Below are 57,671 nucleotides of genomic sequence, written 5' to 3'. Positions count from 1 at the left end.
TAACACATGTCCGGCAGGGATATCCTGGCGTGCCACTACCTGTGAATAGCGCACGATTGATATGGTAGACGGTGCAACCGTCTCAGATTGCTGGCTCGTCCTGAGACCGTACCAGCCAATCAATAACGCCCCCATGAATAATAGAATCGCTGTAATCCTTAATGCATTTCCGCTCATTTTTATTATGCCCCACGATTAAAACCGGCTTAAATCAGCTCTATACAAGGTTCACTCTGGCATTCCCCTGTAAATTGAGCGGCATAGGCAACATTGGCCCATAACCTGGAATATTCAGTATGGGAATTACCGGATTGGCGCCGTAGTTGTGGTATATCACCCTGACACTCACACTATTTCCAGCAACATCCACCACCACTTTGCTGTTATTGGTGCCAAGCACATGCTCGCGAATATTCTCGGGCAACCAGTTCAATACGCCACTGACAGTATTTCTTACTCTGGAAGAAACGCCTTCGCTGGCATATTGGGCACTGCTGCCGTAGGCCATGGGATCAACTGCAATCGCCGAACGTGCCCCCTCGGAGGCAGCAAATACAAAGGATGACTGCAACAGAAAGACAATGGCGTAGGTCACCAAAGCGTAGAACAAGGTAAAGAACAGCATGAAAAGCATGGCAAACTCTATGGCCGCTGCCCCAGACTGCTTGCGCTTCAATGCCAGATTCAGATTTGCCATAACTCCATCCCCACCCATTCAGGAAAAAGCACCGTGACACACATAGCCAGGGCTATTGCAGCGCCAAACGGGATATAGCGGCGCTTGCGAGGTGCACATGCTACCCAGCCAAGCGACAACAGTTGTGGGGTGAAATACCACCACACCACCAGCAAGCTGAATACCCCAAGCGATGCAATCACAAAGCTTGTCACCACGACTTTCACACCAAACAAAACAGCAATTGCCGCCAGCAATTTCACATCCCCGCCGCCCAGGGTATGACTGGCATATCCGGGAATCGTCAATAAAAAAGCCACGGCCATCCCCCAAAAGGCAGAAGATACAGGCTGGCCGTAGTAAGTCTGCCCTGCAATCACCATGTAACCCAGACCAAGCAATAATGCACCTAGGCTAAGCACATTGGGAATTCTGCGTTGAGTTAAATCATAAAAGCTGAGGACTCCAGCCCACACACAGATAATCGTCGGCGCCTGCATTAGCATTGATCAAACGATCAAGGAGTTGCAGCTGTTGTTAGTGCGGTACTGATATTAGTAAAAATTGTAGTCACCGCTGTTCTGACACCACCGGAGAATCCTGCAATCACCACAGCAACCATGGCTGCAATTAAGGCGTACTCGATTCCGCTAGCCCCTTCTTCATCGAGGTACAGGTTTAGCAGGCATTGTTTTATCGTTGCGATCATCTCATTCTCCTTAATAGAACCATCGACAGAACTGGATTTTCATACGATGGAAATACAAATTCCACATCCCAAAATATGAATAAAATACTAAATATGAAAAATATGATATTCCTTCAATTTAGTTATCGTCAAGCAGGGAATATTCTTTAGGAAAAAATCGCTGAAAAAGAAATGAAAAGACAAAAAAATGGCTGAGAACAATCTCAGCCATTTTTTGATGATGACAACTTCAATGAATCAGTCGTCATATTTAAGGTATTTGAAGCGTGCATCATCATTGGGAGTGCCTTCCAATGAACCCTCTTCCTTGCCCGGCTGCCACTGAATCACTGATTCAATCTTGCGGGCAAGCTCCCAATCCTTGTCGGTAATGCCTTTGGCACTGTGAGTACACAGTTTAACGATAACAAAGGCATAGGAAACAGTAAGATCAGGATGATGCCAGGCAGCCTCGGCAAGATGCCCAACAGTATTGACTACCATCAAGGTCGCCTTCCAGCCACTGGTACGGTATTTGCGCCTGATCCAGCCATCTTCGTAATACCAGTGCGGCAGTTCGGCCTTGATAATGGCCTCAATCTCCGCACCGCTATATACCCGCTCATTGGTTTCGCTCATTGGGTTTCCTTTCTCAATTCCAGGAACATCTCACAGGCAAACCAACCCGTGCCAGTTCCTCGTAGATAAAACCATCATTGAAAGCCACACAGTCCTGCCTGCCCACTACCCAGGTATTGAATGCCTTCCCTGCAATATGGTCCCCAAAACCGGCATCAACGAAGCCTTCCTTTGTCAGTTTTTCCAGTGAAACCTGCTGATCGGCATCGGGGCGCGAGGATTTCACTAGGACCAAGTGTTCTGCATTCAGCTTCGCTGCCAAGTGCGCCGCCAGGCTGTCAGAAGTAATTTCCCAATTCATGGGAATAGTATCGTCAGCGCACACCATGTCGCTGGGCAACCACACAATACCGCGATGCTGCCAGCCACGCTCGGCAATTTCAAGCTCACTGCGCGCCGTCACCAGGCGAGGGCTCAAGCCGGTCATCAGTACGCCATACTGATCCATCGCCATGACAGCCATTCTATGAGCCGTCGCATCATCTATGCCACTACTGATCTGCGCGTCTCGCACAGCATCTGCAAAAATCCCGCCGCCAGGCACAATCAATATCTTTCCATCCCCGTGCCGGGCAATCGTATCCAGCCAGATATTAAGCTCTGGTGATCCCAAGAGACTGCCGCCAAGCTTAATTACCCACATATGGATTACCCCGGAAATACTCTACAAGTTGCAGCATGGTCGACGCCTTATCCCAAGTTTCGCGATATTCTTTTTCCAGTTCGGAATCAGCCACAATCCCGCCACCGGCCCAAAAACGTATTTCGCCAGCAGAGTAAACCGCTGTGCGTATGGCAATATTAGTGTCCATATTGCCATCAAACCCGATATAACCGATAGCCCCACAATATACACCACGCCGGTGAGGCTCCAACTCCTCGATGATTTGCATTGACCTCAGCTTGGGGGCACCAGTAATAGAGCCACCGGGGAAACACCCCCTCAGCAAATCTATTGCCGTGTGCTCATCGTCCAGTTTCCCAGTGATTGTACTCACCAGATGATGCACATTGGTATAGCTTTCCAAGGCAAATAATCGATCAGCCTTGACCGAACCAGTCGCACAACTTTTGCCAATATCGTTACGAAGCAAATCCACGATCATCAGGTTTTCAGCGCGGTCCTTCAGGCTTTGCTGCAATTCCGCAGCCTGCAATTGATCCTCGGCTGGATCATTGAAGCGTGGCCGCGTCCCCTTGATAGGGCGGGTTTCTACATGACGGCCACTCACCTGCAGGAAACGTTCCGGAGAACCGGACAATACCTGCACACCAGGCAAGTTCATAAAAGCCAGAAATGGAGCGGCACCAACACTGCGCAAGCGCTGATAGGCCAACCAGCCATCTCCTTGTGCTTGTGCGCTGAAGCGTTGTGCGAGGTTAACCTGGTAGCAGTCTCCTTCATGGATATAGTGCTGAATTCTCTCGAATGCAAGTCCATATGCCGCTAAATCAAGGTTGGACGAAGTCTCTGACACTACCCGGAATAAGCTTGATGGCTGGGGATGCTGGATATTTTCATCAAACAGGCGGCACAGATCAGGCCAGTTGGGATGCGCATCTTCATGCAATGCGCATGAAACCAGCCAGGTCTTCTGCTCGCGGTGGTCTACAACCACAGCCCAATCATAAATACCTACCATCATTTGCGGTATATTCTCGCCATCAACCGCGTGCTCAGGCAAGTGCTCCAGGCGCCGGGCAAGATCATAGCCAAAATATCCGACTGCCCCGCCGGTAAAAGGCAAATCACCAGGGAACCTGGGATATCGCTCCAGCACCTGCTTCAACAACTTGAAAGGATCTTCCACAGAAACCTGGCGACCATGATGATCATGAATTTCCGTTTCATCACCGCGGGTGGAAAACGTCATGACCGGATCTGCGACTAGAATATCGTATCGGCCATAATGATTATTTGGCCGGCCACTGTCCAGGTAAACCGCCCAGGGATGATGTGAGATTCTGGCGAACAGCCCTGAGCTATCTGCTTGATAGGGTAACTCTTGTCTTAACATGTTCACCTTATGCCCAGATTGGCAACGGCATACGCTGGCAGGCATACTCCCGCCCAGTTACGTACATTATCGGATTCAGCCTTGAGCAATGAGCTGACATCAATGAATTCATGACCGAGCTCTTGCGCCAGCTCACGCACCAGGAATGTGCCTGCGCCAGCACCTATGAAAGGCATGCCCGGCCTGATGAGGTTGCGGGAAAGATTACGCAAGGCGGCACGGCGCAACAGGATTAATTGCTGCTGCTTGAACGCCTGGGCCAGATGTACCCAGGCCCCCTCATCTGCCTCTGCCGCATCGCGCCCTACCATACGTGCCAGACGGCGATTGGTTTCCTCTATGGACTTGCCTGCACCATCAGCTGTTGCTGCCATATCCTCGACAGAATCCAGATCGCCAGTCAAGCGATAGACATCTGCAGTCGTGGCAAAATGCTCAGCTGCGACACTCTGCCATTCGCCGCCAAACGGAATGCTGGATGCCAATGCCATGAGCGATGTACGGATCGCTCCTGTATAGACTAATTCTTCGCGCTGCATGCGCTCCGCATCGTTATTACCGATATTGGCGACCATTCCATCATGCAGCAACACAAAGTCTGCAGTTGTACTCCCAATATCGATAAACAAGCCCTGCTGTAGCTTGCTTGCCACAAAAGCAGCACTTGCCAGCCAGTTTGCAGAAGCAATGGCATTCGCATGGGCTTTGATATTCTCAAAAGAAACAAATCCGTTATTCCCGGCAAAGAACCGGACATCATTACCTAACTGCAGCTTGGCTTGGTGAGCAATCTCGAGGACGCCGGTAGGACGATCGGGGAAAATATCCGCCAACTCCCCTGTCATGGTGACAACATGAGATGTAGCCAGATTACCCAATTCTTGAAGCACGTGGGCCAAGGCATTATCCAGCTCCGCCAGACCTTGCCATAGCGGACAAGACACCTGTATTACCTTGACCGCCATGCCATCCGATCTGACCAGGGCAGCCTTGAGATTGGCTCCCCCTATATCCCAGCCTAAGGTAAATTCCTGTGTAGACTCTATCGTTTCAGACATTCAGTTTGATTTCGACTCTGTTGCGCTGCAAATCCTGCGGCAGCTTGAAGTCATCATTATAGAGCAAGTCCAGTATCAGCCGTGCCGGGTTATACCCTATCGCTGCCTGCAATCCTGCATAGGAAGTGGTGAGCCGCGGATTGACCTCCAGCACCTGGATCGTTTGGTCATGTCGGATCATCACATCCACTCCCACGTAACCAAATAACTGCGGCATGGCCTGCGCGACTTGCGTTGCAAGCTCAGCAAAAAGTTGCCAATACTCTGACAGTCCATTCAATATGCTGCCTGCATAATAGAAACTGCCATCCTTCAATGCCACCTGCTGTTGATTACAGCTCAACAACCATGCCTTGCCTTCTTTGCACAACATGGAAATGCTAGCCGGAATACCTGCAATATAAGGCTGTATGATATGGCTGGACATATGTCCCTGCCTTAACCATTCCAGTAATTGCTCTTGATGCTCAAAATAATGGCTATCCTCACAACCCACGCCATCATCAGGCTTGGCAACCCATGCCTGCGCATTCTCAGGCAGGCTTGGGAAGCGGTGACTATCTACTACAGGCACATGCGCAGCATCAAGTGTCAGGAAAGTCGCATATTTGCTGGCTGCAATCCTGACAGACGCTGCAGGGCTGGCTAAAGACGGTAACCCGGCGGACTCAATCATCAAGGAAAGCCGGTACAACTCTCCCCGGCTTTCAGGAGCAACCGGCCATACAATATCAGCTTCGCTCATTACTTGTTGCCAGACTGGCCAAGGATCCTGCTTGGACTCAAGCGTATGTAAAGCGACTGTCATTGCAGGCAGAGGCAATCTGGGGTCGCTTACCACCATAATTTCCAGGTTTTCAATTCCCGAGAGGTCCCGCAGTATTGCATCCCGCATGAGCAAAGCCTCTTGCGCCAGGGATGCAGGCAACGGCTCACGGTATAATCCGCCACTAGTGATGTATTCACAGACAAAAACTTTCAATTTTTTTTGTTCAGGCATCAGAAATTAAGGAAACCGTGTGCAAGTCATACCAGTGATTGATTTAATGCATGGACAGGTTGTACATGCCAAAAAAGGCGAACGTCAGCATTATCGTCCGATAGAATCGCCCATCTGCCAATCCAGTGCTCCAATGGATATTATTGAGGCGCTTCTGGGATTATACCCATTCAAGCGTTTGTATATTGCCGACATTGATGCCATACAAAAACGTGGGCATCACAGGGAAATTATTCTTGATATACAACGCGTTTATCCTGGACTGGAAATATGGCTTGATGCAGGCTTGTCTTCCACGACTGATCTTGCAACCTGGGAAACTCTTGATGTGCAGATGATCGTGGGCAGCGAAAGCCTGCCTGATCTCGGCACCTATCATACCCTGGCGCAGAACCTGAATTCGCGTTTTATCCTGTCAATTGATTTCAATATGGAAGGATATCAAGGTCCTGGAGCATTGCTAACGGATACCAACCTATGGCCTGACAATGTCATTGTCATGGCGCTGCAGCAAGTGGGCAGTAACGCGGGCCCCGCCTTTGACAAACTCCAGGCCCACAAGACCCAATCCCCGCGCACCAATATTTATGCAGCAGGCGGCACAAGGCATATAGGAGATATCGAGCAACTTCACCAGATGCATATCTCCGGCGCACTAGTCGCTAGTGCGCTGCACACAGGACAAATAGGGGCAATGGAACTGGGCAAGCTTCAACCTTGATATAAAAAATTCAACCAACCAGCAAAACAAAACGCCCTTGCATATTAATTATGCAAGGGCGTTTCTATTTATGCCAACCTTTTAATCAGGTCAGCAACAAACCAGGCAATTACTTAGCTTGGAATGGGTGTGCAGATTCCTTGTAAGCCTTCAGTACATCAGCAACCTTAGGCTCACGTGCTACAGCGCTCTTGATTGCTTGCTTGGTGGCTTGGTAGTTCCACTCTTGAATACGCTCATCGATATCAGCACGGCTGTCAATAAATACGCCTACGGAAATGAACACGTCATCAGCTTCTTCTTGAGGAATAGTGCCATCCGCTACGCAATCCATCACAGCCAACGCAATACCACGTTGTGCTGGGCCAAACATTTGAACAGCTTGCTTACCGTTCTTGATAGTTACCTTATTGAACATAACAGTAGCTGGCTTAACCATCAGGTTAGGCGCAACAATAGCCAGAAGGCCGTTTACGCCTTCCTTTTGGTCTGTCAGTGTACGGCAGAAAGCATCTTCTGCAGCGCTACCACGTGGTCCAATAATTAGATCGATGTGAGCTACGTTCAGCAGGTCAAGGCCGCTGCCGTCAGGACGATTGTCAATAACAAGAGCTTCACCTACTAAAACACGATCAATAACTGCCATTTTATTCTCCAATATAAAGTTTCCGTGGAAACAAGCCTGGCATTGCTGGGTTAGCTATGCCATAAAATGCTTTACGTCTGTTTAACGCCAAGCTGAAAATTTGGTTGATATTATACATAGATTTATGAAATCCATGTGAAATGTCACAATACTAATTTGCTTCCATACAATTAATATAGAACGCATTCAGGTGTTTTATTACGTGCGTTCGTTGAAGCATCAATTGTAATTTTTGGACAACTAATTCACGCCTTCTGCTGCTGAGCTTATCACCATCCAAAATATCCAGCTCATCACAAAAAAACCCGGGAAATCATAATTGATTTTCCGGGTTTTCGAATCAGCTGAATACTCTGATTATTCCAGGTTGGCGTGGATTGCACGCATACCCTCTTCTGTCAGGCCTTTTTCATCAACTAGCTTGGCAATGGCAGATTCCAGGAACAGCAATGTAGAAAGTTCGAAGATGGTGCCCATAGGCATGCCATGGGTTTTATCAAACGCATGTGCATCATTGCCACCAACTGGCACTACCAAGTCAGCCAACTCCGCCATTGGGGATTGTGCTTTCATGGAAATCACGGCAACCTTGGCGCCTTGACTCTTGGCTTTCTTCACCAGGGGCAGCAAGGTTTCTGTTCCACCGGAACCAGAAATAACAATGAAAAGGTCGCCAGCCTGAATGCTGGGAGTTACCACTTCACCCACCATGCTGACTTGATAGCCGGCATGCACGAGACGCATTGCAAAGAAACGGGAAACCAGCAAGGAACGGCCTGCACCACCGATGAAAGTACGACCAGCACCTTCAACCAATGCCAGAATCTTGTCCTCAAAACCTTCTGCAGTGTTGTTAAGCACACTGGTCAGCTTGTTAACAACAAGCTCTTGATATTTATTCATAGCGATCACCTTCCTGAACGATGATGGATTGTAAAAAGCATAATAAAAAAATCCACCAACTTAGCTCTGGGAGCTATGTATGGTGGATCTTTATTTCAGCTAGGCTTAAGCGAAAGATTACTTAGCCAGGCCAGTGATTTCAGCAGCAGCAGCAGCTGGATCAGCAGCACCGTAGATAGCAGCGCCAGCAACGATGATGGTAGCACCAGCATCTTTAACTTGTGCAACAGTAGCTGGCTTAACGCCACCAGCAACAGAAACTTCCAGGCCCAGGTTCAGGCCAGTTACAGTTGCCAGGTCAGCGAAAGGAGTTTGACCAGCAGCTTGTTGATCCAGACCAGTATGAACACCGATGATGTGTGCACCCAGCTTAGCAACTTCCTTAGTACGTGCAGCCTTGTCAGCAACGTTGATCAGGTCAACTTGAGCCTTCTTGCCGTACTTGTTAGCTGCGTCGATTACGCCTTTGATTGTACCCAGATCAGCTACACCCAGAACGGTAGCAATGTCAGCACCAGCCTTGTAGAATGGCTCAGCTTCGTAGAAGCCAGCATCCATAGTCTTCAGGTCAACCAGGATCTTGTTGTTTGGGAACTTAGCACGCAGAGTTTCCAGCAACTTGATACCGTTGTGCTTGATACATGGTGTACCGATTTCGAGAATGTCAACGTGTGGAGCTACCTTTTCAGCCAGCGCTACAGTTGCGTCGAAATCCAATGAATCTAATGCCATTTGTGTCAATGCCACGATACTTCCTCCAAAATGGTTACAAATTTAATACTACTTTTATAAAAAAGCGGAACAGCAATCTTAATCGTCAAAACGACCGGATGTCAACGCATATGAGTCGCAACATCCGGAGTGCAGAATTACAGCTTTTCTGCAAGTGCCTTTTCCAATTTGTTTTGATCCACGACGAAACCGCGGATGCCTTCAGCCAACTTCTCTGTTGCCATGGCATCTTCGTTCTGGTCAAAACGGAACTCCTTCTCTGTCAACAGAGCAGGACGTTCTTTGGTAACGCCGTTGTCAACCAGCACACGTGGCAGGTTGCCTTCAGTCGCCTTCAATTCCTCAAGCAGGTTAGGTGAAACAGTCAGGCGGTCACAACCAGCCAATGCAGTGATTTCACCGGTATTACGGAAAGAAGCGCCCATCACTACAGTCTTGTAGCCATGCTCCTTGTAGTACGCGTAGATCTTGCGAACAGACAGTACACCTGGATCGGTTTCAGAAGTGTAAGCTTCACCGGTCTTGGCCTTGTACCAGTCAAGGATACGGCCAACGAATGGGGAAATCAGGAACACGCCGGCTTCAGCACAGGCACGTGCTTGGGCGAAGCTGAACAGTAGTGTCAGATTGCAGTTGATGCCTTCTTTTTCAAGGATCTCACCAGCCTTGATGCCTTCCCAAGTGGAAGCCAGCTTGATCAGTACGCGATCCTTGGAAACGCCGGCATCAGCGTACAGCTTGATCAGCTTGCGACCCTTTTGCACCATCGCGTCAGTGTCAAAAGAAAGGCGTGCGTCCACTTCAGTGGAGATCTTGCCTGGGATGTGCTTGAGGATTTCCTGGCCGATCAATACAGCCAGCTTGTCAGCTGCATCTTCAATTTGTTGCGCCTTATCGCCGCTTTGGGACTTGGCATAAGCAATCGCTTCGTCGATCAGCGGAGCGTATTGTGGAAGTGTACTTGCCTTCAGCAACAGGGACGGATTGGTTGTTGCATCATAAGGCTTAACGCTTTTGATCGCTTCTACGTCGCCAGTGTCAGCAACAATAGTCGTGATTTCCTTCAGTTGATCGAATAAATTAGCCATATTGCTCCTCCTTGAAATAAATACAGAAATTAAATCTGAAAAACGTGGCTGCCTAACACAAGGCTGGCTGGCCTGAAGAATAGGTCAGCGCGCCGAATTTTTTAATCGAATTAGTATAACCGAAAATATGCGGTAACCATACACTCACACCGACGGTTTATATATGTCAGTCTGCTTTTTTCAGGCTATATGCCATCAAAGTAGCAACCGTGAGATCTGCACTGGTACCCGGATTTAAGCGCCTGCTTTTAAGTTCGGTATCAAACTGCATAAGATCGCGCTGGTAGAGCTTGGGATTTTCATGTTGCAGCATCGCCTGCAAATGCCGTTTTGCTACCTGCTGAACTTCCTGGGCCTGGTCCAGATCATATTTGCGCACAATATGGCTATCAGGAAACTCAGCGACGAAGGCAAGGTAAAGCACCGTGGTCGCCCATGCAGGATTGTTCCAACGCTTGATGGCAGCTTCATAATGGCTAATGCCGAAATCAAAGATATCAGCAAATTCATGTGCATATTGCCAGGCAATACGGTCACGTTGCGCAGATTCCCGCATGGCCTCCCGCAGGGTAATTTGAGGAGCATCCCGCACATCGTGCTGAGCGCTGTCCCCCAAGCCGCCTGGTGAGGCTCGCACTATGGCCTGGAAGGCAAGCTCGGCATCTCTGATCGTCAACGCTTTTAGCACCTGTTCCAGCCTGTCTCGCAGGCTGGAACCCTCATCACCAAGTGCCGCTTGCGCCAGAGGGGCACAAAGCAAGACTATGCCAAGGTTTGTATTGCAATCTACAACTTGCCAAGTGGCATTGATAGAGGCCAGGATCCGCGCCCCTACCGTCAACCCCGGCTGGGCAATCACTGTTGCAACGGCTTCAGCACTCTGAATGAACTGCTGCACCACCATACCGTGGCCATCGGCAAAAATGTGGACATTGCCCGGCTTGAGGGCAGCAAGCTCTGCCATGCATGCCGCCTTGAAGGCCTCAGCAACTTGTTGCGGACTCATGAAACGGCGGCAAGTGTGGGACGTGCGCTAATATGCGCCAGAAAATCATCCACCAGGGCTTGGGCGACATCAAGCCCAGCAACGCCTTGCAGGCCTTTCCATGCAGGAATGCTATTTACTTCAAGCACATACAGCTTGCCATCACTATCCCGAATGATATCCACACCACAGTAGTCTGCATTTACCGCGCTGGCTGCAGCTTCAGCCAGCGTAGCCAGCTCACCCCGAGCAGTGATGGATTCACAGCGACCACCTTGGGCCACGTTATTGACCCAATGGCTGCCGTAGCGCTTCATCGCCGCCACGGCCTTGCCATTGATCACGAATACGCGATGATCATGCCAGGCCCCTTCACCGCTATCTATATAAGACTGGAGATAATAGAGGCCATCCACATGCTCCTCCATAGGAACGGGAAAAGGCATGCCCTGCTCAAGCTTGCGCACTCCTTTGCCCTGAGAACCAAAGAGCGGCTTAATGACCAAGGTACGTCCAGCCATGGTTTCACGCAGTATCAGCTCATGTGCCTGCCCCCTGGATTCACACACCCAGGTATTGGGGGTAGGTACATTATTCAGGTGCAGCAAGAAGCTGGTCATGGCTTTATCCACGGTACGCTCCACTGTGCGTCCATCGTTATAAACCGTTACCCCCAGCAACTTGAGCGCATGCAGGATATCCAGCCTGGCAATCACCTGCTGTAGTGTGCCGCCGGGCACACCCCGCACAAATACACCATCAGGCAATCCCTCCTCAAACCCTGGAATCAGAACAGCAGGCTTGCCATTACTGGCAAGGTTCAAGGCACAGTCCTTGAGCGAGATGAATTCTGCCTCATAGCCGCGTACGGCAAAAGCCTCTTTCAGGCGCTTGCCATGCCAGCCTGGATCATCAGTAAAAACGGGAATACGAAAATTCAAGTTACGCGCTGTAGCCAAATGATTGATCCAGCAGTGCAGCATCCAGCTTGCCACCAGTAAAGCTCTTGCCAGATTCAAGTGCGGTCACTGTCACTGCAGCTGGGCTGAAAAGCAGCGGATCAATTTTGTAGAAATCCATATTCACTGCCTTGAATACCTCGGCAAATGGCCGGCCATAATCGCGTGAGGAGCTGCTTGGCAGCTCTTGTGCCAACTTGGCAGCATCAGCATCACTACCTTTGACAAAAATATGGGCATGACCGCCAAACAGGATGGCGTCATTGGTACGTCCCATACCAATCAGAAAATCAGGCGCAGGTGGAGGCAACGGCGCACTCGCCATGCCATCTACTACATTTTCCAGTGGAAAATGCAGCGTATGGATCTTGTGCATTGCCACTTCAAGTACCCGCGCAACGATTTGCACAGTACCTGCAAGGCTACGGGTAGGTGTCAGGATAAAAGTCAGGTTTTCAGCCTTGAGCCCGGTATCACGTGCCACCTTTTCGATCACTTCGGCAGGAGGCGCCTTGTCACTTTCAAGCACCAGGCAGGCAGAGTCGCTCTTATCCTGGTAGCCAAGCTCTTTATATAACTCTTCGCGGCCAGCAAGGGCACGCCCAGGTCCTGAACCTAGTGAGAAAAATTTCTCATGCGCGAGACTCCACCCGGCATACTGACTGCCCAGGCAGGACAAAATGGGATTATTAGAATGTACGGATAACATCCATGGCCAATGGGGAAATGTAGCGCTGGTTTGCAAATTGACATGTCCTAGCCCCCCCATGCAGATTTCCGCAATCAGGCGCCCTGCCTCCAGGCCACCTTCCGCCTTGATCCCGGCATCGATAATGGTGGCACCACTAGCATGCTTTTCCACATCAACACGCAGTACATCGGCATTATCGAGAATATATTGCACCAGAGGCGCGGTCAGCGTGTTCACGCTAGGCCAGCGGCTGGTATCAATAGTGGCTTGACTCATATTGTTCTCCTGATTTTTTGAATATGTTTGAGCATTGTGTTCAATAAAGCTGCACGTACCCGTGCTAATTCTTCTGCCTGCCGGTCATCATCCGCGACTGCCAGCACCGTACATAATGGCGAGCCTTCGGCCACCTCGGTATTTGCCAATGGCACATCAACCACCCACTCCGGCCATTTAAAATCCGCTGAAATCTTGACTTCAAAGGGTGCATAAAATACCAGATTAGCCTTGACCTGTCCTGCTGCTATAACAGGCAATTCAACAGGCTGCCCCATGCTTGCATGAATGTGTGCCTTCAGCCACTCAGGCTGCATCTCATATAACGACAAACTGGCACTAAGCCTCGGGTTGATCTCCAGCACCCAGTACTGATCACCATCGACCATGGCATCCAGGCTATTGAGTCCGCGCAAGCCAAATTCCGCGGCAAGTTTGTGCGCTGCATCCAGCAGGCCTTGCGCAGGCAAAGCGGCAACCTCAAGCGGCCCTACCAATCCACCATAGCGATAAGGCAACTCAGTGCCCAATGGATCAAGCAACTGACGTTGCAATCCCAATGCTGTTATTCGTGTGGCCCCTGCAAAAAACAGGAGTGACACGGGCACCCCTGCGACCCTGCGCTGGAAATACACATCCGCACCATCCGAGATTTTAGCCGAGGTAATATGCATGCCACCACACCCGCCCTGCCGTTTGCACAGCCATTGCTCAATATCATCGCCTGGCAGCGCCTGAGCGTTAAGGCACGTAGGCGGCACTGGGATTTCGTTAGCCAGGCAAGCCGCCAGAAAGCGCTGAGGATCCTTGCACGAGGCCACAGCTTCAGCATGATTACCTGCAAGCGGGATATTTTTTGCCAGTTCATCCAGCATTTCGGGTTGAGCTTCAAAACCGCTACCGTAAAGGAGGCATTCCGCGCCAAATTCCTTAATGGCCGGGATTAAGTCCTGACGTATTGCCTCAGGACTAAAGCCTTTATTCCCGTATTCCAGCACAAGGCTAACGCAACTTGCCGCCAGCGTATCTTCGTCACCAAAAACATCGGCAGCAAGGACTTCATATCCTGCTGCCGCTGCTGCTGTGACATAAGGGCGGACATTCGCCGCCACTATGGCTACTTTTTTGCTCAGATCAGACTATACGAGATCTTTACGCGCCAATTCAAAGGCGGTAATGAAATCGATATAAACATGGCTCTGGCCTTCCAGCATTCTCTTGAACAAGCGCTGCTGGGTTTGATACTTGATATTGCCAACCGCCAGGGCACCGATACCATAAATCTGGGTACCTTCAATGATAACGCCATCGGCCATTACACCTACGCCCTCAGCACCAGTTGGAGGGACGGCATTTACATCGGCCACCACCTTCAATGTCTTGGAGTTCTTCATCTGGTCTATCGTCAGCACTCGCACACCAGCAGCCGCACAACAAAGGGCAACGTCGCTGCTTTCCAGAACCTTGACCTTCAGTTCATCAGTGCTGCCATCTACACAAGTGATATTGGTGCCGTAACGTTTGTTGTAGGCAGCAGCCTTTTCTTCCACATCTGCCATGGTCTTATGCGCCACCATCTCGACAGTCGCGCCATATTTGGAAGCAATCACGGCCGTACAGCCGCCCACAGGGCCCGTAGCACCGAATACGCTGACCTTGCGGCCTTCCAGCGTGCCGCCAAAGTGCTTGGTCAGCAATTGTTCAACACGTGCCATCATGGCTGCTGAAGTAGTGAAAGCACCAGATGGATCAGCAAATACAGAAATCTCGAAAGGTGGCACCATGGATTTCTTGGCTGTTTCCAGCATATCCATCGCAAGATCAACATCGCGACCACCAATCAGCATACCTGTACGCCATACGCCACGCGGACCGCGTGAGAAAATAGCATCCTGCACCAGGCCGGTTACTTCGTTCAACTGTACATTGGTATATTGGGCAATTGCGTCATAACCCGCGTCATAGGCCATGTTAACGTCAAACGGACTGGCGTTCTTTGCTGGTGTTATAAAGTGCAGTACATAAGGCTTTTCCAATTTAATCCCTTCCATTTCGCTTGCCCTCACTTGTGCGGTGCGTTACTAAATAATGGCTAATGCCAGGTTTTCCATACAAATGGAACTAATCTATTGAGCAAGATGAAACCTCTGCGCCGGAGTTATATCCCTTACACAGCAAGAATTGTACATCTTGATTACTACAGAACTGAGATTCTAGCGCTTCTAACACCTGTCGCGCATCTGTTTCATCGGCAAATATTGCAAAACCTGTAGGTCCCCATGAACTCTGCCCAAGACAATCCACACCCTGAGACTCCAGTTGCTGCAATATGCTTGAGACAAGCGGGCTGGCATAACGCCCCCCTTGTGCCGGAGCAAAATGATCGCCTGTTCTCCATTGCAACTGACGAATGGCTTTTCCAAAGGCCGGGAGATCATGCTCTGCGAGCGCGGGCAACGCCTGCATCAACACATACCTACAAAGCTCTGCTGCACTATCGGCAGGAAATTCCGGCAGCTGGCGGAATGCCGCAATTTCATGGGCGCCATGCACACCGCTGCTGCTGCGATCAAACATGAGCAAAATACGCCAGGCTGGAGGGAATTCCGCCCGAGCAATGACAGGAGGCACGTCAGTATCTGCAGCACGACCTCCATCAACGATTACCCCACCTGTAGCAAAAGTTCCCAGCCCAATACCGGAACGGGCCCCTCGAGAGGTCAATACTGCAATCTCGCGTACTCCCAGATCCAGGCCAAACAGTGTGCTGATCGCGGCACCCACCGCAAGGGACATCTGGGTGCCGGAGCCCAGGCCAGCATGCTCGGGAATGGCTTCCCGCATTTCAATATGGAAACCATGGGGCAGTTCGAGAGTGCGCGATATTCCCATTGCAGTTTTCAATGCGCGCTCAGCGCCGGGGCCATTTGCGGTAATGCGGTCCGCAAGATATGCATAAAGCGAGGTAGACGGCTTATCCAGAGATACTCCAAGACTACCAAACTTGCGGCCCAACCCTCCATTGAGATCGAAGAAGCCCATATGCAACCGTGCTGTGGTGACAACACTAACGCCTTGCTTACTGATAGTTTTTTCCTTGGCTGCGAAAATAGATTGAATGCGCTCGGCATCTTTGAGTGCGCTATTGTAGCCCAGCAGGATTGATTTTAAAAAGCATGAAACCATATGCCTCATCATGCAAGGATATGGCTTGACCTGGCATTTCCATCCCTTGCATAATTTTCCGGTCACAATTGGCTGCCAGCTTGAGAAAGAGCCAACATGTGGCGCCCATCGGGAGGTATAATTCTGCCGAGCATTTCATAAAGCATGCGACCTGAGGCCAGTCCAAACTGGCTTCAGAATATGCCTGACCAAGGCATAGAACTTGAGGAACTAACCGTTTTCGGATGGAGAACATGACCCAATCAACCAATTTCCCGGCAGGATCCATAGAGGCCGTTGCTTTTCCCTGTGAAGGACTGCTCAGTGACGATCTGCTGATTTCCCGGGACGCTGACGGCAACCTCAGCCTCCAGAACTCATCCTGTTCCAAAGCTGCCGCATTCTTCGAGCGCCCGCGCGTAGCAAGCAGCCCGAAAATAGCAGGTCAGCCAGCAGACCTATCGTCTGCAATCGCTAAAATAACTGAGCTATTCGGTAAATCCAGACACCCGTTGATCAGCGGTCTGGCCACCGATGTCTATGGCATGCGCGCTGTCATGAACCTGGCCGAGACCGCAGGAGCCACTATTGACCATATGAACTCCAAGAGTTCAATGAAGAACCTGTTGGTAATGCAAAACTCTGGTTGGTATGTCACCACGTTAAGCGAAGTGAAAAACCGGGTTGACCTGCTAGTAGTGATCGGTACTGATGTGGTGAGTTACTTCCCGCGTTTTTTCGAACGCGTGATCTGGAACAAAGAGGCCATGTTTACTGAAAATACGGATGCCAGGGAAGTTGTGTATCTGGGTGGTCGTGACATCAATACTGAACCAGGCACCTCGCCTTCAGGCAGAAAACCTGATGTACTGCCATGCGATCCTGATCGCATTCCCGAAGTACTGGCAGCCTTGCGTGCCATTATCAGCGGCAAGCCATTCACGGCCACTGAAGTGGCTGGAGTTGCCACTGCTGACCTTGAAAAACTGGCAGAGCGCCTGAAGGCGGCAAAATACAGTGTGATTGCCTGGACTGGCAGTGCACTGGACTTTCCGCATGCCGAACTTTCCATCCAGACCATTACCGGCATTGTCGAACACCTCAACAAGACCACTCGTAGCGCCGGTTTACCGCTGAGCGGTAATGATGGAGATGTCACCGCCTACAACGTCAGCACCTGGATCAGTGGCTACCCTTTCCGCAGCTCGTATCGTCGCGGTTATCCAGACTATGATCCTTACCACTATGAAACTTCATCCTTGCTGAAAGAAGGAGAAGTCGATGTACTGATCTGGATCAACAGCTTCAATCCCGAACGCCTGCCACCTGCCAGCAAGACACCCACCGTGGTCATCGGCCACCCGGCCATGCAATTTGAGCAGCCGCCGGAAGTGTTCATCCCCATTGCGGTTCCTGGCCTGGAAGCTAGCGGCGCACAATTCCGCAGTGACAGTTCAGTAACATTGCCGCTGAAAAAACTGCGGGCAACCGAACTCCCTACGCTGGGTGATGTACTTTCTGCCATTGAAGCCGCGCTCAAAGCAGCTTAAGCAAGATTGAAGGAATCGGAAACATGCTAATCAAACTTACCGGCGGCCGGATTTATGATCCAGCACACAATATCGATGGCAGGGTCATGGATATCTATGTGCGAGACGGCCGTATCGTCGAGCGTCCAGGCGATGCTGAAACCATAGACCAGGAATACGACCTGCGTGGCAAGGTAGTCATGGCAGGCGCCATCGACATGCATACCCACATCGGTGGAGGCAAGGTCAACATTGCACGCCTCATGTTGCCAGAAGATCATCGTGCGTCTCCTGCGGTACACACCGATGCCTGCCGTGCCGGTTGCGGACATGCGGCGCCATCTACGCTGACCACAGGTTATCGCTACGCAGAAATGGGTTATACCGCAGGTTTCGAACCTGCGCTTTCTCCCGTGAACGCACGCCAGTCACACCTGGAGATGTGCGATACGCCTATCATTGATAAGGGCGGTTACGCCATGATAGGCAGTGATGATTACTTCCTGCGCATGCTGGCAGCCAAGCAGGATCAGAACGCGATCAACGACTATGTCGCCTGGATATTGCATGCAAGCCAGGCCATAGGGATCAAGGTCGTCAATCCAGGCGGCATCAATGCCTTCAAGTTCAACCAGCGCGCCCTCAATCTTGATGAAGAAAACATCCACTACAAGGTCACCCCGCGCGAAGTGCTGCAATCATTGACCCGCGCGGTCTATGAGCTTGGCATTGCCCACCCGTTGCATGTGCACGGCAATAACCTTGGTGTGCCTGGTAATGTTGAAACCACGCTCAAGACCATGGGAGCGGTAGAAGGCTACCCTGTCCACCTGACCCATATCCAGTTCCATAGCTATGGGACCGAAGGCGACCGCAAGTTCTCTTCAGGTGCAGCTGCAGTGGCGGAAGCCTTGAACAAGCACAAGAATGTTTCGGCAGACGTAGGCCAGATCCTGTTCGGCCAGACCGTAACGGCTTCAGGCGACAATATGCGCCAATACGCCAATTCTGGCCACGGCTCCCCGCGCAAATCAGTACTAATGGACATTGAATGTGACTCCGGCTGCGGCGTAGTGCCTTTCAAGTACAAGGACCAGAACTTCGTCAATGCGCTGCAATGGGCGATTGGCCTGGAGATTTTCCTGTTGACCGAAGATCCATGGCGCATCTTCCTCACCACAGACCATCCCAACGGCGCGCCATTCACCAGCTATCCGCACTTAATCCGCCTGTTGATGGATAAGGGCTTCCGCAACGACATGTTCGCCAAGCTCAACTTGGATGCCCAGTCCATGAGCACGTTGACATCGATTGATCGTGAATACAGCCTGTATGAAATCGCGATCATGACGCGCGCTGGCGCTGCCAAACTGGTCGGCCTGCATGACCGCGGTCACTTGGGCATTGGCGCTGGCGCTGACATTACAGTCTATACCGACAATGCCGACCGGGAAGCCATGTTCGCCAAGCCGGACTATGTATTCAAGGATGGTCAACTGGTGGTCCGTAACGGTGAAGTGGTCAAAGTCACCTGGGGCAGCACACACACCGTTAAACCCGAATTTGACCGTGGGATAGAAAAAGACCTGAAGAAATACTTTGATACCTACCACACCATGAACATGGAAAACTTCAAGGTCAGCGCTGCCGAGCTGGAAGATGATGGCCGCGGCCATGTGATTGTTCAGGAGTGCAAAGGTCGCAGGGAGAAAACAGCATAATGATTATCAACGGCGTATCTATAGACGACACCTTTGCCGAAGCCTTTGGCATGCGCGGCACCCGTGTCATTATCACCGCGCAGAACCTGCGCTGGGCCTATAATGCAGCCAGGGCCATGACCGGCTTTGCCACCTCAGTGATTGCCTGTGGCGTCGAGGCCGGCATAGAACGCGAACTGAGCCCTGAGGAAACTCCTGATGGACGCCCTGGCGTATCCATCCTCATGTTCGCGATGAGCAGCGCAGTCCTCATGAAGCAACTGGAAACCCGCATGGGCCAGTGTGTGCTGACCTGCCCCACTGCCGCCGCATTTTCCGGCATTGATGAAGGCTATCCCGAAATCACCAAGATCAACCTAGGCAAGAACCTGCGTTTTTTTGGCGATGGCTTCCAGACTTCAAAAGTATTCAATGGCAAGCGCTATTGGCGTGTACCCGTGATGGACGGCGAATTCATGACGGAAGAAAGCACTGGCATGATACGCTCAGTGGGTGGCGGCAACTTCCTGATCCTGGCTGAATCCCAGCCACAGGCCTTGGCCGCCTGTGAAGCAGCGATAGATGCCATGAGCAAGGTTCCCAATGTAATCATGCCATTCCCTGGCGGCGTCGTACGCTCGGGCTCCAAGGTAGGTTCCAAATACAAATCGCTGATCGCATCTACCAATGATGCCTTCTGCCCTACCCTCAAGGGCATCACCAAGACCGAGCTTTCCCCGGAAATTGAATCCGTGATGGAAATCGTGATTGACGGCTTGACCGACCCGGATATTCGCGTTGCCATGCGTGCAGGTATTGCCGCGGCATGTGAACTGGGTGCAAAGCATGGCATCAAGCGCATCTCCGCCGGCAACTATGGCGGAAAACTAGGACCGTATCATTTCAAACTCAGGGAGATCATGGCATGAGCGCATTGACCTTCACTCTCAAGCAATCCATTCAGCAGCGTGTCGATTTATCGTCCCTGACCCCAGACAAGCTGGTTGGCAAAAATATCAACGATATTGCGGCCATCCAGCTCGACTCCGGCAGACTCAAACTGCGGGTCGACAGTCTGTTCGACATCAGTGGCGACAATGCCGAAGATATTGTGTTCAACAACGCCAATGGCAAACTGGATTACATCGGCAGCCAGATGAAGAGTGGTCGGATCACCGTCAATGGCGGTGCTGGTTCCTACCTGGGCTTCCAGATGCGCAAGGGCGAAATCGTGCTCCACGGTAACGCTGATGCCTTTACTGCCAGCGGAATGGCTGGAGGCTTGCTGCATGTGCACGGCAACGTTGGTGATTTCCTCGCAGCCGCCATTCCGGGAGACCGCAAGGGCATGAAGGGTGGCATGGTGATCATCACCGGCGATGCAGGTGAGCGTGCAGGCGACCAGATGCGTCGCGGCATCATCCTGATCGAGGGCAATGTAGGTAGCTACTGCGCCTCACGCATGCTGGCAGGTACCATTGGCGTACTCGGGAGCGTGGGAGATTACGTGGGTTACGGCATGCGCCGCGGCACCCTGCTGCTGACTCAACAACCCAAGCTGCACTCAACTATTCAGGACTGTGGCACTCATACCCTGCCATTCCTGAGCCTGATGTTTAAGTCATTCCAACACTTGCCCAGCAAATTTGCCAATATTAACAAGAACCGCGTGCAACGCTTTGCTGGTGACATTGCCAATGATGGAAAGGGCGAAATACTCGTCTTTAAATAAGCAATTCCAAACAGCGTATTGCTCCATTAAGCCCGGCAAGGATTTTCTACCGGGCTTTTTCATTGATATGTGCAAACAATTGTCAATTTTGTTTCACCAGAACTTATGCCGTTTTATTCTGCCCAATATCTGACCTCCCTACAAAACACAAAAAGGAAAATCATGCGGACACAATTAACTGCAAGTACAGTCATTATGGCATTGGCCCTCAGCGGCTGTGCCAATATGTCGGAAACACAGAAGGGTACAACCAAAGGCGCAGCAATAGGTGCAGGAACTGGTGCCGTAGTAGGCGCCCTGGCTGGTAAAGGTAAAGGTGCAGCGATTGGTGCGGCCGTAGGTGCCGGCGCTGGAGCTATTGCTGGCAATATCTGGTCCAAGCGCATGGAAGAACAGAAACGCCAGATGGAAGAAGCCACGCAAGGCACTGGCGTGCAAGTATCCCAAACTGAAGACAACCAGCTCAAGCTGAATATCCCCAGCGATATCTCCTTCGCCTCCGGCAAGGCCGATATCCAGCCCAACTTCCGTATTGTGCTGGACAATTTCGCTGCCACCCTGAAAAACAACCCCAACACCCTGGTCACCATCATTGGCCACACCGACAATACCGGCTCTGATTCCATCAACAACCCATTGTCCGTTAATCGCGCAGCCAATACCCGTGACTACCTCACCGCGCGTGGCATTGCTACCAACCGCTTCACCATTGATGGCCGCGGCTCCCACGAACCCCTGGTTGCCAACGACACGCCGACCAACCGTGCCAAGAACCGCCGCGTAGAGATTTTCGTCGCAGAACCTGCACCAGCGCAATAAACCTGCCCCCGCCTGCTTCTCTCGTAGGAAAATTGAAAAGCCCCACGTATTCAATTGAATGCGTGGGGTTATTTTTACGAGGCAATTCTTTATTATTTCGAAACTATACCGGGCTAATAGTAATCAGCAATATAGCGCTATTTGATATTAATGCTCGAAAATCTCGAAATTAATAAAGCTGAATTTGATTGCTCGCCATTCCCATCGTCATAGCTATGATATAAATTCAAGCCCGTCCGAGTGCAATAATCAGGCATTGCGCCGAATTAAGTTAATGCCTCGAACAACTACGACTACCCATACTTCTGCTGCAAATTCAAAATCTCGCTCGCAGGCACCATGGCAATCACGGTGACAAATTCTCCAAACGCCTTGTCCAGAATTTCGCCATTCATTCTGGATATTTCCCGCGTGAAGATATCCAGTTGTTTGTAATCGAGATCAAGGAGGATTTCCTGCATTTCAACAAAGGGACCGATCTGCGCGGCATCCAGTGCCATCTTCGCTGTACCGCCATAGGCACGCGCAAGACCTCCGGTGCCTAGGTTGATGCCGCCATAGTAGCGGATGACGCCAACACAGACATTGATGAGATCACGCCCCTCGAGAAACTGCAGCACGGGTTTCCCCGCGGTTCCCGACGGCTCCCCTGCATCGCTGAAACGCTGCACGATACCCTGGGGTGTCTTGAGCCGGAATGCATAGGCCAGATGATGTGCGTTCTGGTGTGCTGCCGCAAGGCGACGCAATGACATGCCAACGGCACGTTCATCCGCGCAATACTCAGCTAGCGCGACAAAACGGGATTTATTGATGGTCTGTTCTGCCTGACCAGGCTGTATGATGATTTGCAAACTATAAAACTCGACTACTCAACTTTTCACCCAATTCTATTTCTTGCCTTTGCCACCAAGAATGGAGCCCAACACACCCCGTAATATCTGGCGCCCCAGTTCAGACCCAATAGCACGGGCGGCGCTTTTTGCCGCAGTCTCAAGCACGCCTTGCGGCTGACGACCTTTGGGTTTTCCTGTCGTTTTGTCAGGGCCGCTGCCACCAAACAGCCCACCCCAGTCGAAACCGCTATCTTGCTCGGGGGCCTCTGACGTGGCAGCAGCCCGGCCCTTGAGAATCTCATAGGCAGATTCACGGTCGATGCTGTTTTCGTAATGGCCATACACCACCGAACTCTTGATGAGCTGCTGGCGCTCAAGATCACTTACCGGGCCTATCCTGCTGCCTGGCGGGCATATAAACGCGCGCTCTACTGGCATAGGCCGCCCTTGCTCGTCAAGAAATGAAACCAGGGCCTCCCCCACGCCAAGCTCGGTAATCACTTCACTGACTTTCACATCAGGGTTGGCACGAAAAGTTTCTGCAGCCGCCTTGACCGCTTTCTGATCCCTGGGCGTAAATGCACGCAATGCATGCTGCACCCGATTGCCCAGCTGGCCAAGCACCACATCCGGTATATCCAGTGGGTTTTGGCTGACAAAGTAGACCCCCACGCCTTTGGAGCGGATTAGCCGCACCACCTGTTCAATTTTATCCATTAACGATTTAGGGGCATCATTGAACAACAGGTGCGCTTCATCAAAGAAAAAGGCCAGTTTGGGCTTATCAAGGTCACCCACTTCCGGTAACTTCTCAAACAACTCTGATAACAGCCACAACAACAAGGTAGCGTAGACACGTGGCGAGTTGTAAAGGGTATCAGCAGCCAGAATATTGACCATGCCCCAGCCCTTGTTGTCTGTTTGCATGATGTCATCCAGGTTCAACGCAGGCTCACCAAACAACTGGTCGGCCCCTTCATGCTCCAGCTGCAATAATGCACGCTGAATGGCCCCCACGCTGGCCGTGGAGATATTGCCGTATTTACTGCTATAGTCGGGAGCATTTTCAGCAGCGTGTTGGATCATCGCACGCAAATCCTTCATGTCCAGCAACAACCAGCCTTTGTCATCGGCAATCTTGAAAACAGCTGTCAGCACACCCGACTGAACCTCATTCAGATTCAGCATGCGTGATAAAAGCAGTGGCCCCATTTCTGCAATTGTGGTGCGTACCGGATGGCCCTTTTGACCGAATACATCCCACAAGGTGACAGGACAGGCAGCAAAACTGAAATTCTCGAGCCCTAATTGCGCGATCCTTGAATCCACCCTGGTGTTACCGCCACCAGGCTGACTGATGCCAGAAAGATCGCCCTTGACGTCCGCCATGAACACCGGAACGCCTAGCCTGGAGAAACTTTCTGCAATGCTCTGCAGGGTAACCGTCTTGCCAGTACCTGTTGCTCCAGCAATCAAACCATGTCGGTTGGCCATGCGTGGCAACAGATAAAGAAACTCTTCGCTTTTAGCTAATGGTGTAGGCATGCTTTTAAATGACTCATCATCAAGATATTCGGAAAGATATCAGATATCCCCTTGGCGCGCCTTGTCGATAATATGCAGCAGTATGCGCTCCAGCTCCTGCGCAGCCTTCTGCGCCTTGGGAGTAGGATCATGGATACTCTTCAAGTCGAATGTTGGACGGGCCAGGCCAAGATATAGTTGACCTTTGCGCTGATAGATCGCAATACGACAAGGTGCGAATGTCACGAACTCCGGGTGGTCGAGCATAATTTCTGCTCCCAGTCCCAGATTACAAAAAGCCCGGACTTCCAACGGGCCTTCGGGAGCTTGCCCCCTGGCACGCAGATGCTCTCCAATAGGCAGGTTGGCAGGATTAACGAAATTCTCTCCCTCGGAGACCACTTTGAGACTGTCCACGACATCTTCGTAACTGACCCCAGGCTCGACCGCTACTTCGTACAGTGCACTATCAGGATTGACCGGAGGCATCGGGGGTGCTTTTTGTGCTGCGACTGGCATTGCAATGGCCATCGCCAGCGAAGTCAATAACAATGCCTGGAACGCCGGCAAGCTCATGACCTGCTCATTCCTAATCGACGGAAGGTGATTGCAACTCGGCCTCCACTGCTTTGCGCCCATAATGGGGTGCAAGCAGCTCAATAAAGGCATACGCGTATCCACGCAGGTAAGCATCTTTACGCAGGCCTATATAAGTGGTACTCGGCGGAAACAGATCGCTGACATCCAGCATCTCCAGATGGCTATCGCGTATCGGGTCATATGCCATGCTGGCCAGCAGGCCCACCCCAAGCCCCAGGTTGACATAGGTCTTGATGACATCAGCATCAATAGCAGTCAGCACGACATTGGGCTCCAGCCCTTCCTTCTCAAACACCTTGCTTACCAGCGAGCCGCCAGTAAATGCAAAATCATAGGTAATGAGCGGATATCGCGTAATCTTCTCAAGCGTCAATGGCAAGTCATTCAGAAGGGGATGTCCCTTGGGAATCACTACACAGCGGTTCCACTGGTAGCAAGGCAAGCAAAGCAGATCTTCAAAACTGCTGATCGACTCGGTCGCAATGCCTATATCGGCCTCCCCCTTCTGTACCTGCTCGGCCACTTGCGTAGGATTACCTTGGTGTATGGTGAGCTTGACCTTGGGATAACGTGACATGAACTCCTTGACCGCTGCAGGCAAGCGATAGCGTGCCTGGGTATGGGTAGTGGCAATTGTCAGGGTGCCTGCATCCTCATGAGTGAACTCTTCACCCACACGCTTGATATTATCCATTTCAAGCATGACGCGCTCAGCCAACTCCAGTATAATTTGGCCCGGTTCTGTAATACCGATCAATCTTTTACCGTTACGTTTGAATATCTGCAGGTTCAACTCTTCTTCGAGTAACTGGATCTGTTTACTCACCCCTGGCTGGGAAGTGTGCAAAGCATCCGCAGCAAGAGACACACTAAGACCCTGCCTGGCAACCTCACGCACATACCGTAACTGATGTATTTTCATTATGCTATTTGACCTTTGTTTTATAACAAAATCACATATTTATAGAATAACATACTATTAAATTATTTATTTAACCTGTTATAATAAAAGGCTTTTCGGGTATTGTTTTTGGGGTAATTTCCGTACCCGGCAAACCCATGGAAAAACAATAATCATTTCATGGACATAGGATACATACTCTCCGGCTTTGCCGTAGGTTTTCTCGTAGGCATAACCGGAGTCGGTGGTGGTTCGCTAATGACCCCACTGCTGGTATTCCTGTTTGGATTTAAACCAGTGGTTGCAGTAGGCACGGATCTGCTGTTTGCCGCATTGACAAAAACTGGCGGTGTTTGGGTTCATCATGGCAAACACAAGTCGGTAGATTGGAAAGTGGTTGGCTTGATGGCGGCAGGCAGCCTGCCGATGTCGATCACTACCATCTATGTCATCAAACACCTGATGTCCGTAGGCAAGGAAATTACCGGATTGATCACCTATGCCCTGGGCATTGCATTGATCATGACGGCATGCGCCCTGTTGGTTCGCAGTTTCCTGATGCGCAACAAGGAACGGGAAGTTGAAAGCGGCCTGATCAGCACTGGCCGTTTTACAGGCAACACACAAGTGGCCGCCACTGTCCTGACAGGCGCCGTGCTGGGGATACTGGTAACTTTATCATCCGTTGGCGCAGGCGCACTAGGTACCATCGCCATCCTGCTGTTATATCCCAGGATGAGTACATTGAAAGTGGTTGGTACCGACCTTGCACATGCAATTCCGCTAACCGCAATTGCAGGCATAGGCCACTGGAGCCTGGGCCATGTAGACTTTACTCTGCTGGGCAGCCTGCTGATAGGCTCCCTGCCCGGCATTTGGATTGGCAGTCATTTAAGTGCGAAAATTCCGGAAAAGGTATTACGTCCGGTTCTTGCATTGATATTACTGTTGATAGGTTCAAAATTTGTTTTAGCATAAAAGTGAGCTCATGTATAAATACGACGAAATTGACCAGGCTATCGTAGACGAGCGCGTCAAGCAGTACAGCGACCAGACACGCCGCTTTCTCGACGGTGAACTGACCGACGAGGAATTCCGCCCGCTACGCCTGCAAAATGGCCTATACATTCAGCGCCACGCTCCCATGCTGCGTATTGCCGTGCCTTACGGCATGCTTTCCTCCAGGCAGCTGCGCAAGCTTGGCGACATTGCCAAACGTTATGATCGCAGTTACGGCCATTTCAGCACCCGCCAGAACCTGCAACTCAACTGGCCAAAACTGGAAGATGTGCCAGAAATACTGGCCGAACTGGCCACTGTGCAGATGCACGCCATCCAGACTTCAGGTAACTGCATCCGCAACATTACCGCCGACCAGTTCGCCGGGGTTGCGCCTGATGAAGTCATTGATCCGCGTGCCATTGCCGAGATTATCCGTCAATGGAGTACCTTCCACCCTGAGTTTGCCCTGCTTCCGCGCAAGTTCAAGATCGCGGTTTCCGGCACAAAGCAGGATAGGGCCATTATCCAGGCGCATGATATCGGCCTGGAATTCTATCTGGATAACCAAAATAAAATGGCGATCCGTGTCTGGGCAGGCGGTGGGCTGGGCCGTACTCCTATACTAGGTTCCGTGGTACGCGAACACTTGGAATGGCAGCATGTACTGACCTATTGCGAAGCCATCATCCGTGTCTACAACCTGCATGGGCGCCGGGACAATGCCTACAAAGCGCGTATCAAGATCCTGGTCAAGGCCCTGGGCATAGAAGAATTCAGCCGCCAGGTGGAAGAGGAATGGCAATATCTCAAGGATAGCCCCAACACAATCACTGAGGCTGAACTTGAACGTGTCGCCAAGCATTTCACCAAGATGCCTTATGAACCACTGCCGGCCCATGACTCCTCTTTTGACAGTGCAGTGGCCAGCAATCCTGCTTTTGCAGCCTGGGTAAAGCGCAACACCCACCCACATCAGCAACCTGGTTACCGGGCAGTGACATTGTCGCTCAAGACTCATGGCCAGGCGCCTGGCGATGCTACTTCAGAGCAGATGCGTATTGTGGCTGACTTTGCCGACGAATACAGTTTTGGGGAACTGCGCGTTGCCCACGAGCAGAACCTGATCCTGGCGGACGTCAAGCTGAGCGACCTCTACCCTTTATGGGAAAAAGCGCGCGCTGCCGGCCTGGCTACCTCAAACATCGGCCTGCTGACAGACATTATCTGCTGCCCTGGTGGCGACTTTTGCTCACTAGCCAATGCCAAGAGCATCCCGATCGCAGAAGCCATCCAGATGCAGTTTGACGACTTGGACTACCTCTATGACATCGGTGATCTGGAACTGAACATTTCCGGTTGCATGAACGCTTGCGGTCATCATCATATTGGTCATATCGGCATCCTGGGCGTGGACAAGGATGGCTCCGAGTGGTACCAGGTGACGATTGGCGGCAAGCAGGGCAATGACGCCAGCCTGGGTACCGTGCTTGGCCCATCATTTGCAGCTGAAGAGATGCCGGGCGTGATACAAAAACTGATCGATGTATACGTACGCGAGCGCACACCGGAAGAACGCTTTATCGATACTGTACGCCGTATCGGCGTAGCGCCATTCAAAACGCATGTCTACGGCGAGAAAAAGAAGGAGGCCGTCCATGCCTAACAAGTCCAACCTGATTCTCAACAACGCCATCGTTGATGATGAATGGACGCTGGTGACCATGCCGGTAGTGGAGGAGGCGGTAAAGAAACAGGCAGGCAAGGTCGTGCTGTTCAAGCTGACCGGCGAAGCCACGCATACTGCCGAGCAGATTGCCAATACCGTCATCCCATGCAGCGGCAAGATTCTGGTACCGCTGTCCGTGTGGATGGCACGCAGGGAAGAACTGGCGTCACGCCACACTGCTGGTGAACTGGGTATCTGGCTGGATACGCATGAGCTGCTGGAAGACCTAGCATCCGCTATTGGTGACATCAACAGCTTGCCACTGATTGCAGTCCACGTTGAGCGCTTTGCCGATGGCCGTATCTTCTCCATCGGCAACCTGCTGCGTACCCGCTATCATTATAAAAATGACCTGCGTGCATTTGGCGACGTATTGCGCGACCAGCTGTTTTTCCTCAAGCGCTGCGGCTTCAACAGCTACCTGATTCGTGCTGACCGCTCTGCCGAGGATGCACTGGCCAGCCTGCAGGACTTCAGCCAGCCCTACCAGGGCGCGGTCGATATCAACCAGCCCGTTTGGCGGCGTGTTAACCGGCAGCCAGCGCCACAATAAGCCTTGACATGTATTGGGCATTGGTCACCACAAGGCCTTATGCCCACTGGAAAAATGAAGTTTAGTTTAGGAATACTTACTGGAGATGTGAGCTGACAGACAGCAGCAACTTTCAGCACAAAAAACATATGACGACTTTAATCAAACAAACCCTCTCCCACCTTGACTGGCTGGAAGCCGAAGCTATCCATATCCTTCGTGAAGTAGCTGGACAATGCTCCAATCCGGTATTGCTTTTCTCCGGTGGCAAGGACTCCTTGTGCATCCTGCGCCTTGCAGAAAAAGCCTTCCGTCCCGGCCGCTTCCCCTTTCCGCTGATGCACATAGATACCGGCCATAACTACCAGGAAGTCGTCAACTTTCGTGACCAGCGTGCCGCTGAGCTGGGAGAACGCCTCATCGTGCGTTCGGTTGAAGATTCTATCAAGCGTGGCAGCGTTGTGCTGAAGTCAGCTGATGAGTCACGTAACAAGCATCAATCCGTCACTCTACTCGAAGCGATTGAAGAGTTTGGTTTCGATTGCTGCATAGGCGGTGCCCGCCGTGATGAAGAAAAAGCCCGGGCGAAGGAACGCATCATGAGTTTCCGCGACGAGTTCGGTCAGTGGGATCCCAAGAACCAGCGCCCGGAACTTTGGAACCTGTATAACGCCCGTAGCCACAAGGGTGAGAACATTCGCGCCTTCCCGATTTCCAACTGGACGGAAATGGACGTTTGGCAATATATAGAGCGTGAACAACTCGAGCTGCCCAGCATCTATTTCGCGCATAACCGCGATGTTGTCATGCGCAATAACGGGATTTTCCCGGTCAATGTGCGACTTGCCAGCGGCGAAATCATTAACGAGCCCAAGCCTGGTGAAGAAGTGCAGAACATACAGGTGCGCTTCCGTACCGTAGGTGACATCACCTGCACAGCGCCGGTGATCAGTGATGCGGACACACTCAGCAAAATCGTGCTGGAAACTGCCACCACGACAATCACCGAACGCGGTGCCACCCGACTGGATGACCAGACTTCCGATGCTTCCATGGAGCAGCGCAAGAAGGAAGGCTATTTCTAGTTTGACGGCCTGACACAGAACAACGAGGATACAGCAGCATTGCTTGATCCGCCCCGTGAGAGTTTAAAGAGTATCGAAATGTCCAAAATAGAAAATCTTCCAGTGCATAACGACAGCCTGTTGCGCTTCATGACCTGCGGCAGCGTGGATGATGGGAAAAGCACTTTGATCGGTCGCCTGCTGTTCGACACCAAAACCATCCTGGCAGACACCCTGACCCAGATGGAGCGCACCTCGCATAAGCGCGGCCTCGAAGCAGTTGACTTGTCACTGCTGACTGACGGCCTCCAAGCCGAACGCGAGCAAGGCATTACCATCGATGTCGCTTATCGCTACTTCAGTACCGGCACCCGTAAATACATCATTGCCGATGCGCCTGGTCATGAGCAATACACGCGAAACATGGTCACTGCTGCCTCGACTGCGAACCTTGCCATCATCCTGATTGACGCCCGCAAAGGAGTATTGACCCAGACGCGTCGCCACTCCTACCTGGCACAACTGGTTGGTATTCCCCACATCGTGGTCGCCATCAACAAGATGGACCTGGTGGATTACTCCCAGGCAGAATATGAGCGCATTCGTGCAAGCTACCTGGAATTTGCCGAACAGATCGGCCTGCAGCGTACCGGCCATGACATCACCTTTGTCCCAATGTCCGCATTGAATGGTGACATGCTCGTGGATCGTGGTGCTGCCATGCCTTGGTACAAGGGCCCGACCATGCTGGAGCTACTGGAATCAGCTCCTGCCGCACACTCTGAGCGTAACGAATCTTTCCGCTTCCCGGTTCAGTTCGTCTGCCGTCCACATGCTTCAGACGACCATAAACTACATGATTTCCGTGGCTTTATGGGCCGTATCGAATCCGGTGAAATCGCCGTGGGTGATGAAGTGACCGTCTTGCCGTCTGGCCTGAGCTCAAGGGTAAAAGCGATCCAGATTGGTGAAGAAAAAATAGAACGCGCCATCACAGAACAATCCGTGACTATCCTGCTGACAGATGAAATTGATATTTCCCGCGGCGACATGATCGTGAAAAAATCTGAAGCACCTGAGCCGGTCAAGCAGATCAATGCAATGGTCTGCTGGCTGTCAGAAACAGCGCTCTCCCCTGCCCGCACCTACATTATTCGACACACCACGCGTGAATCCAAGGCCAAGGTTGGTGAGATAGCTTATAAAATCGACGTAAACACTACAGAGAAGCTTTCCGCAGAGGGCAGCCTCAGCATGAACGACATTGCCAGCATCAGCTTCAAACTGGCACAACCGCTCATGGTGGATGCATACAGCACTAACCGGGCCACCGGTGCGTTTATCGTAATTGATGAATCAACCAACAATACAGTAGGCGCAGGCATGATTCAGGCATAACGTGTATCTGCCGAATGGAAATCGCTTATCAATAGAATCAATAAATATTGTATTTTATATCGTTTATAATTCAGAGCTGTCTGGAATATAGCAAAGTACCATACGAGGAATATAAATGGCTTATGTTGTAACCGAAAATTGCATCCAGTGTAAATACACCGACTGCGTGGATGTTTGCCCAGTAGATTGTTTTGTTGAGGGACCAAATTTCCTGGCCATCAACCCTGATGAGTGTATCGATTGCACCCTTTGCGTGGCTGAGTGCCCGGCAGAGGCCATCTACTCTGAAGATGACGTACCAGAAGACCAGCAAGAATTCATTGCCTTGAACGCACGCCTGGCTGAAATCTGGCCAGCGATTACTGCCCGCAAGTCTCCCCTGCCTGATGCAGATGCCAACAACGGCACACCAGGCAAGCGCGAACTGTTGGTTGAGTGATAGCCGCTTTTTCCTGAATCCTCAATTATAAAAAAAAGCCCACATTTGTGGGCTTTTCTATTGAGCGATATAGCTACTTAGGCTTGTGTCAATTTTGCAATTGGTGACTCTGGATTCACGTCAGCCTCGTAATCCACTCCCTCTACCCCAAAACCAAACAGGCGTAGGAAGTCAGACTTGTAGCCTGCAAAATCAGTCAGCTCATATACATTGTCATTCGTCACCTGGTCCCAAAGTGCCACCACCTCGTCCTGGATGGCAGGCTCAAGCTCCTTGTAATCAGCGCGTAATCGACCTTCCTCATCCAGAATGGGTTGTGCGCCATAGAGACTATCCTTATACAGGCCGTATACCTGCTCTATACATCCTTCATGTGTTCCTGCCTGCTTCATCACCTTGAACAGCAGGGACAGATAAAGTGGCATCATGGGAATAGCCGAGCTTGCCTGGGTCACCAGAGCCTTGAGCACCGCAACCCTCGCGTCCCCGCCTTGGCCCGCAAGGCTGGCGCGTATATCCAGCACTCGCTGATCCAGATCTTTCTTGGCTGCACCTATGGTGCCGTTCCAATAAATATCGTGCGTAATCTTTTCGCCAAGATAGGTAAAGGCCGTGGTTTTCGCTCCCTCAGCCAAGACGCCAGCTTCGCCCAGCGCATCTATCCATATCTGCCAGTCCTCGCCACCCATTACAGCAACGGTGTTATCAATCTCCTGCTGGGTGGCAGCTTCAATCACGTTATCCTTCACCACTTCCTTATCGGTATCGAGGCCGCGCTGGGTAATGGTTTTGCCGATAGGCTTCAGCACGGAATTGAACACCTCGCCAGTTTTTGGATGGGTGCGGCGTGGCGAAGCCAGGCTGTACACCACAAGATCAACCTGTCCCAGGTCGCGCTTAATGATCTCTATAGTCTGTTGCTTGACCGCATCAGAGAAGGCATCCCCATTAATGCTGTGCGCATATAACCCCCTGGCTTCTGCAAACTTGTGGAAGGCTGCGGAGTTATACCAACCGGCAGTCCCCGGTTTGCCTGCATCGCCGGCTCGTTCCAGGAAAACACCCACCGTGGCAGCATCACAACCGAATGCAGCAGTAATACGTGCTGCCAAGCCATAACCAGTAGAGGCACCAATCACCAGTACCCGCTTGGGCCCATTGGCAACTGCACCCTGCTGCTGCACATACTCGACCTGTTGCTTGACGTTGGCTTCACAGCCTGTGGGATGAGCGGTGACACAGATAAATCCACGTACACGGGGTTTGATAATCATGAATACCTCACTGATAGGAAATCCTAGGACACTCGGCTTGCAGCCGCTTGCACCAACAAAAGGCAGTATTATAAAGGCCTGCGCCGTTTGTGGCTAAAAAGGATTGTGTCAGCAGACGGATCTCCAGCTTATTGGGAATCAGCTATCACAGGCTCACGCTGGTGCCTGATTATCAAACAAATGGGTGATACGTGTGGCCAACCAACCCAGTAACAAGTAAGCGGCCATTGCCAACGCAAGCCCTAATGGATGATCCCACACAAACGGGGCCACCAGACCTGCCGACACAGTCGATAACAACATCTGCATGAAAGCCTGGCCTGAAGCAGCAGTGCCACGTATTCTTGGATGACAGTCCAGTGCGCTCACAGACAATACCGGCATGGCTAACGCCAGCCCGATGGTAAACAAGGCAATAGGCAGTATATTCAGGCCTGCATGCACAAAGGGCAATGCACTGACTGCGATGTTGGCCATAGCCACTACCGCCATCCAGCCATAAGAAAACTTCAGGATTTGCTGGGGCGAATACTTACCTGCTGCGCGTTTTGCCAAGAACGAGCCAAACACGCTACCGCACACCGTAGGAATGAACATCCAGGCAAATTGCTGCGATGTCAGGCCTAAGTGCTGGATGAGAAATACCGGACTGGCAAGCACATAGAGAAAAAATGCCGAGAAATTTGCACCGATGGCAAACACCAACAAACTGAACTCACGATGACTGAATATCTGCTGATAATTCTGTATCACCCGCCGTGCGGACAGGGGCTGCCGTTTCTCAACAGGCATGGTTTCCGGCAGGTATCTTATTGCAGCCCATAGTGCAAACGCTGCATAAAGGGCGAGGAAAGCAAAGATTGCCTGCCAATGTATGCCCAGCATCACCCCACCTATGATGGGGGCCACGGCGGGTGCAATCACAAACAGCATTTGCACTGTCGCCATCACGCGCTGCGCCTGCACACCCTCAAACAGGTCACGCACCATGGCGCGCGCCACCACATTACCGGCTCCTCCAGACAACCCTTGCACGATACGGAAAGTCCACAACGTTTCCACATTGGGGGCAAATATGCAGCCTATTGAGGCCAATATGAAAATGCTTAATCCCCAGCGTATGGTGGCAATACGTCCAATTGCATCGCTAATCGCGCCGTGGAATAAAGTCATGATGGCATAAGGCAGCAAATAAAACGTCAAGCTATGCTGGATATCGACAGTAGATGCCTGCAAATCATGCTGCATCATGGGGAAAGCTGGCAGATAGGTATCAATGGCAAAAGGCGCGAGTGCAGTGAGCGCAGCCAGCACATAGACAGTCAATAACGATGATGTACGCATAGGAAATGATCAGCCGGAAACACGCGGCATGACCGCGAAATGAAATAAACTTGGGTTAGCGATTATACGCTCTGGAATTACGCATCAAGTGTATACATGCTGGCGATTGTATGGGTAATTCATAGTGCCATCCGGCTGAGGTTTGCCTGCCAGTATCTGGAAAAGTGCCAGCCAGTTACGATCAAATGAAAATGCCGAGCCCGCCATATAAATCCGCCATATACGGTAGTTACGCTCGTCTATCATCTGCAACGCCTGATCATGATGAGCTTCAAGCCGCTCCACCCAATCCCACAAGGTTCTTCCATAGTGAGGGCGAAGATTCTCTGCATCAAGAGGCTCAAGGCTGGCTGCCGAAAGCTCAGACATGACTTGGGAGACATGGACCAGCTCACCGCCAGGGAAGACATACTCATCAATAAACTCCGCAATTCCGCTGCCCAGGCCACCGCTCTTGAGCCCTACCGATGTAATGCCGTGGTTCATGACCAGGCCGCCCGGCTTAAGCAAACTGAAAATCTTATTGAAATAAAGTCGCAGGTTACGCCGCCCCACATGTTCAAACATGCCAACACTGGCGATCTTGTCGAAAGACTCGTCTTCAGGAAGATCGCGATAATCCATCAGCCTGACCTCCAGTCTGCCTTGCAACTGACGTTGCTTGATCTGTTCCGTCACATAGGCATGCTGGTTTTCAGACAAGGTAATGCCCAGAGCACTCACCCCATAATGTTCGACCGCATTCAGTACCAGTCCACCCCAGCCACATCCAATATCCAGTAGATGCTCGCCAGGCTTCAACATGAGTTTTTTGCAGATATGGTCCAACTTCTTTTGCTGCGCCACATCAAGACTATCGTCCTGATTCTCAAAATAGGCACACGAATACACTCGCTGCTTATCAAGCCACAATCCATAGAAATCATTGGAAACATCGTAATGATAGTTGATGTTTCGCCTGTCACGGCTGCGCGTATGCCGCCACCATCGCCAGTCCTTGCGTGTTCCCGCATCAGCGCTGGCATCAGTGCCGCAATAAGCCTGCCCCAGAGAAAGAATATCCTTTGCGCTCCCCTGCAAATCCACCCAGCCCTCAACATAAGCACGGGCCAAGCCACCAAGTGTGGGATTGGCAAGAATGGTAAACACCTTGGGATTCTTGACAATGATGGATACCTTGGGATCTGGATAAGAGGCTACCTCCTGCTCACCCCACCTCACGGCAACAGGTAAACCTGTCAGACTTTTTTGTATCTGGTTATGCAATATTGCAGTGAACATCGCGACTCCTTCAACTGGCTGAATATATAGGCTATTGCATCATGTACCCGAGCGCAACCACATCAAGCGATTAATGTTAATCAACCCTGCCCCATATATATAGCCCTGCTAGCTTTGTTACAATATAAAGCCTTGTTAGACTGGCATACCCCTGAACTGGAGCTTCAAATGGAATTGGACCTGGAAAAAATCAATGCAGACCTCGGCCATCGGGCTGAAAAACTGGTGGAATGGGCTTTAAGCCTGAACAAAAAAGCTATCTGCACCACCAACTTCCGTCCATTCGAAGCCGTTATCCTGCATATGGTCGCCAAGGTCAAGCCGGACACGCCCGTGATCTGGATGGACAGTGGCTACAACACCGAAGCCACCTACCGCTTTGCTGACGAAGTCAGCAAGCAACTGAACCTCAACCTCACTATATACCTGCCCAAACGTTCCCGTGCACATCGTGAAGCCATTGACGGCCTGGTTCCAGGCCTGGACGATCCGCGCCATGCAGCATTTACTGAAGAGGTAAAACTGGAACCCTTTGCGAGAGCCCTGCGTGAAACCGCACCTGAAATCTGGTTCACTGCATTGCGTGCCACCGACACCGCAGTGCGGGCGCAAATGGACCCTGTCAGCATCAACCCGGATGGTTTGATCAAGGTTGCTCCCCTGTTGCACTGGTCTTCCAAAGACTTGTATCAATACCTGACGGCCAACAACCTGCCGAACAACTTTGATTATTTCGACCCGACCAAAGGGGAAGAAAACCGCGAGTGCGGCTTGCATCTGGCGCACTAGAAGGTAACCGGCAACTCACTAGGCCGGCGCATCATCGTCATGCCAGTTAATTATCTGCAAACCCGGCACACGGGAAAATTCACGCACATTGCGGGTCACCAAAGCAGCATCGTGGCGTAAGGCAGTAGCAGCAATCAAGGTATCGTGCGGGCCAATAGGGGTGCCAAGCTGTTCCAGGTCGGCCCGCAACCCGGCAGCATGTTCGGCACATTCGGCATCAAACGGCATTATTTGCAGGTGCCCAAGCAATTGCGCTAATGCGACCAGGCGCGGTGCAGCGACTTCTGTCGGCAGACGCAGCAAGCCGTAACGCAGCTCATAAGCAGCGATGGCGGGCACGCCTACATCAGCAGGGGATAAAGCCTGCAAGCGCGGCACTACCTGCGCATCGCCCCGAAAGTAATAGCTGATGGTGTTGGTATCGAGCAGAATCATTCAAAATCCTACCCTGGGCACATCCGCTGGCTGGGCATGGGCTTTCTGCCCTTCCTCACGCAGCGGAAAATCGGCAAACTGCCCGGCCAGAGCCAAAACATTTTGTGGCCATTCATGACCGGCATGTTTGCGAATGATATCTGCCACCCAGCGGCTTTTTGATACGCCGTTGGCTTGTGCAGCCTGCTCCACCAGTGCTTGCGTGGCATCGTCCAGATACAGGGTAATTTGGGACATGATATACACTCCTCAAGCAATCCACATATATGTGGAAATATATGTGGATTATGCAGAGAGGTCAAGACCCGCCACGATATGGAGCACAGCAAACAAAAGGAACAATTCAACGCTCCCGTGCCGCTTCATGAAACGCCTTCCTCACAGGCGATAGCAGATACTCCATGATCGTCTGATCAATGAGTTTGATCTCGGCAGCAACTTGCATCCCAGGAGTTAGGTTCAGCTGTTGACTGTCAAATGCAAGATGCTGAGACTGGAGCTTGATTAGCGCCCGATAGGAGAATTGGGCACTGGCAGGCTGGGAAGCATCCGCGCCTGTTTGCTGGTTGTTGCTTCCAGGCGATCTGTCAGTGGAATCCGCGCTCACCTGCAATACCTCCCCAGTCACCATGCCATATTTCTGGAATGGGTAAGCAAACAGCTTCACCTGCACCTCCTGCCCTTCCCTGACAAAACCGGCATCGGTATTCTTCACCCAGACCTCGGCCAATAACTGTTCATCATTCGGCACAAGCGTCATCAGCACGGTACCAGGGGAAACAACGGTACCAGGCGTATGTGTGGCAAGGTCCTTGATAATTCCCGCCTGTGGAGCCCGCAACTCAAGCAGGCTGTTACGGTGAGCCTGTTTTGCCCATTCCTGGTCAAGCCGCTGGACTTCAGCATAGGTACTGACTCGCTCTGCCTCAAGTTTTCTTCTGTAGTCGGAGAATATCTGGGCGATACGCCTTTCTGACTGCAGTATGTTAGCCTTCAGGCTTTCAGCATTGTATTGCTGGGCATGAAAGTCCTGTTCCCTCTCAATGCGTTCGCGTTGCTTATCGAGCACCATCAGACTGCCCGCAAACCCTACCTTTCCCAGCTTTTCATAAGCAGCTTCCTGCGCTTTGTAACTTGGCAGGGTTTCTTCCAGCTTACGTTGCAATTCAAGATTGGCCGCAAGGTCATGCCTGGATTTCTGCAACGCAGCTTTTTCTGTTTGGACATTGTCTTCCAGCGCGAGGCGATTTGAGTGGTACTCAGCAAGGATACGAGAAAACAATTCCGGTGAATCCTCCGGCTGGCGTTCGAAAGGGAGGTTTTGAATTTCCGCCTCAACCCTTCTAAGCTCCAGGGATTTATACTCGCGCGCTTGCCGAATGGATTTGCTGTCGGCTTCTGAAATATTGGCATCCATACGTACCAAGACTTCCCCAGCCTGCACATGCTGGCCGTCACGCACGGTGATTTCCCGTACGATTCCGGCCTCAGCTGGCTGGACGATCTTGAGATATGTTGAGGGAATCAATTTGCCGTCTGCAACCGCTACCACATCAAGACGTCCAAACATGGTCCATACAATCAAGGCAAGTAACAAGAGCAACAGCCCTCTCAATACTATCCTGGGTAAAGGGGAAGGCAAGTCCTCCTGGAGATGCAGCAAGTCTGGTGCAAAGTCCAGCCCCTGTTTCATACGGCTAGCTTGTTTAAACATCAATATTCACTCAAGCAAGCTTAATCGGCTCAGACTGCCAATTTTGTTGGTTGAATTGCTGGGTTATTTGTCCAAACCCAACTTGGCTCAACACACTCTTGGCTGCCTCGAAACCAACGTCGGTCAGATTGCCGTTCATGCCATAGTGGTATGCCAGATCCCCACCAATGACTTCGGTATCACTTCCACCTAAGTGGGAATCCAGCAATTTGTTGATCAACGCCCAGTCAACCAGATTGCTGTTGGCATCGCGTGCTGCATCAAAGCTATTGACCAACTGTAGGAAGTCGAAGGTTTCGACTTTATCATCCAAAAGCGTATTGCTCCCATTGGCATTGAACGCTGCCATGGACTCGGCAATCACCTGCAAGGTAGCGACAGAGCGATTATTGCTTGAGGCATACCAGTCCTTGAATGTAATACTGCTATTGCTATCCACCTGCAGCTTGAGATCATTGCTGGATTTGCTGAAGCGCAAACTGTTGTAGTCTACTCCTCCCAAGGAAAGAGTAGCTTGCACACCATCAATATCCAGAATGGTGTCGTGACCATCTCCGCTATTGAAGGCAATCACGTCCCAGCCAGACGAAGTTGCAAACTCTGATCCGTCAATATCACTTTCAATCCAGCTTAGCTGCAATTGGTCATTCCCTTGGCCTCCGGCAAAAAAGTCATGGGTAGCACCACTCCGCAGTACATCATCGCCAGCTCCGCCATCCAGCACGATATTGGCATTGAGCCAGGAATTTCCCTGGACCAAATAATCCTGTCCTGCTCCACCTTGCAATGCGTCATGCCCCCCATAGCCAGTCAAGGTATCGTTGCCGGCATTGCCCTGTAGCAGGTTGGCATCGGTATTGCCATTGATGCGGTTGTCATGGCTGTTGCCAATGACATTGCCACCAATACCTGCAATCACTGTCACTTCATTCAGGTTTGCAGCCCCTAGCTGATAGTGATCAAGTTGGGAGTAAATCAATCCGTCACCAATCACCTGGTCGCCATGATGATCGACATAGAAGGTATTGAAACCAGCACCGCCATCCATCAGGTCAGCCCCGGTACCACCATTTAGAGTGTCGTTTCCGTCACCACCATACAAGGAATCATTGCCTTCATTGCCATGTAGTAGGTCATTGCCGATCCCACCATACAGCACATCATTCCCCAGGCCACCATACAGATAATCGTTACCGGCATCTCCATTCAATGTGTCATTGCCGCTACTGCCAAATATCCGGTCATTGCCATTGCCACCGCTGATCACGTCGTCACGGCCTGAGCCGAAAATCGTATCGTTGCTGTTCGTACTAGCAGCAACAAATAGTTTTTGCTCGAGCTCGCTCAACGTCATAACGACATTGTCAGAAAATTGAATAAAGCGATTGGCGTCAGTGCTAGCGTCTCCCCACCACTGATCAAAGATCATTTGATCAGTACTATCGGTAAAACTGATTTTAAGGCTACGCGGGCCGTTGTCAGCTAATGAGTCAGTGTTATAAGTTGTTTGTTCAAACCTGATACTGGTATTAGTGGAACTGATATTGGCAAGGAATATCGTGGAGGTTTCGCTGGTGTTGTCATCTATGGCACGGTCAACTCCATAGCCTTTGCCGAATTCGTAGGTGTCGTTCCCTGAGCCGCCGTACAGCGTGTCATTACCTTCATCACCGCTAAGATAATCGTCCCCGGCATCGCCATAGATCATGTCATTACCCAGCAAGCCGAACAACAAATCATCTCCTTCCCCACCTTCGATGGTGTTGTCTTCGTCATTGCCGAAGATAATGTCATCACCGGCCTGGCCGGATATTTTAATGATTCCGTCTTCGGCTTCCATAAAGTCATCTTCCATAGAGCCTAGATAGAGATAGCCTTTTTCGGCAATAAGGTCTTCGGTCAGTACAGTGACACCATCAGCAAAGACGATCTGCTCAACCTTGTAACGGTCATCCTTGAAATAGTTCTTGATCCGGACAGTATCATACGACTCTCCTGGATTTGGTCCCTCAACCGAAGGATCAATGCTGCCAGTGTGGATCACCAGGTCATCTTCGGTACGGATCAATTCTCGAACCAAAGCAAAATAGCTTTGATATTCAGGACTTGATTGGGCTTTGACACTCAATACTAATGTGTCGATATCATTATTGCCGCCATCATCCTCGATGATGACATCCTCACTTGGGTTTAATGAAGCGCCGCCTGTAACATAGCGGTCATTGCCTTGACCACCGATCAAAGTGTCGGCCCCTAATCCGGCAATCAAGGTATTGGCGCTGGCATTACCTTGGAGGATGTTGTCGGCAGCATCGCCTGTGATGTTGAACAGGCCAGTTCCTGCGATGGTGATGTTTTCAATGTTCTGGTAATTACCCTGGTCTAGGATAATTTCAGTGGCAGTCGAAGTGATGTTGTTGAACTGGATTTCTACAGTGTCGGCACCTTCATTTTCATGCTCAATGATCACATCCAATTCATCATTCAAAATGTAAAGATCATCATTCAAGCCACCATATAATGTATCCACTCCAGCACCGCCTGCAAGCGTATCCTCCCCCGTGCCGCCAATAATGAGATTATCAAGATTATTACCCGTAATTGAGGCGCCAATGCCAGTATCTGCACGCAACTCCTCGACCGATACATCAGTAGCCAGAATATACTCCGTCTTCACCCAGACAATGTCACGCCCTTGTCCATCAAACTCGTGAATGACATCCCTGGAGTCATATACAACATATTGATCATCTCCAGCACCGCCTGCCAACGTATCTCCGCCTCCACGACCATTCAAAAGATTGTTGCCGTCATCCCCGACAATCATATTGCTTAACCTGTTGCCAAATAAAACAAGTCCCATGCCTTTTGAAAGCAGGTTTTCGACATTATTTGCCAACTGTTCGATATCAATACTGGTCTCTACAGTATCTATTCCATCGCCGAATTCTTCGACGATAATATCTCCCGCTTTCTCAACAACATAAACATCATCGCCATCAAGTCCTCGTAATACTCCACCTGCACCATTTCCTTTAATGCGATTGCTTTCGTCATTTCCCGTCGCATTGATTTTTTCATTTCCCAAGAGAGTTACATTCTCTAAATGTTGATAGTTTCTCAGGTCAAGATCGATATAGGACTGTATTTCATCAATACCTTCATTACTGTTTTCAATGACGACATCCAGAACATGATCTACAACATAGATGTCATCTCCTTGTCCACCAATTAATGAGTCAACTCCATTGCCACCATCTAATAGATCATTGCCATAACCACCATAGATAGTATCGTTATCATTGCCGCCATAAAGCAGGTCATCCCCTGCACCACCATCAATATAATCATGGCCACTTCCGCCGTAGAAATAATCTGCTGTTCCTTTATAAAAAGACACCCCATTTTCCATATCAGAGATATAGTCAGTAGCATATCCAATCAAGGTATCATCACCACTCAGTCCATATAAAACAGTCTGATGAATATCTTGAGTATTTATTCCTGAACTCAGGTAGCTAGCATTAGTCAGATAATCATTACCATATTGACCTAATGAAAATCCCGGGGAGGACTCCCCATTAATATTTCCATATTCATCAAACGAATCGAGCAAGACAATATAATGGTCTTTCTTAATACCCCCTTCAAATGTTGACCATGAAATTAATATATCTTTCAATAAATCACTATCAGATGTTATATCGACCCAGCCATCCAAATCTAGCCTGGAAACTCCAACATCATAATAGCCATAGTTAAAATTAATATTTGTTGGTAAATTTTGTTTATACAAACTATCAAATGAGGAATAAGAATATTGAAAATACTCGTTCGCATCAAACAACTTCTCATTTCCTACCACAATACCGTTCTCAATCCATTGCTCTTTATTCATTCCCAATAAAACATCCTGATGGTTATTGTAAAAGAATGAATAGCTCGATTGAGATATGGCATCAATGGTTAAAATATTTCCATTATTATCGATCAAGTTAAAATTAATAAAATCCCTTCTATCCATTTGGATAACAGAAAAGTTAATTTCACTCGATATTAAATAGCGGTCTCCACCTTCATTCCCATTAACATACGACCGATCCTGAACAAAAATTAAATCAGAAAATGGCGAGCCATTTTGCTGAGAAATCTCATCCTGTTGAGATAAGTTTCTTTGTGGAGAATTAACTAATGACGTACCTCCATATGAATCGCTATAATATTCTCTACCATCAGCCGCAATATAATAATCATTTAATGGAGTTTCACTGATATATTCATGGACATTGATAATAGCATCACGAAATATGATTCTATCCACATGAAAATCTGTCAATGATGCATCATCGATTAGAATATAGAGTGGATATGCTGAATTATTACTTATCTGCCCTCCACCATATTCGTTAAAGAAAAAGCTAACCTCATTTATCAGATAATCACTTAAATCTAATGTATCAAATCCGAATGCCCCATTATTATGCAGGCTTGGCAGCGAATATATCCAAAGATTTCCATCGTTTCGTTTGTAGATATACGTATCATCACCATCACCTCCATTCACTATATCAGCATAACCGCTCCCATCTGGTTGTCTGAATATATAAGAACTTCCTAATTCATGAATTTCTTCGTAAGCACCACCAGCATAAATAATATCATCCCCGCCAAATCCAAACAAAACATCAGCCTGAGCTGAAACTCTAATATATTGCTTTTCGCCATTTATCTTGGGAATATAATTCCCCATAATGTAATATTGACCATTACTAGATAAATTATCGATAGTAGGAGACACCCATCTACTTAGATAATAGCCATAATCTACATTATTAACTTTAATATATGGATATGAATAGCTCTCTATATATTGAAAATTAAACGATGAGTCTCTATTATTATCACCTTTATAACTTATATAGCCTAAAGAGGAGTATTTATAAATACCGTCCAGATAATTAGCACTATGTATTTGTGATAAAGTTCCCACTTGATAAGTAATTTCACCTACCAGATAACCATCATTTTCAGTATCAATAACAATACGCTCTTCTTCTGAAATTGGATAATACTTTGGCAAATCATGGTATTGATTTCCCAAAGAATAATAAGAGAATGGACCAAATCCAGCTTTAGACTTTACTGAATTAGCATCTAACAATTCATCAATATTTAATTTTAACGACCTTCCATCTGAATCAAATGCAGTTAAAAATAAAATCTCATCGAAATTAACCTGATTCATATGGTTAGTTGAAAAATATCCCACAATATCCGTATAAAATTTTCCATCTATTGATTGAATTCTTAAAGTATCAAAAACATTTTGATCACTATAATCTATACTACCTCTTATAACATTATCAAAAATATGAAAATTTTTATTTATGAGAATTTTTTCAAAATAAGTTGTCGCCGTGGAAAAAGCTTCTGACGACAATACCTCACCAATCAAGTTTTGAAAATTACTCCATTTCAATGGATTCCTTACTCGAGACAATACAAGATGGTCCGGAACATAACCTTCTGGTATTATTAAAGTATTATTTTTTGAAAAATTATTTAATGTATCCCTTGTAATTATTGTTCCGTTTCTTACCAGAACAAAATTTCTCTCGGCACCTATATCAATAATACTTCCTGATAAAGATCCTGAAATTGTGTCTTCTCCTCCACGCCCTAACACATACCAAAATTCTGCGTCATTATCATTTTCTGGTCCTCCATATATTTGATCACTATAATCAGTCCCAGCCACAACATCAGCAGCATTAAAGTTCCCAACTATATCCAAATCATATTCAGAAAAAAATTCGACAATATCACTCGGATATAATCCATTAATATTAAAGAAATCCCGAATTTTATTATTAGAATTATTTCCAATTTTAATTGTTGTATCTAAGGAATAGTTTTTTAAAATAACAGCTCCAGTACTTGTAATAAACTCCAACTCACTCCCATTATTCTTAACGTTAAATCCTATTGGATGAGTGTCAAATTCAATTACATCAACTCCTGAAACTCCGATGATAGTATCATTGCCATGTCCTGCACTAATCTGAATTAAATCAGCTCCGGATCCAGCTATTATCAGATCATTCCCTGCACCACCTATTAAGGTGTCGTCACCCTCGCCCCCGGTGAGTAAATCATCGCCATCTCCGCCAATAATCAAATCATTACCTTCATCGCCACTCAGTGTATCGTTTCCAATACCTCCCCATAATTCATCATCGCCATTTCCTCCAGTGAGAATATCATTCCCCTCATCTCCATAGAGGGTATCTGAACCTATACCTCCAACAAGAAGATCTTTACCATCTCCTCCATATAAAATATCATCACCTTCGCTACCATATAATGAGTCTTGACCAAGGCCGCCATAAATAACGTCATTAGACCTGCCTCCTGAGATGCGGTCATTTCCAGTAGTTTGCATATTGACATCATCACCATAAATGACAGCACCTTGATTTCCACCATAGATAACATCATCACCAGCTCCGCCAATCAATGTGTCATGAACAAGATTTTCCACACTATAAGAAATTACATTGATAGAATCATTTCCAGATCCACCATCGATATAATTTCCTCCAGCCGCAGCAAATACTGTGTCATGGCCCTCACCAAGATCAATCTGCAAAGCATTGTTGACTTTGGCATAAACTAGGTCATCGCCAGCTAAGGTATTGATATTAGTTAGGCCAAGCAACTCCTGAATAATCAGGTCGTTGCCATTCGTCACACTATTTCCAGATAGATATACCGGGCTCTGGCTAGCATTATTCAACTGCAGGCCATACAAATGGAAACCATTGTTTGTGGCTTGATCCAACACATAATGATTAGAAAAAGAGATTGATGATTGGTTAGAAGTAGAAAGTGTTGTTTCAAGTTGAAATTTTTCAGAATTAGCATTCCTGAATTTTAAATTCATCGATTCAAGATTAATGCCATTGAGGTAAACTACATCATCATGCGTTAAATCCTTGATGACATCATCGCCATGCCCAGCTGAAAAAATGAATACATCAGTACCATATCCGCCAGATAAGGTATCATTTCCACCACTGCCTTCCAGCGTGTCATTACCATCTCCGCCATTCAAGATTTCATTACTGCTATCACCTTGAATATCGTCATCCCCACCCCAGCCATTATAAGTACGTGGGGCAAAACTATTAATGTAATTAACCCAATCTGTTTGGGGAATTTCTTGTGGCTTTACTGCATTCCCCGGCCGCATTACATCTGCATATTCAGTTCCTCTCGTCCAATAAAAATTCCCCATGGAGTACCTGAACTTCCCTTGATTTGAATATTCAACCTGCACCAAATACGCCAGCCATGTACCCTGACTATCTGTAATAGTCCCTTGCCAACTAGCCTCAAGAATACCTTCATCAAGCAATACGTATTGATTCTCTCCGGCAATAATCAGAATCCGCTGCCCCGGGTCTGCCTTGACGTATCTATCACTGATAGAAACAATTTTATAAGCATCACCGGTTGGTAATAAGCCATTATGGATCAATTCATTCTCGACGAAACTTCGCACTGCCTGGGGGGGAATCTTCTTGAGCGTATATTCTTCTTTTACCCAAATCGTTCCATCTGGTGTGTATATATTATTATGGGAAAAATCAGACTCAATCGATGCAGAATCGTCATAAATTAATCGCAATTTCTTTGCGTCAAGCAATTGGTTGATTCCTTGCAAATACACCAATTGCTGCGCGTCGCCACTTGTGAGCATCAAAACAAGCTGGTTTGAATGAATGTTCTGCTGGATTTGTAAATTCCCCAGGGGAACCGTGCTTTTAATGACCAACTGATCATTATCCTGCAAGGAAAAATCATTGATATAAGTACTCGGCCCTCCGCCAAACCTGACTTCGAACACATCCCGGCCACTACCACCAATCAAGGTATCCTGACCAAGATCGGCGATCAAATAGTCATCCCCTTCGCCGCCAACCAGCACATCATTGCCGTAGCCTCCGATCAATTTGTCAGAACCGGCGCCGCCGACAACGGAATCGTTGCCACGCCCACCGGCCATCATATCGTTCCCAGCGCTACCGATCAGGGTGTCATTGCCAGCCCCGCCAATGAGCCGGTTAACAGGAGACAACATGTTGAACTGCTTGCCATTGACCTGGCTGGCTCCGCCAGACATGTCGATTCTGATGGCAGAACTCATGGCACTGGCATTCAGTTCAGTGGGTATGTCCACCGCCGGATTCAAACTCCATCCCCCGGCATACTCATCCGTGAGGTAATAGCGCTTGATCGCTTCCAAATCCGAACCAGCAATATCCAGGTATGCCAGAATATTTCCGCCTGCCGCCCCGGCTGCCGCATCCTGCACAATCAGCTGCCAGGTTCCGAGGCTGCTTTCCCCGCGGAAATGCGTGCTCATCAACGTATTGTTAAAATGCACCTCGCCTGCCGGGTTGCTCAGTTGGGTGGCCCCCTCATAAACACCCGGGCGCTCAAGCAATTTGCTTTGCGTACCAGAAGGCGAGACCAGAGTAACAATCAGGTCACTCCACCGCTCATGATCCAATTCAAGCTTGAGCATGACATGCTCGATATCAATATCTTCAGAAACGGTAAAGGTCAGGATTTTCTGGCCGAGATCAAGCAATTGGCTGGCCGTGGCCATAATGCTATTGACCCGGACAAGGTCATCACCCTCCGGCACCCAGCTTTCCGCCATTCTCACGGCGGCTGCGGCATCCACCAGTCCAAACCCGTAATCGTGGCTGAAATGCATGCCTTGGCCATTCCACTCCAAAGCATGGTTGTTGCTCCAAACCGTATTGGCCTGCACCCCTTCGCCAAGAGATTTTTTGGCAGTCATCGCCAGGATGGTTTGCACATCACGGTAACTAAGCAGGAGATTGGCCTCCAGCATGAGCGCAGCAATGCCGGATACGATAGGCGTTGCAAAAGAAGTCCCCTGGGTTTCCGTCACACTGGAACCTATCGTGTATCCATCGGCCGTGGTGTATTGGTTGGAAGTGCTGGCAATATTGGAGCCAGGTGCGGCAACCAGGATATTGGCGCCGCGATTGCTGAAGATCTCATTGATCCCGAGCCCGCTACCGATATCGCCTATGCGGTTCAAGGCACCAACCGTAATTCCATAGGGATTATTGGTTAAGTCGCTCAAACCGGCGTCATATCCCTTTTTGTGATCATTCCCGGCACCGAACACCATGATGGTTCCCAAACCATCCCGCCCAAGCTGGGCCGCGCTATAAATGGCATTTCTAATGCCTGCATACTGTAACTGCGCTCCAATCGAACTCCCGGAGTAATTCCAGGGATCAGGAATTCTCCAGCTGTTGTTGACGACATCATAATTTCTCATGGCATTGAGGCCATCAGTGAACGACTTGAGGCTGTCGCTAGAAAGCCCAATCGAATCCAGAGTCGCCTGATAAGCCACCCCGACAGAACCAATGCCATTGCGCGCCGCGCCAATGACACCTGCGACTGTCGTGGCATGCGCAGAGTGATAAGTAGTATCGACAAAATCCGGACTCTTATTCTGGATCAAGTCCGGGTGGTTGAGATTGGCTTTTTGCTGCCCGACTGCGAACTCTCCGCTAGGGTCAAGCACCAGAACTTTTACCCCTTCTCCGCTATAACCGGCTTTCCATGCCTCGGTAACATTGGTTGCGCCCAAATACCATTGTTTGGAAAACTCCGGGTCAGACGGAGTAAACTCATCCCCGTTGGGAACAATAATAACTGTTGCCGATGCTTCAGATAGGATATGCGGATTATTGTTATTCACGACCATCGGAGCATTGATAATTACATATTCATTAGGATATACATCATGCATCCGGTATCTAAAGCTGATCGGTCCTGAATAATCAGATGCCTTTGTAAAAATTACATTTTGGCCGCTGATACTAACCGTACCTCCCTGAGCATCGCCCACCCATTTAATAGACGAGTTAAAAAGATGAGTAGGAAAATCGATTACCGGGCCTAATTCCCACAATGTCACCCTATAAAATGGAGTATTTCTCAAGAAGCTAAGGTCATTCTCAAGCAAGGTGGAAAATGGGATCACAATCACGTTGCCACCATTAGACGTATCCTCAATTCGGTCATTCACTGGCAAGGTCGCCTGCATGGAAAAGTCCATCACCGTGGAATACTGGCCATTCATATAACTGAACGTCTCAACACCTTTGATGTATTGAATGCCATTCCTATCCGAAACCTGGCCCTCCGCCACCGTGCTGCCGTCCAGGTTCTTGTGATCCACTATTTTCCACTCATACCCCAACGCAGCATCAAAGTTTCGGCTGAAGGTGTAATCCTCCAGTCCGCCCTTGAGCTCGATCAGGTCAATACCGGCGCCGCCGTCAATATGGTCGATCCCGCCGCTCGCAATGAACACATCGCTGCCTTGTCCGCCTGAAAGCGTGTCGTTGCCCAGCCCGCCATCCAGCACATCGTTGCCCTCCTCCCCAAACAACACGTCATCATCGCGCCCGCCGCGCATGAGGTCATCGCCCTTGCCGCCATAGAGCACGTCGTTGCCGTCCGCGCCGCTCAGCACATCATCCGCGCTGCCGCCGATGATGAGGTCGTTGCCCGCCGCGCCGTCAATGAAGTAGTTGTCCACGCCACCGCCGATGAAGATGTCATCGCCATAGCCGCCATAGACAACTTCGGTGCTGGTCTGCGCCAGGTTGAGGAAGGTGCTCCTGTCATCCGCGACAATCACGATATCAATGCCTTCGCCGCCGTTGATGTCCGCCATGCGGTCATCCGCATCAATAATCAGCACGTCGCTGCCCTTGCCTGCGGCAAAGACATCGGCCCCGGCCCCGCCAATCAGCCAGTCGTCGGCATCGCTGCCCACCAGGGTGTCGTTGCCCAGGCTGCCGATGGCCTGAGTCGCGCCGCTGCCGCTGAGGTTGAGGTTGACGCCCAGGCTGCTCATGGCCTTGAGCACCGCTTGCCCATTGCTGCTGACTTTGTCGATATCCGCCGCATACTGGGTGCTGATGACCTTGGCATTGGGGGAGGTGTTGGCAGCCAATGGCACGTCCCACAACACGCGCTGACTACCATCCGTATATGTCGCTGTCACGCCCTGGACGCCGGGTTTGCCAGCGATGGTGGCGGTCTGGATATGCGCAGGGTCAAGGTCAATGGAAGTAATGCCGAGGTCGTTCAGGCTTTGCAGTTCGCCCGGGCTGGCATAGCCGTCCTGATTGCGGTCTGTCCAGAGTTTGAGTTGCCAATAGGCAGCATCCTCGCTGTCCAGACGCCCGTCGCCATTGCCGCCTTGGGCGGCGGTGTCCAGGCTGAGGAGATTGAGCGGACTTCCATCATCGGTCAATGCCACGAGTTCGCTGCCGTTGTTGATGCGTCCATCGCGGTTGAGGTCGATCACAAGCAAGGGGTCGGTAGGCGCTGTCCAGGCAATGGGCTCGGCAATGCCGTCTGCATCGTAGTCGAAATCCACGCCGCCAGCATTGAGCAGGATGCCGTCGTTGCCTGCATCCAGGACTAGCGGGTCACTGTATTCTGTCTTGCTCGGGTCGTTGGCGGTTTGTTGCTGGGTGAGGGATTTGGCGTCTTGAGCAGTGTTGCGATAACTAGCGCTTTCGATGGTGAAAGAACCATCCGCCTTGAGCTCAATGCGGTGGAACTGCAAGTAGGTGCCGCTCTCAGAGGTTCTGAGCACGCCAGCATCGTCTGTATATTGTTGCCCTGGATTCAGGCTGATGCCTATGGGGTCTCCATTCTGGTTGTAGCGATAAGTACCGTAAAGCCGGCTTTCAGGTTGGTTGGTGGGATACACATAATGTTGACCACTAGAGGGCTGAGAAGCAGTGCTGGCAGTTGGCTGGAGCTGGATGTTCTGTGCCCAGGTCTGGCGGATGGCATTGATCTGTTCCGTCATGTTGCTGATGCTTGCATTACCAGGACGGATGGAGGCGGTCGCCATGCTGCTGGGCGCGACGTTGGTGATGCCGCCCGGGTTCACATATTGCGCGGTCATGGTGTAGGTGTAGCCAGGGCCGTTGCCCAGGGTGCCATGCCCGCCGCTGGTGCTGCCCAGGGCGTTCTGGGCGTCGGGTTTGTAGTTCTGCTATTCGGACCAAGGAAAGAAGGCAAGCTTTCCTTTTCCGGAGCTCCAAACCAAAGCTCATCCCATTCCTTCATTAATAATGAACCAGGAGAACCACCTAGAGGTGAAGACATGATTTCATCAATCAGGCCATTCACTAAAAAGTCATTATTTTTTCCAAATCTTGGCGTACCCGGCATGCTGCGGATCAGTGAAGATGGCGAAGGAACGCCCAGTCGACCAAATACGAAATCAAGGGAAAACTCAGAGCCTTTTCTACCTGTATTAGCAACTAACTTCTGCGCAAACTTTCCGCTATCTGACCACTCTTGATTGGCTCGGCTAACAAAGTTTAAAAAACCTTGTTGCATTTCCTCTTGAATTATTCTAGCTCTTCCTGTTGAGGTTTCAGCATTAGGAATAGGAGGCCCTACATTTAAAAGATTGCTATAAATATAATCACCAATTGGTTCTGCTAAACGATTAGGTGGTACTTCATCTACAGTCAAGTTCCAAAGGTCCTGATAACCTGAGACACTGCTCTGAGCTAATCTATAAGCTAGATCACGATGTAAGAACATTGCATTTTCAGTTTTGATTAACTCAATCCAATTTGCTTGTGTTGATATCAATGCTTTATCAGGACTTTCCTGGATTTTTGAAAGTAATTCAGCCTGACGATCTTTAACTGAATTCCAGCTATCAATCCATATAAGATTGCCTTGAGTCATGCTATTGCGATTAATATTTGTAGTCATGGGAGATTTCTTTCGAGAAGATCAGGTCGAAATGGCGTATTTAACTGCTCAAAAACTTTACAATTTGTATGTGGATGATAAAGTGTAATATTAGGTATATTGTTATATACAGACTTAATTGATCCGGTAATTGACCGTACAATACTCAAGATATGTGATGAGTCTGTTTCTATCCAAGCCTCAGATATCCAACACCAGGCCAATGATTTATCAATTGGCACACCGTTTCCATGCAAATAATCCAACGCAACTCTAGCCTGACAATCAATGCATCCTTTCATAGCACCCTTCAAATTCCATTTCGCCCGTTCCTCAAGATTATCTTGATAATTAAAGTTTCCCCAATCCCCCATACATTGAGGGTGCCCCAACATAGCAGCTTTTTTTAATGAATCCTCGCGGGACAGCTCTTCAGAATGTCTTGGTGGTAGTAAGTTATAATTACCACGGATTTCCGGTTCAATTACCCAAATAAAACATAATGCGTCAGGATCATTTTGTTTTGCCATTTCTACAATACGGCTCCACAGGTGCTCGTAATTGGCACCTTTTCGCTTTAACCCAAGGTGGTGAAAATCAAACATTTGTTCTGCAATATATGCTAACTCATATCCTTCTTGGGCAAGTCGATGTACCTGCTCTCCTCTAGCCCAGGTATCAGGCCTATCTTTACTACTTTGATTTTTCAATACTAGGTTATTAAAAAACTGTAGCTTCTGCTTAGGGGTAATTTCCTCTTTATCCATATTAATCACATTTTTCTTCTCAAAAGAAAAGTCAACTGTTTGAGAAAAATACAAATTACTCAAACTCAAAAACATGGCTATCAATATTAAAAAAAATCTCTTATACATTCCAATTCCTTTCAATCATTATCATTGTTTTTTAATAAGAGACTTTCCAATGCCTTCCCAGCTATCAAGCCAGCTTCTATTTCCTTGACTAAGAGCAGCACGATTAATGGATGTAGCTATTTTTGAGATCCTTTATCATATTATCTGGTTCAAACGGAACGTTGACCTGCTCAATCACTTCACAATTTGTGTTGGGACGATATAAAGTTAGCAGAGGACGGTCTGTCAGTAACGGCCATATCGAATTTTCCGATAGAATAAGGTCAGCAATTAAATCAGCAATATCTGCGCCTTTAGCCGCCTCAGTAACCCAACACCAAGAAAGAGCTTGGTTTATTGAAGTTCCCATACCATGCCTGTAAAAAGTTGCCAGCCGAGTCTGGCATTGTTTACATCCTTTTTTGGCGCCTTTCAAATTCCATTCAGCTCTTTTTACCGGGTCATTTACGTAATTAAAACTACCCAAGTCTCCCATACATTGTGGGTGTCCTAACATAGCCGCTCTTTCCAGTGCATCCTCTCTGGATATCTCTCCAGATTCTCGAGGTGGAATTAATCCATATTTACCGCATAGTTGAGGTTCTACTGTCCAAATAAAGCATAAGGCGGGGAGTTCGGTTTGGATAAAGGTCTTGCCCATTTCGGCCAAGGGGGTGAGGGTACGTACTTCACCACTTGCCGCGTGTGCCAGATTGGCCGAGGCAATGTCCCACATGCCGGGGGTTCGAGAACCGTCTGAGTTGATAATACCGTCAAAAAGCTGGTTGATGATAGCATCATCAGTCGTACCCGCTGCTCGTTGAAGCGCAGCTTTGAAATCGGGTGAATTTAGAAATTCTGCCACAGGTGTTTTATCTATGATAACGATATTATCGCCACCAGAACTACCTATCTGATTTGCAATTTTCCATGCTGGCACATCACCAACAGCCCCACTATATAACAGAGTAACTGCATTATTGGTTTGGTTTGATACTTGAACTGAGACTTGAGCAACAAGCTGCTTTAAGCCTTCTATTGTTTGAGAATTTGGATCGCCAAGTGCGGAAATTGCCTGACTTAATGTCATGCTCATGATTTTCCCCCACAATGAGAAAATTCAATGTGGACAGAATTAACCGGATTAATTCGATAGAGTGCTCCATGAGCATAAATAGCTTCTTGAAGCACAGTAAGAATTTCATCTCGCTTTTTTTCAATGTGCACTGGTATGTTGACATTAAAAATATTCCATAATACATCTGAGCCAGTAAGTGGATTTCCTTTTGAAGAAACCTCTGCCTCAACTCGAATTATATTTCCTTCAAAATAAAGTACATAAATTTCAGGTCTCTCGTGTTCCCTTCCTGGCCCATCTAAGAAGACAAAGAAAAAGTTACGGTCTCTATCAATTGTCCATCTCATTGGTTTATGAGGCTGGCTAAATGCCCATGCCTTAAACTTCGACCAGTCAATCCTTTTTTTATCTTCTTCATTAATCAATTCATTAACAAACGCCATGATCGTTTTCCTATTAGATTTTTGTAGTATCCGGAGCTTGAGTATTGGTGACCATGGCTGGGATTTCTAGCAAAAATTAATGTACTTAACAGTGCGATATGGTTTGGTGGGAGAAAGGTATTCTTTGATCATATTTGCATGGAAAAATGCAGCCTTGCAGCCATCTTTCGCAACACTAACACCATGAACTGATCCCATAATTATGGGAAATATATGGTTTTCATACATTGCATATATTCCATTACTTCCTGGATATTTTTGGGTATATTTCCCACCACCATACACAACCAAATATCCACTAATAATTGGATAAATTTTATGATTTCCTTCCAACATTTCTTTGGGGTACTGAACTTCTTCTAAATTGCCATCTCTTTGCAAAATCCAGAACGATCTGGTTTCAGGCCACTTGGGGCTGTAGTAAGAGTGCCCAATCAAATAAGCATCCAGAAATTCACTGTAAGTAATCCGTCCAGTAGGGAGTTCACGACCAAGGCTACCTTTATGGCTGTAGTAGATTACTTTACCTTCTGTGCTGCTTTCCTTATCTTCATTCTGTTTTTTTTGTTTAATCTCTTGAGGACGTTTTTGATATTCATAGGTCTTGTTGCTTTTCTCGGCTATTTCAATAAAGTTCTCGCCCAACAGCTGGCGCTGATATGGCACAACATCCTGTGAAGATTGATTGTCAACCCAGTCACAATCGAACTGTCTATCCATATGCATATTGGGCCTCGGCATGGGATGCACAACCAGATTTTCTATTAGTCCACGGTAGTAAATCCACTCACTAGTTGATTCATCTTGTTTGAGATTGACAATCTGGCCATCGCGTACGCAACGGACACTTTCCAGCTCTGTCGTTATCAATTCTCCTGTCTGGGTGTTGTATATTTTGATGCGGTAAGGTCGCTTTTCCGGCTTGAGTGACTGGGAGGAGGTAAAGATGATTCGGCTGTTATCCAGCCATAGAGGCTCGGCAAGAATGTTATCTGCTGGCCAATAGCCAGTATCCACAACTTGATATGTAGTTTGGCTTTCAACTTTTTCAGCACATCCACTTAAAAAAGAGAGACAGACCATCGCACTGAATGTTGAAATCAAGTATTGATAAGTCATTCTGCTCAGTTGTTTATATTTCCACTTTTTCATAATTTTTATTGTTGCTCTCGGTTGTTTCCTTGCCCAACAAAATCGCCTCATCGACCTGCAGCCCCTTGGGCAATTGATGGGTAATGAATATGATGGTGAGCTTGCCTTTGAGGTGGTTGATGGTCTGGGCCAGTTGTTCTGCCGTGTGTTGGTCAAGGTTGGAGATGGCTTCGTCGAAGATGAGGATATTGGGTTGCCGGAGCAGCGCCCTGGCAATGGCGATGCGTTGCTTTTGCCCGCCGCTAAGGCCGGTGCCGTTTTCGCCGATTTCGGTTTGATAGGCTTGTGGCAGTTTTTCTATGGTGTCGTGGATGCCGGCGAGTTTGCAGGCCTGGATGATCTGTTCGAAGCTGGCAAAGGAGTTGGCCAGGGTGAAATTGTCGTAGATGGTGCCGGAGAACAGGGTGGTTTCCTGCGGCACGACGCCGAAGTGGCTGCGGAGTTCGTTGGCGGCCAGATGGCGGATATCGCGCCCGTCGAGGTGGATTTGTCCTTCTTGCGGTTGCAGGAAGCCGAGCAGGAGTTTGGCCAGGGTGCTTTTGCCGCAACCGGAGGGGCCCATGACGACGGTGCATTTGCCAGGCTTGATTTCCAGGCTGAGGTTGCGGTAGAGCCAGGGGTGCTGGTCACTGTAGCGGAAGCTGAGGTGCTGGAGGGTGATGTGACCTTGCCTGGCAGCGGTGCGCTTGGGGATGAGGGAGTATGGTTCGGCCGGGGCGTCCATGAGGTCGCCGAGACGCTTGACGGCGATGTCGGCCTGCTGAAATTCCTGCCACATGCCGACCAGCCGCAATACCGGGCCGGAGAGCCTGCCGGAGAACATCTGGAAGGCCACTAGCATGCCGATGGTGAATTCCGGGTTGTGCATGACGATCCAGGCGCCGACGCAGAGGATGCTCAGGGTTTGCAGTTGGTCCAGGGCATTGGCGAAGGTGGAGTAGGTATTGGAGAGTTGCCTGGCATTGAAGGTGCTGCCGAGGTAGGTAGCAAGGTAGCCGCCGTATTTCTTTTCCAACTGGGGTTCGAGTTGCATGGATTTGACGGTTTCCATGCCAGCGACGTATTCAGTCAGGAAGGCCTGGTTGCGTGCGCCTTGCAGGAATTGTTCGTTCAGGCGTTTGCGCAGCAATGGGGTGATGGCCAGGCTCAAGGTGGTGATGAGCAGGAGTGATGCCAGGGCGATCAAGGTGAGCTGCCAGCTGTACCAGAACATGATGGCGAGAAAGACAAAGAGGAAGGGAAAGTCGAGGATCAGGGTGATAAGGCTGCCTGCGAGGAATTCGCGGATGGTTTCGACGCCATGCAGGCGCGCCACAAGAGTGCCGGTCGGGCGGTGGTCGAAGTAGCGCATGGGCAGGTGCAGCAGGTGGCTGAAGACTTTGTAGCCGACGACGGCATCGATGCGGTTGCCGGTATGTAGCACCAGGTATTGCCTGACCCAGCCCATGGCGGCGTTAAAGATGAGGAAGATGCCCATGGCGATGGCAATGACGATGAGGGTGCTGGTGGTGTGGTGGACGACAACCTTGTCGATGATGACTTGGGTGCATAGCGGAGTTGCCAATGAGACGAGCTGAATAGCAAAAGAAGCAAGCAGGATTTCGCGCCAGAGTTTTTTGTGTTTGAGCAGTTCGGGGATGAACCACTTGAAACCGAATTTGGGTTGCGGCTTAGGAGTAGCCTGCGGGTTGTCCGTGCTATCGATCTCGGGTGCCGGTTCGGCTTTCCTGGTGATGAGCAGGATGTCGCCGGAGGCTTGCTGGTTGAATTCTTCCAGGGTGATGGTGCGCGGCTGGCTGTCTCCCGGCATTAGCAGCAAGACACGTTCGCGGTCTGTCTTGAGGACTAGGCACAGCCTGTATGGATGAACAACTGACTGGCCGGTCTCTTCAGATGCAGGGAGTTGGATTTGCTGCTGTTCAACAATTGGGGCCGGATGCAGGATAGCCAGGACTGGAAAAGCTGCAGGATGAACGTCACTAATAGTGACAGTTTGCAATGCAGCCTTGAACTCATAGGCTTGCAAGGCGCTTTGCAGTACTGAAAGATCGTAGTCAAGGGGAAATTTCTGTAGCAAAAGAGCCGCATCGAAAGGAATACGCTGCATCAAGCAGAGCATGCCCACCGCCCAGACGAACTCCCCTTGATCCAGTGGTTTGACCACTTTCCGCCCTTTACATTTTTTTACTTATTAGAACGAAATTGTGAACCCTCTATTTGATTACAAAATGAACTTTATGTGACAGAAGAATTAGCTCTCATACCCATATGCAATATTTGACAGCTACGGAAGCCGATTTATTGGCATGTATGAGAGCCAACGCTTGCATTTTTGATTCAAGGCAGGGCGTGGAACTCTTCCACCAGCTCCCGGCTCTCCCCTTCTATCAGCTTGCGAGAGTTCT

50 protein-coding genes (2 of these 50 only partly in view) are annotated in these 57,671 nt (G+C 49.5%); 13 read left to right on the top strand and 37 right to left on the bottom strand.

What is annotated here, in order from left to right; all coding sequences use genetic code 11:
- The 9 genes from cpaB to LG200_RS04600 all read right to left on the bottom strand — a co-directional run.
- On the bottom strand, positions 1-177 hold the beginning of the coding sequence (gene cpaB, locus LG200_RS04640) for a Flp pilus assembly protein CpaB (RefSeq protein ID WP_226756418.1). Its footprint begins 726 nt before the window's first position; only the first 177 of its 903 coding nucleotides appear in the window; the start codon lies at positions 175-177; its stop codon lies beyond the left edge, outside the window.
- 40 nt (positions 178-217) lie between these two features.
- Positions 218-697: a TadE/TadG family type IV pilus assembly protein gene (locus tag LG200_RS04635; protein ID WP_226756417.1), complete on the bottom strand. Its 480-nt coding sequence runs from the start codon at positions 695-697 to the stop codon at positions 218-220.
- The gene (locus tag LG200_RS04630) at positions 685-1,176 is read right to left on the bottom strand and encodes an A24 family peptidase (RefSeq protein WP_226756416.1); all 492 of its coding nucleotides are present in this window, start codon (positions 1,174-1,176) and stop codon (positions 685-687) included. Before LG200_RS04630 ends, LG200_RS04635 begins: the two co-directional genes overlap by 13 nt.
- Before the next feature lie 17 nt (positions 1,177-1,193).
- Complete coding sequence (locus LG200_RS04625; RefSeq protein ID WP_226756415.1) at positions 1,194-1,385, bottom strand: Flp family type IVb pilin; 192 nt, start codon at positions 1,383-1,385, stop codon at positions 1,194-1,196.
- A 237-nt stretch (positions 1,386-1,622) separates the two neighbouring features.
- Positions 1,623-2,003, bottom strand: a complete 381-nt coding sequence (locus LG200_RS04620) for a 4a-hydroxytetrahydrobiopterin dehydratase (RefSeq protein WP_226756414.1) — start codon at positions 2,001-2,003, stop codon at positions 1,623-1,625.
- Between the two features lie 13 nt (positions 2,004-2,016).
- Entirely contained in the window at positions 2,017-2,646 is a 630-nt protein-coding gene (locus LG200_RS04615) for an amino acid kinase family protein (protein ID WP_226756413.1), read from the bottom strand.
- Positions 2,633-4,021 (bottom strand): aminodeoxychorismate synthase component I, encoded by a 1,389-nt coding sequence (gene pabB / locus LG200_RS04610; protein ID WP_226756412.1) that lies wholly within the window; start codon positions 4,019-4,021, stop codon positions 2,633-2,635. Before pabB ends, LG200_RS04615 begins: the two co-directional genes overlap by 14 nt.
- Positions 4,022-4,023: 2 nt before the next feature.
- Entirely contained in the window at positions 4,024-5,079 is a 1,056-nt protein-coding gene (locus LG200_RS04605) for a hydantoinase/oxoprolinase family protein (protein WP_226756411.1), read from the bottom strand.
- Positions 5,072-6,061 (bottom strand): ATP-grasp domain-containing protein, encoded by a 990-nt coding sequence (locus LG200_RS04600; RefSeq protein WP_226756410.1) that lies wholly within the window; start codon positions 6,059-6,061, stop codon positions 5,072-5,074. Before LG200_RS04600 ends, LG200_RS04605 begins: the two co-directional genes overlap by 8 nt.
- A gap of 37 nt (positions 6,062-6,098) precedes the next feature.
- Here LG200_RS04600 and LG200_RS04595 point away from each other — a divergent pair, with 37 nt between their 5' ends.
- Positions 6,099-6,800 carry a HisA/HisF-related TIM barrel protein gene (locus LG200_RS04595; RefSeq protein ID WP_226756409.1) on the top strand — a complete coding sequence of 234 codons (702 nt, stop codon included), beginning with the start codon at positions 6,099-6,101 and terminating at the stop codon, positions 6,798-6,800.
- 109 nt (positions 6,801-6,909) lie between these two features.
- Here the strand turns inward: LG200_RS04595 and fae are convergent, their stop codons facing one another.
- The 10 genes from fae to LG200_RS04545 all read right to left on the bottom strand — a co-directional run bounded on the left by fae (position 6,910) and on the right by LG200_RS04545 (position 16,266).
- Positions 6,910-7,446 carry a formaldehyde-activating enzyme gene (gene fae / locus LG200_RS04590; RefSeq protein ID WP_226756408.1) on the bottom strand — a complete coding sequence of 179 codons (537 nt, stop codon included), beginning with the start codon at positions 7,444-7,446 and terminating at the stop codon, positions 6,910-6,912.
- 357 nt (positions 7,447-7,803) lie between these two features.
- A complete protein-coding gene (gene hxlB / locus LG200_RS04585; RefSeq protein ID WP_226756407.1) occupies positions 7,804-8,349 on the bottom strand; it encodes a 6-phospho-3-hexuloisomerase in 546 nt (181 codons plus the stop codon).
- Positions 8,350-8,466: 117 nt separating this feature from the next.
- The gene (hxlA, locus tag LG200_RS04580) at positions 8,467-9,096 is read right to left on the bottom strand and encodes a 3-hexulose-6-phosphate synthase (protein WP_226756406.1); all 630 of its coding nucleotides are present in this window, start codon (positions 9,094-9,096) and stop codon (positions 8,467-8,469) included.
- Positions 9,097-9,218: 122 nt separating this feature from the next.
- Complete coding sequence (tal, locus tag LG200_RS04575; RefSeq protein ID WP_226756405.1) at positions 9,219-10,169, bottom strand: transaldolase; 951 nt, start codon at positions 10,167-10,169, stop codon at positions 9,219-9,221.
- Positions 10,170-10,335: 166 nt separating this feature from the next.
- Positions 10,336-11,175 (bottom strand): triphosphoribosyl-dephospho-CoA synthase, encoded by an 840-nt coding sequence (locus LG200_RS04570; RefSeq protein ID WP_226756404.1) that lies wholly within the window; start codon positions 11,173-11,175, stop codon positions 10,336-10,338.
- The gene (locus LG200_RS04565) at positions 11,172-12,095 is read right to left on the bottom strand and encodes an ATP-grasp domain-containing protein (RefSeq protein ID WP_226757302.1); all 924 of its coding nucleotides are present in this window, start codon (positions 12,093-12,095) and stop codon (positions 11,172-11,174) included. The genes LG200_RS04570 and LG200_RS04565 overlap by 4 nt, the downstream gene beginning before the upstream one ends.
- 1 nt (position 12,096) lies before the next feature.
- Positions 12,097-13,080 (bottom strand): methenyltetrahydromethanopterin cyclohydrolase, encoded by a 984-nt coding sequence (mch, locus tag LG200_RS04560; RefSeq protein WP_226756403.1) that lies wholly within the window; start codon positions 13,078-13,080, stop codon positions 12,097-12,099.
- Positions 13,077-14,192, bottom strand: coding sequence for an ATP-grasp domain-containing protein (locus tag LG200_RS04555; protein WP_226756402.1), 1,116 nt, complete (start codon positions 14,190-14,192; stop codon positions 13,077-13,079). The genes mch and LG200_RS04555 overlap by 4 nt, the downstream gene beginning before the upstream one ends.
- Positions 14,193-14,219: 27 nt before the next feature.
- Positions 14,220-15,131 (bottom strand): NAD(P)-dependent methylenetetrahydromethanopterin dehydrogenase, encoded by a 912-nt coding sequence (locus LG200_RS04550; protein WP_226756401.1) that lies wholly within the window; start codon positions 15,129-15,131, stop codon positions 14,220-14,222.
- Positions 15,132-15,201: 70 nt separating this feature from the next.
- Positions 15,202-16,266, bottom strand: a complete 1,065-nt coding sequence (locus tag LG200_RS04545; RefSeq protein WP_226756400.1) for a beta-ribofuranosylaminobenzene 5'-phosphate synthase family protein — start codon at positions 16,264-16,266, stop codon at positions 15,202-15,204.
- 233 nt (positions 16,267-16,499) lie between these two features.
- Between LG200_RS04545 and LG200_RS04540 the strand changes: the two genes are divergently transcribed.
- The 5 genes from LG200_RS04540 to LG200_RS04520 all read left to right on the top strand — a co-directional run bounded on the left by LG200_RS04540 (position 16,500) and on the right by LG200_RS04520 (position 22,025).
- Positions 16,500-17,795 (top strand): formylmethanofuran dehydrogenase subunit B, encoded by a 1,296-nt coding sequence (locus LG200_RS04540; RefSeq protein ID WP_226756399.1) that lies wholly within the window; start codon positions 16,500-16,502, stop codon positions 17,793-17,795.
- A 23-nt stretch (positions 17,796-17,818) separates the two neighbouring features.
- Positions 17,819-19,495: a formylmethanofuran dehydrogenase subunit A gene (locus LG200_RS04535; protein WP_226756398.1), complete on the top strand. Its 1,677-nt coding sequence runs from the start codon at positions 17,819-17,821 to the stop codon at positions 19,493-19,495.
- Positions 19,495-20,403, top strand: a complete 909-nt coding sequence (fhcD, locus tag LG200_RS04530; protein ID WP_226756397.1) for a formylmethanofuran--tetrahydromethanopterin N-formyltransferase — start codon at positions 19,495-19,497, stop codon at positions 20,401-20,403. The genes LG200_RS04535 and fhcD overlap by 1 nt, the downstream gene beginning before the upstream one ends.
- Complete coding sequence (locus tag LG200_RS04525; protein WP_226756396.1) at positions 20,400-21,206, top strand: formylmethanofuran dehydrogenase subunit C; 807 nt, start codon at positions 20,400-20,402, stop codon at positions 21,204-21,206. The genes fhcD and LG200_RS04525 overlap by 4 nt, the downstream gene beginning before the upstream one ends.
- Before the next feature lie 162 nt (positions 21,207-21,368).
- Entirely contained in the window at positions 21,369-22,025 is a 657-nt protein-coding gene (locus LG200_RS04520; protein WP_226756395.1) for an OmpA family protein, read from the top strand.
- A gap of 293 nt (positions 22,026-22,318) precedes the next feature.
- Here LG200_RS04520 and LG200_RS04515 read toward each other — a convergent pair whose 3' ends face one another.
- The 4 genes from LG200_RS04515 to LG200_RS04500 are packed head-to-tail and all read right to left on the bottom strand — an operon-like array spanning position 22,319 to position 25,907.
- On the bottom strand, positions 22,319-22,879 hold the full coding sequence (locus LG200_RS04515; protein WP_226756394.1) for an IMPACT family protein: 561 nt from the start codon (positions 22,877-22,879) through the stop codon (positions 22,319-22,321).
- A gap of 36 nt (positions 22,880-22,915) precedes the next feature.
- Positions 22,916-24,406, bottom strand: coding sequence for a helicase HerA-like domain-containing protein (locus tag LG200_RS04510; protein WP_226756393.1), 1,491 nt, complete (start codon positions 24,404-24,406; stop codon positions 22,916-22,918).
- A gap of 39 nt (positions 24,407-24,445) precedes the next feature.
- On the bottom strand, positions 24,446-24,916 hold the full coding sequence (locus LG200_RS04505) for a DUF302 domain-containing protein (protein ID WP_226757301.1): 471 nt from the start codon (positions 24,914-24,916) through the stop codon (positions 24,446-24,448).
- 58 nt (positions 24,917-24,974) lie between these two features.
- Positions 24,975-25,907 (bottom strand): CysB family HTH-type transcriptional regulator, encoded by a 933-nt coding sequence (locus tag LG200_RS04500; RefSeq protein ID WP_226756392.1) that lies wholly within the window; start codon positions 25,905-25,907, stop codon positions 24,975-24,977.
- 159 nt (positions 25,908-26,066) lie between these two features.
- On the opposite strand from LG200_RS04500, the gene LG200_RS04495 reads away from it, so the two are divergent.
- The 6 genes from LG200_RS04495 to fdxA all read left to right on the top strand — a co-directional run bounded on the left by LG200_RS04495 (position 26,067) and on the right by fdxA (position 32,047).
- Complete coding sequence (locus LG200_RS04495) at positions 26,067-26,864, top strand: sulfite exporter TauE/SafE family protein (RefSeq protein WP_226756391.1); 798 nt, start codon at positions 26,067-26,069, stop codon at positions 26,862-26,864.
- Positions 26,865-26,874: 10 nt separating this feature from the next.
- Positions 26,875-28,551, top strand: coding sequence for a nitrite/sulfite reductase (locus tag LG200_RS04490; protein ID WP_226756390.1), 1,677 nt, complete (start codon positions 26,875-26,877; stop codon positions 28,549-28,551).
- Complete coding sequence (locus LG200_RS04485) at positions 28,544-29,167, top strand: DUF934 domain-containing protein (RefSeq protein WP_226756389.1); 624 nt, start codon at positions 28,544-28,546, stop codon at positions 29,165-29,167. Before LG200_RS04490 ends, LG200_RS04485 begins: the two co-directional genes overlap by 8 nt.
- Positions 29,168-29,295: 128 nt before the next feature.
- Entirely contained in the window at positions 29,296-30,231 is a 936-nt protein-coding gene (cysD, locus tag LG200_RS04480) for a sulfate adenylyltransferase subunit CysD (protein WP_226756388.1), read from the top strand.
- A gap of 78 nt (positions 30,232-30,309) precedes the next feature.
- Entirely contained in the window at positions 30,310-31,608 is a 1,299-nt protein-coding gene (gene cysN, locus LG200_RS04475; protein ID WP_226756387.1) for a sulfate adenylyltransferase subunit CysN, read from the top strand.
- 115 nt (positions 31,609-31,723) lie between these two features.
- The gene (gene fdxA, locus LG200_RS04470; RefSeq protein ID WP_226756386.1) at positions 31,724-32,047 is read left to right on the top strand and encodes a ferredoxin FdxA; all 324 of its coding nucleotides are present in this window, start codon (positions 31,724-31,726) and stop codon (positions 32,045-32,047) included.
- A gap of 77 nt (positions 32,048-32,124) precedes the next feature.
- Here fdxA and fabV read toward each other — a convergent pair whose 3' ends face one another.
- The 3 genes from fabV to LG200_RS04455 all read right to left on the bottom strand — a co-directional run bounded on the left by fabV (position 32,125) and on the right by LG200_RS04455 (position 35,946).
- Positions 32,125-33,321, bottom strand: coding sequence for an enoyl-ACP reductase FabV (fabV, locus tag LG200_RS04465; RefSeq protein WP_226756385.1), 1,197 nt, complete (start codon positions 33,319-33,321; stop codon positions 32,125-32,127).
- A gap of 153 nt (positions 33,322-33,474) precedes the next feature.
- A complete protein-coding gene (locus tag LG200_RS04460) occupies positions 33,475-34,665 on the bottom strand; it encodes a multidrug effflux MFS transporter (RefSeq protein ID WP_226756384.1) in 1,191 nt (396 codons plus the stop codon).
- 84 nt (positions 34,666-34,749) lie between these two features.
- On the bottom strand, positions 34,750-35,946 hold the full coding sequence (locus LG200_RS04455) for a class I SAM-dependent methyltransferase (RefSeq protein ID WP_226756383.1): 1,197 nt from the start codon (positions 35,944-35,946) through the stop codon (positions 34,750-34,752).
- Positions 35,947-36,114: 168 nt separating this feature from the next.
- Between LG200_RS04455 and LG200_RS04450 the strand changes: the two genes are divergently transcribed.
- The gene (locus tag LG200_RS04450) at positions 36,115-36,735 is read left to right on the top strand and encodes a phosphoadenosine phosphosulfate reductase domain-containing protein (protein WP_226756382.1); all 621 of its coding nucleotides are present in this window, start codon (positions 36,115-36,117) and stop codon (positions 36,733-36,735) included.
- Positions 36,736-36,753: 18 nt separating this feature from the next.
- On the opposite strand, the gene LG200_RS04445 is transcribed toward LG200_RS04450, so the two are convergent.
- The 11 genes from LG200_RS04445 to pqqE form a co-directional block, all read right to left on the bottom strand.
- Entirely contained in the window at positions 36,754-37,170 is a 417-nt protein-coding gene (locus LG200_RS04445; RefSeq protein WP_226756381.1) for a type II toxin-antitoxin system VapC family toxin, read from the bottom strand.
- Positions 37,171-37,407, bottom strand: a complete 237-nt coding sequence (locus LG200_RS04440; RefSeq protein ID WP_226756380.1) for a ribbon-helix-helix domain-containing protein — start codon at positions 37,405-37,407, stop codon at positions 37,171-37,173. It lies immediately after the preceding gene.
- A gap of 106 nt (positions 37,408-37,513) precedes the next feature.
- A complete protein-coding gene (locus LG200_RS04435) occupies positions 37,514-38,884 on the bottom strand; it encodes an HlyD family type I secretion periplasmic adaptor subunit (RefSeq protein ID WP_226756379.1) in 1,371 nt (456 codons plus the stop codon).
- Between the two features lie 10 nt (positions 38,885-38,894).
- Complete coding sequence (locus LG200_RS14125) at positions 38,895-50,933, bottom strand: S8 family serine peptidase (protein WP_319004535.1); 12,039 nt, start codon at positions 50,931-50,933, stop codon at positions 38,895-38,897.
- Positions 50,930-51,760, bottom strand: coding sequence for a hypothetical protein (locus tag LG200_RS04425; RefSeq protein ID WP_226756378.1), 831 nt, complete (start codon positions 51,758-51,760; stop codon positions 50,930-50,932). The genes LG200_RS14125 and LG200_RS04425 overlap by 4 nt, the downstream gene beginning before the upstream one ends.
- Positions 51,757-52,614 carry an SEL1-like repeat protein gene (locus LG200_RS04420; RefSeq protein WP_226756377.1) on the bottom strand — a complete coding sequence of 286 codons (858 nt, stop codon included), beginning with the start codon at positions 52,612-52,614 and terminating at the stop codon, positions 51,757-51,759. Before LG200_RS04420 ends, LG200_RS04425 begins: the two co-directional genes overlap by 4 nt.
- A 103-nt stretch (positions 52,615-52,717) precedes the next feature.
- The gene (locus LG200_RS04415) at positions 52,718-53,689 is read right to left on the bottom strand and encodes an SEL1-like repeat protein (protein ID WP_226756376.1); all 972 of its coding nucleotides are present in this window, start codon (positions 53,687-53,689) and stop codon (positions 52,718-52,720) included.
- Complete coding sequence (locus LG200_RS04410) at positions 53,686-54,114, bottom strand: hypothetical protein (protein WP_226756375.1); 429 nt, start codon at positions 54,112-54,114, stop codon at positions 53,686-53,688. The genes LG200_RS04415 and LG200_RS04410 overlap by 4 nt, the downstream gene beginning before the upstream one ends.
- A 66-nt stretch (positions 54,115-54,180) precedes the next feature.
- Positions 54,181-55,266 (bottom strand): hypothetical protein, encoded by a 1,086-nt coding sequence (locus tag LG200_RS04405; RefSeq protein ID WP_226756374.1) that lies wholly within the window; start codon positions 55,264-55,266, stop codon positions 54,181-54,183.
- Positions 55,247-57,430, bottom strand: coding sequence for a peptidase domain-containing ABC transporter (locus tag LG200_RS04400; RefSeq protein ID WP_226756373.1), 2,184 nt, complete (start codon positions 57,428-57,430; stop codon positions 55,247-55,249). The genes LG200_RS04405 and LG200_RS04400 overlap by 20 nt, the downstream gene beginning before the upstream one ends.
- 173 nt (positions 57,431-57,603) lie before the next feature.
- Positions 57,604-57,671, bottom strand: partial view of a pyrroloquinoline quinone biosynthesis protein PqqE gene (gene pqqE / locus LG200_RS04395; protein WP_226756372.1) — the 3' portion only. The gene runs 1,123 nt beyond the window's last position; the window shows 68 of its 1,191 coding nt (coding positions 1,124-1,191); its start codon lies beyond the right edge, outside the window — the gene reads right to left on this strand; it ends in the stop codon at positions 57,604-57,606.

The sequence above is a fragment of the Methylobacillus caricis genome, assembly GCF_020532705.1.
GTDB classification, from domain to species: Bacteria; Pseudomonadota; Gammaproteobacteria; order Burkholderiales; family Methylophilaceae; genus Methylobacillus; species Methylobacillus caricis.
Note: the sequence above shows the minus strand (reverse complement) of the source record. Positions and strands in the feature narration are given on the sequence as shown.

Coding starts and splice junctions, on each gene's coding strand:
- LG200_RS04635 (WP_226756417.1), bottom strand. CDS start 697: ATGGCAAATCTGAATCTGGCATTGAAGCGCAAGCAGTCTGGGGCAGCG.
- LG200_RS04630 (WP_226756416.1), bottom strand. CDS start 1,176: ATGCAGGCGCCGACGATTATCTGTGTGTGGGCTGGAGTCCTCAGCTTT.
- LG200_RS04625 (WP_226756415.1), bottom strand. CDS start 1,385: ATGATCGCAACGATAAAACAATGCCTGCTAAACCTGTACCTCGATGAA.
- LG200_RS04620 (WP_226756414.1), bottom strand. CDS start 2,003: ATGAGCGAAACCAATGAGCGGGTATATAGCGGTGCGGAGATTGAGGCC.
- LG200_RS04615 (WP_226756413.1), bottom strand. CDS start 2,646: ATGTGGGTAATTAAGCTTGGCGGCAGTCTCTTGGGATCACCAGAGCTT.
- pabB (WP_226756412.1), bottom strand. CDS start 4,021: ATGTTAAGACAAGAGTTACCCTATCAAGCAGATAGCTCAGGGCTGTTC.
- LG200_RS04605 (WP_226756411.1), bottom strand. CDS start 5,079: ATGTCTGAAACGATAGAGTCTACACAGGAATTTACCTTAGGCTGGGAT.
- fae (WP_226756408.1), bottom strand. CDS start 7,446: ATGGCAGTTATTGATCGTGTTTTAGTAGGTGAAGCTCTTGTTATTGAC.
- hxlB (WP_226756407.1), bottom strand. CDS start 8,349: ATGAATAAATATCAAGAGCTTGTTGTTAACAAGCTGACCAGTGTGCTT.
- tal (WP_226756405.1), bottom strand. CDS start 10,169: ATGGCTAATTTATTCGATCAACTGAAGGAAATCACGACTATTGTTGCT.
- LG200_RS04570 (WP_226756404.1), bottom strand. CDS start 11,175: ATGAGTCCGCAACAAGTTGCTGAGGCCTTCAAGGCGGCATGCATGGCA.
- mch (WP_226756403.1), bottom strand. CDS start 13,080: ATGAGTCAAGCCACTATTGATACCAGCCGCTGGCCTAGCGTGAACACG.
- LG200_RS04550 (WP_226756401.1), bottom strand. CDS start 15,131: ATGGAAGGGATTAAATTGGAAAAGCCTTATGTACTGCACTTTATAACA.
- LG200_RS04545 (WP_226756400.1), bottom strand. CDS start 16,266: ATGGTTTCATGCTTTTTAAAATCAATCCTGCTGGGCTACAATAGCGCA.
- LG200_RS04540 (WP_226756399.1), top strand. CDS start 16,500: ATGACCCAATCAACCAATTTCCCGGCAGGATCCATAGAGGCCGTTGCT.
- LG200_RS04535 (WP_226756398.1), top strand. CDS start 17,819: ATGCTAATCAAACTTACCGGCGGCCGGATTTATGATCCAGCACACAAT.
- fhcD (WP_226756397.1), top strand. CDS start 19,495: ATGATTATCAACGGCGTATCTATAGACGACACCTTTGCCGAAGCCTTT.
- LG200_RS04525 (WP_226756396.1), top strand. CDS start 20,400: ATGAGCGCATTGACCTTCACTCTCAAGCAATCCATTCAGCAGCGTGTC.
- LG200_RS04520 (WP_226756395.1), top strand. CDS start 21,369: ATGCGGACACAATTAACTGCAAGTACAGTCATTATGGCATTGGCCCTC.
- LG200_RS04510 (WP_226756393.1), bottom strand. CDS start 24,406: ATGCCTACACCATTAGCTAAAAGCGAAGAGTTTCTTTATCTGTTGCCA.
- LG200_RS04505 (WP_226757301.1), bottom strand. CDS start 24,916: ATGGCCATTGCAATGCCAGTCGCAGCACAAAAAGCACCCCCGATGCCT.
- LG200_RS04500 (WP_226756392.1), bottom strand. CDS start 25,907: ATGAAAATACATCAGTTACGGTATGTGCGTGAGGTTGCCAGGCAGGGT.
- LG200_RS04495 (WP_226756391.1), top strand. CDS start 26,067: ATGGACATAGGATACATACTCTCCGGCTTTGCCGTAGGTTTTCTCGTA.
- LG200_RS04490 (WP_226756390.1), top strand. CDS start 26,875: ATGTATAAATACGACGAAATTGACCAGGCTATCGTAGACGAGCGCGTC.
- LG200_RS04485 (WP_226756389.1), top strand. CDS start 28,544: ATGCCTAACAAGTCCAACCTGATTCTCAACAACGCCATCGTTGATGAT.
- cysD (WP_226756388.1), top strand. CDS start 29,296: ATGACGACTTTAATCAAACAAACCCTCTCCCACCTTGACTGGCTGGAA.
- cysN (WP_226756387.1), top strand. CDS start 30,310: ATGTCCAAAATAGAAAATCTTCCAGTGCATAACGACAGCCTGTTGCGC.
- fdxA (WP_226756386.1), top strand. CDS start 31,724: ATGGCTTATGTTGTAACCGAAAATTGCATCCAGTGTAAATACACCGAC.
- fabV (WP_226756385.1), bottom strand. CDS start 33,321: ATGATTATCAAACCCCGTGTACGTGGATTTATCTGTGTCACCGCTCAT.
- LG200_RS04460 (WP_226756384.1), bottom strand. CDS start 34,665: ATGCGTACATCATCGTTATTGACTGTCTATGTGCTGGCTGCGCTCACT.
- LG200_RS04455 (WP_226756383.1), bottom strand. CDS start 35,946: ATGTTCACTGCAATATTGCATAACCAGATACAAAAAAGTCTGACAGGT.
- LG200_RS04450 (WP_226756382.1), top strand. CDS start 36,115: ATGGAATTGGACCTGGAAAAAATCAATGCAGACCTCGGCCATCGGGCT.
- LG200_RS04445 (WP_226756381.1), bottom strand. CDS start 37,170: ATGATTCTGCTCGATACCAACACCATCAGCTATTACTTTCGGGGCGAT.
- LG200_RS04440 (WP_226756380.1), bottom strand. CDS start 37,407: ATGTCCCAAATTACCCTGTATCTGGACGATGCCACGCAAGCACTGGTG.
- LG200_RS04435 (WP_226756379.1), bottom strand. CDS start 38,884: ATGTTTAAACAAGCTAGCCGTATGAAACAGGGGCTGGACTTTGCACCA.
- LG200_RS14125 (WP_319004535.1), bottom strand. CDS start 50,933: ATGACCGCGCAATATGTGAACCCGGGCGGCATCACCAACGTCGCGCCC.
- LG200_RS04425 (WP_226756378.1), bottom strand. CDS start 51,760: ATGACTACAAATATTAATCGCAATAGCATGACTCAAGGCAATCTTATA.
- LG200_RS04420 (WP_226756377.1), bottom strand. CDS start 52,614: ATGTATAAGAGATTTTTTTTAATATTGATAGCCATGTTTTTGAGTTTG.
- LG200_RS04415 (WP_226756376.1), bottom strand. CDS start 53,689: ATGAGCATGACATTAAGTCAGGCAATTTCCGCACTTGGCGATCCAAAT.
- LG200_RS04410 (WP_226756375.1), bottom strand. CDS start 54,114: ATGGCGTTTGTTAATGAATTGATTAATGAAGAAGATAAAAAAAGGATT.
- LG200_RS04405 (WP_226756374.1), bottom strand. CDS start 55,266: ATGAAAAAGTGGAAATATAAACAACTGAGCAGAATGACTTATCAATAC.